A 57,671-nucleotide genomic window follows, 5' to 3' on the forward strand; every position below is an offset into this window, starting at 1 on the left:
TCCCATACCGAACACGGAAGTTAAGCTCTTCAGCGCCGATGGTAGTTGGGGGTCTCCCCCTGTGAGAGTAGGACGTCGCTGGGCACCAAGAAGTCGTTACCGAGTAATCGGTGGCGGCTTTTTTTGTTCAAGAAAAACAGGTCGAAGGCAAATCGATAAGTTGGTATATATGTATGCGAGAAAGTAGAGGAGCAAAGTTCGAGGAAGCAAGGAAGAGAGACTCACAGCGTATGATATAACGCGAGATATTTTTGATTCTATTTAAGATAGACTGTGGGATCTCAGATGAAGTATACTCTTCCTGTGAGAAATGGTTGCTCTCTCGGTAGAGTTGGTTGCTTTCTATTTTGTTAAGTCGCTTATACAATGATTTTGGTTGCTCTCACAGGAGAACTAGTCTCCCTTATCCATAATTTTACTGAAAAAACGAGTTTATTTTTAGAATGGTCTCGGTATCATCTAAAATGGACTCGAATTAAGAAAATTTGGTCTCTATTCTGACTAAATTGGTCTTGGTTTGTGTAAAATTAGTCTCGATCTGCCAGTAACTGTATTCTCTTAACCCGGTTTAACCTATACCAGCAAATCATAAATAACAAATCTCCTCATCTCACTAAAATAATATGTACCAAATTTATTTGTTAGAAAATAATTTATTGTACGTTAAAAAATTGTGATAAAGTTATTAAATATAGACTTGAAATTTCAAAAAGTATTGTTATAATTATATTTGTACTTTAAAAATCATGACGTTCCGAAGTAGCTCAGTGGTAGAGCAATCGGCTGTTAACCGATCGGTCGTAGGTTCGAGTCCTACCTTCGGAGCCATTTTTTTGTCTATGCTTCCATAGCTCAGTAGGTAGAGTGCTTCCATGGTAAGGAAGAGGTCAGCGGTTCGAATCCGCTTGGAAGCTTACACGTGGAGTAGACTTTTATGAACTACTTGTCTTAGAAGTACAAATATGTTACTATTATTCTTGTCCAGTTTTGACTGAAAGAACGACAATAGTTGACGCAGAGATGCGCTGCTTATTGTGATATTATAACCCAGGAGGATTAGCTCAGCTGGGAGAGCATCTGCCTTACAAGCAGAGGGTCGGCGGTTCGAGCCCGTCATCCTCCACCATTTAATTTTTCATATAGCTTTGGAGGGGTAGCGAAGTGGCTAAACGCGGCGGACTGTAAATCCGCTCCTTAGGGTTCGGCGGTTCGAATCCGTCCCCCTCCACCAGTTTATTGGGGTATAGCCAAGCGGTAAGGCAACGGATTTTGATTCCGTCATGCCCTGGTTCGAATCCAGGTACCCCAGCCAACACTGTTTTGTTTTATCTACGGGGCCTTAGCTCAGCTGGGAGAGCGCCTGCCTTGCACGCAGGAGGTCAGCGGTTCGATCCCGCTAGGCTCCATCATAAAGAAAAAGGTATTCCATTCATATGGAATACTTTTTTTATGTTCCACTAATCTTTCCAAATTCGGTGGATCGTATATTCATCATTGGCGAATTGCAGTAGGAATACATCTGGATTGCTTAAACTCTTCCATTGCTCGAAGCCAAAATCATCTTGGTAGTGCTTCAATAGTAAGGACATAATATTTCCATGTGTCACTATAATCGTATTTTCTATATCACTCACTAAAACTTCCTCTATTACATTCACTATTCTTGCTTGTGCTTCGCTACTTGCTTCGCCGCCTTCTAATTTTAAGTTCATATCGTAAAATGTTTCTTTTAACTTATAAAGCCAATCTGGCAGATAATTTGCGCTTAATATTCGCTCTGACAAACGTTTATCCGCCTGTATTTCTAATTCCCTAACCTTGGCAAACGGTTCAATTGATTGTCGAGCTCTTAAATACGGGCTTGAAATAATTTGGTCGACAGTAATGTTATTCAAGAAGCTAGATAGTTCTATCGCTTGATTATACCCTTTTTCAGTTAGGGGTGCATCTGCTTCCTGTCCTTCCGCTTGGCAATGTCTAATCAAAAATATATTTTTTTTCATTTATTCACCTCGTAAAATTAATTATCCAAAATAGTAATTAGATATTTTTTCTATAAATTCCTGCTCGAGACCTCCTCTATTTTTTAGTAATAAATATGTTTTTACTTTTGGAAGAGGAAATAAATCGAAAGGTACATTCATAACACGTCCTTCGATTAACTCTCTTTTAATAATGGATTGTGGAAGAAATGAAATACCGAGTCCTTCTTGAATAAAGCGTTTTACTATATGGGCTTGGGTTACTCTCATTGTACGCATGTTAATTACTTGCTTACGTAGTTGTAATAGAAGAGTATCCCAATAAACCGGATGGTGATGAGTGAATAAGTAATTGCGAGATAAGTATTCATATGGGTTCACGATGGGTCCTGATTCCTCGTCATATCCATCGGAAGGAACGACGAATAAAATAGGATCTTCAAAGAGCTCGACAGATTGTATTTCTTTCCTTGTTGCATCTAATGCAGAAATACCGATATGAACATCTCCTTGCCATACTAGTTCTTCAATTGTACTTGATTCTTCTACTCTTATAGATACTTCTAAGTTTGGATGTTTGTCCATAAAGGAGCGTAATATGTAAGGTAAGATAGTTTCAGCCATTAGAGGAGAAATGGCAATATTCCACTTATGGGTATATCCTTCTGAAAAAGCATGTAATCGATGCACACTTTTCTCCAAACTTTTTGTGAGCAGGACTGCTTCTTGATAAAACATTTTCCCAGCATCGGAAAGGCTTACGCGCTTGTTCATTCGATCAAATAGAGGGATCCCTAAATATTCCTCTAATAATTTTATATGAACCGTTACGCCTGGCTGAGAAATTAGTAAGATTTCGGATGCTTTTCTAAAATTGCATGTTTCAGCTGCTACAACAAAAGTCTTCAACCATTGATATTCCACTAGAAACTCTCCTTTTAATTAATAATCATAATTAACTTTATTCAAATTATTTAATTTTCATAATTATATTACTTTATTATACTAAAAGAAAAGGAAGGGGTATGAATATGTTTCAAAAAGGATTAAAAGGTGTAGTAGCGGTGCATACAAAAGTTGGTTTGGTCGATGGTGATAATGGAATACTGAGATACCGCGGTGTGGATGTGAAAGAATTGGTACTGGATTATTCATTTGAAGAAGTTGCCTACTTTTTACTATATAACAATTTACCTTCAGAAAATGAACTACAGCTCTTTACTAATAAACTCATAAAAGGAAGAACACTGCCGGAATATGTCCAAACAATCATTGATACTCTACCATCAACGGCTTCCATTATGGATGCCATGAGAACAGCAATATCTGCATTTGGTACAACCGGATTTTTAGAAAAAGACACAATGGAGCAAGCAATTCACTTAACAGGAGCTCTGCCAGTAATAATTGCAAGGCACTACCGAAATCAACAGGAACTTCCAATAATTGAGCAGAACAGTGATTTTTCGCATACAGAAAATTATTTATGGATGCTTCAAGGGACTTCTCCATCCTTAGCACAGGTAGAAGCACTGGAAACTTATTTAAAGCTAACGATGGAGCATGGATTAAATGCGTCTACCTTTGCAGCGAGAGTGACTATCTCGACAGAATCTGATTTACCTGCAGCGCTCACCTCTGCCATTGGTACAATGAAAGGCCCTTTGCATGGAGGAGCCCCTGCAGAAGTTTTAAATTTGCTTGAGGAAATAAAAGAGGAATCCAGAATACGAGTAGTTATCGAAGAAAAGCTAAAAAAGGGAGAAAAAGTCATGGGGTTTGGACATCGTATTTATAAAACCGAGGATCCTCGATCTATTTTGCTAAGGGAAGCGTGTGTCCGTTTACAAGGCTCTGATCCATGGCTAGATTTGGCGACAATGGCCGAAAAAGAGATTACTTCACTTTTAGAAAAATACAAGCCAGGGAGAAACCTGTATACGAATGTAGAATTTTATGCAGCAGCCATTATGCGTTCAATCGACATGCCTTCGGTTTTATTTACTCCAACTTTTAGCATGGCACGTATGGTAGGTTGGAGTGCTCATGTCATAGAACAGGTGGAGGATGCATCTATCTTTCGACCACAATCTCTGTATGTAGGAGATATATCGGAAAAATAATTCTTTTCAACACCTCACTTTTTCTATTATGATAAAAGAAAAGTGAGGTGTTGGATTTGGCAGAAGTAATTGTATTTGGAGATGTGACATTACGTCCATTAGAACAAAGTGATATACAACATTTATGGGAGTTATATAACCCCAAAATCTTTGAATTTATGTTGAATAAAGTAGAAAACTATGAACAGCTAGAGCGCTGGCTACAAGTAGGAATCCAACAAATGAACATTGCCAAAACCGCGCTTGCATTTGTGGTACAACAAACAGACACAAAAGAAATTATAGGAACGACACGTATATATGGAATTGATCCAATAAATCATGCATGTGAAATTGGTTCAACTTTCTACGGTCAAAATTTTCAACGTACACATGTTAATACGACATGCAAATATCTATTATTAAAACATTGCTTTGAAAATCTTGGAATGATTCGAGTTCAATTTAAAACGGATGAATTAAATGTGAAGTCTCAACGTGCTATAGAACGAATAGGTGGAGTGAAAGAAGGCGTTTTACGTAATGAGCGCTTACGTTCTAATGGAACTGTAAGAAATGCGGTTGTCTACTCAATCATCGATAGTGAATGGGAAGAAGTAAAAAAACATCTTGTTCAGCTTATGAATAAATATTCGTGATTTTGCTTGGTTGAGCCAACACCCCTTTAGGATTTACAATAGGTGTATAAAAAGCAGGGGGTATAAATTCATGAATAAATTAAATATATCTATTGTAGGTGTACCGATGGATCTTGGCCAAAATAGACGAGGTGTCGATATGGGACCGAGCGCTATTCGTTACGCAGGAGCGATTGAACGATTAAAAGCACTAGGCCATACGGTAAATGATAAAGGCGATATAGTAATAGGAAGAAAAGAAATATCAAAAAATACAAAGCTACGTAACTTAGAAGAGGTAGTTGAGGGGAATACAAAGCTTGCAAATGAAGTGAAGGAAATTCTTGCAGAAGGGGATTATCCTTTAGTTCTTGGTGGGGATCATAGCATTGCCATTGGAACTATAGCAGGTTTAGCAGATAAATATAAAAATCTTGGAGTAATTTGGTACGATGCACATGCAGATTTAAATACCGAAGAAACTTCTCCGTCAGGAAATATACACGGGATGCCATTAGCTGTAAGCCTTGGGTTAGGACATACTGACTTAGTGAAAATTCGCTCTTACACTCCTAAGCTAAAACCTGAAAACGTAGTAATTATTGGTGCACGCTCCGTCGATCCTGGTGAACGAGAATTGATTAAAGAAAAAGGCATTAAAGTTTTCTCTATGCATGAAATAGACAAGCTTGGAATGACGAAAGTGATGGAACAAACCATAGAGTATTTCCAAAAGCGAGAAGTGGATGGTGTTCATCTATCGCTAGACCTAGATGGAATAGACCCAATATACACGCCAGGTGTTGGTACTCCAGTTCCTGGGGGAATTACTTATCGTGAAAGTCATTTAGCTATGGAGATGCTTTATTCATCAAACTTAATTACTTCAGCTGAGTTTGTAGAAGTAAATCCCATTCTTGATGAGAAAAATAAAACTGCAGACGTTGCGGTTGCCCTTATGGGATCATTGTTTGGAGAAAGTCTTTTATAGAGTTGAAAAGCAGACATTTAGGTGTCTGCTTTTCTTTTTTTAAAATAAACCCACAATTGGAAGATTTTTTGATAAAATTAAAATAAAGAAAAAATAAATGAAACCTGTTACTACCTTTAATCGTATAGGTAAGACAGCCGCATGGAGCGGAGGGGAATCACGATGGATGCGTTGGTGAATAAGCGAATAAAACAAGTGTTAAAAGGTGACAAAGACGCATTCGCGGAGATTGTTGACCTGTATCAGAGTAAACTCTTTCAAGTTTGTTATCGTATGTTAGGGAATCGTCATGAAGCTGAAGATATTGCACAAGAAGCTTTTGTAAGAGCCTATATTAACATTCACACATTTGATCAAAAAAGAAAATTTTCCACTTGGCTGTATAGGATTGCTACTAATTTATGTATTGATCGTATTCGTAAAAAAAAGCCAGATTATCATTTAGATGCAGAAGTTGCAGGTACAGAAGGACTTAATATGTATTCACAAATTGCGGCATCAGAAGAACTTCCAGAAGAAGAATTGATGAAGCTCGAGTTGCAGGATCGAATACAATATGAAATAAGTCGATTGCCAGATAAATATCGATCAGCAATCGTGCTGAAATATATGGAAGAATTATCTTTACAAGAAATAAGTGAAATATTAGAATTACCACTTGGGACAGTTAAAACAAGAATTCATAGAGGTCGAGAAGCACTTAGAAAACAGCTAAGTAAACAGCCTAATTTTTAATAGGAGGGAAACACGATGAATGCATGTCCAGAGCGAATTGTTCACTTTATGCATGAATATTTAGATGGTGAAATTAGCCGTGAACATGAGCTTGAACTGAAATCTCATTTGCAGTCATGCGTGGATTGTCAGGCTCATATGCATGAGCTAAGCGATGTTGTAGCGTTCGTAAAGGGAGCTGCTCGTGTAGAGGCACCAACTAATTTTACCAATGCAGTTATGGCAAAACTTCCAAAAGAAAAATCTCATGCTGGTGTTAGTAGATGGTTGAGACAACATCCCATTCTTACTGCAGCAGCATTGTTCTGCTTATTTATGAGTAGTGCACTATTTACTAACTTCAATGAGGAGCAGCAGTTCTCTTTTACCAAGCAAGAAAATGTGGTTGTAGAAGGAGAAACAATTGTAATTCCTAAAGGACAAGTCGTGAAAGGTGATCTTGTTGTGAAAAATGGAGATGTTCAAATTGACGGTGAACTGGATGGAAACTTAACCATTATTAACGGTTCTAAATATATGGCATCTACAGCAAATATCACAGGGAAAACTGAGGAAATAAATGAAGTGTTTGATTGGCTTTGGTTTCATATAAAAGATGCGGGTAAGCAGGTAGTATCATTTTTTGAAAAGGAAGAAACTAAATAATTTTTAATGACGTTTCCAATTGAAGTCTACCTTATTTTAGGTAGGCACAAATTGAAGACATTTTATTGGAATGGAGAAGCGTCCGCTCGAATCCTGCGGGATCCTATATAAAATAAATAACTGTAGACTACTCGTTTTTTGAGTTTTTCTACAATCTGAGTCTACCTTAATTTTGGTAGACTTTTTTGCTTCATAAAGGCGGAATGTTCATTATCATGTTATACTTACAGAGTATGGATTTGTTATGAAGAGTGGGGGATGCCACATGTCGTTTATGGAGCAATTTACGGATTTAATGCCAGTAAACGTTATTGTAAACATTTTAGATGTATTATTCGTTTGGTTCGTTATATATAAAATAATAACTTTGATAAAAGGAACGAAAGCAGTTCAATTATTAAAAGGAATTTTTGTCATTATTATCGCTCGTGTCGTAACAGACTTTTTAGGCATGGATACGCTAGGTTGGTTGCTTGAAAATGTAATTAGTATTGGATTTTTTGCTATTATTGTTATTTTCCAGCCAGAAATTAGAAGAGCGTTGGAGCAAATTGGTAGAGGTAAACTGTTTGCAAGAAGCTCTCTGCAAGAAGAAGAGGAGCAAAGTCGTCTTATTACTGCGATGACCAAGTCAGTTAGTTATATGGCAAAGCGTCGAATTGGAGCTTTAATATCTATTGAAAGAGAAACTGGTTTATCAGACTACATTGAGACTGGTATCCCATTAAATGCGAACATCACTTCCGAGTTATTGATTAATATTTTCATTCCTAATACCCCGTTGCATGATGGAGCAGTAATCGTGCAAAAAAACAAAATAGCTTCTGCCGCTTGTTATTTACCATTATCTGAAAGTCCATTTATATCGAAGGAGCTTGGAACAAGACACCGTGCTGCTATCGGCTTAAGTGAAGTAACAGATGCGATAACGATTGTTGTTTCAGAAGAAACAGGAGCAGTAAGTTTGACATCGAATGGTGATCTCCATAGAAATTTATCCGTGGAAGAATTCGAAGCACATTTGAAGAGACTTTGGTTTGGACCAACGGAGGAATCAGTAACTTCTTCTAAATGGTTGTGGAGGGGGAAACAAAATGGATAGAATGATGGATAGTCCATGGTTCTTACGAATAATAGCATTAACTTTAGCCGTTCTGTTATTTGTTTCCGTTAAAACAGGGGAGGGTACAAGTTCGAGCACAAGTGGAACCCAAATAGATGTACTTCGAGACGTACCAGTTGAAGTATATTATGATGATGAAAACTCAGTCGTAACTGGAGTTCCAGAAACAGTTACAGTAAATATAGAAGGTCCGACACAAGTAGTATTATCCGCTAAAATGATGAAGGACTATAAATTGTTTATTGATTTACGGAAGTTAACCTATGGAGAGCACAGAGTGGCTATTTCAAGTGAAAATTTTTCAGATAAATTAAAGGTTCGAATAGATCCTGTTTATGTAGATGTAAATATTGAAGAGAAAATATCTAAGGAATTCAGAGTAGACCCGGAAATGAATGAAGGGTTGTTAGCAGAAAATTACATCGTTAAGTCCTATGAGGTTGAACCAAAAATGGTTACAATTACTGGTGCAAAAAGTATCATAAATAGCATAGGCTATGTAAAAGCAACTATTGTTGGAGATCCAGGAATTACAAAATCCTTTGATAAAGAAGCAAGTGTTAGAGTTCTGGATCGTGATTTAAACAAACTAGATGTGATAGTAGATCCTAAACAGGTACAAGTAAAAGTAAATATAGAAGAACATAGCAAGGAAGTCCCGATTGTATTAAGGCAAAAGGGTTCTCCGAAGCAAGATGTGACGATTAACGGGTTAACTACTAATGTCGAAACTATTCGGCTGTTTGGTCCACGCAATATACTGGATAGATTTAATCAGTTGACTGTCGATGTTGATATAAGTAAACTTGAAAAATCTGGTGATCTTGACGTGAAGTTAGCGATACCAGACGGGGTTACAAGGATGTCACTCGACAAAATCAAGGTTACTGCAGATGTGACACCTGCTCCAGTAACAGAACCGCCAGCAGAATCACCACCAGCAGAAGAGGAAACAAAAGAAGAATCTGTTCCTACTGACAGTGAAAAATCTTTTGAGCAAGTGGCAGTAGAAGTTAGAGGACTCTCCGATGAACTAGCGAGTGATTTTAAAACTCCGACAAACGGTTTAGTTACTGTGACAGCAAAAGGAACACGGGAAGAATTAGATAAAATAAATAAGAGCAATATTGCACTTTATGTAGAAGCACAAAATGCAAAAGTAGGGGAGAATACTTTTCCGATAAAAATGGATGCCCCTACAGATGTTCAATGGGAAATGTCTGCGTCTGAGGTAAAGATAACAGTTAAAGAAGCTTAATACGCAGGACAACAGGTTTTTAAGGAGAGAAGATTAATGGGAAAATACTTTGGAACAGATGGTGTGAGAGGAGTAGCAAACTCAGAACTAACACCGGAACTTGCTTTTAAATTAGGCCGCTTTGGTGGATATGTACTAACAAAAGGAGCAGAAAATCGTGCGAAGGTTTTAATTGGGCGTGATACTCGCGTATCTGGTCATATGTTAGAAGGTGCTCTTGTGGCTGGACTTCTTTCTGTTGGAGTAGAAGTAATGCGTCTCGGTGTAATAAGTACACCAGGGGTTGCTTACTTAACACGAGTAATGAGTGCTGATGCAGGAGTAATGATTTCAGCATCTCACAACCCGGTTGCAGATAATGGTATTAAATTTTTTGGTTCAGATGGTTTTAAACTTTCCGATGAACAAGAAGAAGAAATTGAACTTTTACTAGATGCAGAGAATGACGAGCTACCACGTCCGACTGGAGCAGGTGTTGGATCTGTATCTGATTATTTTGAAGGCGGACAAAAATATATCCAATACTTAAAACAAACAGTCGATGAAGAATTTATTGGCCTTCACGTAGCGTTAGATTGTGCAAATGGTGCAACTTCCTCACTTGCTACTCATGTTTTTGCTGACTTAGAGGCGGATTTATCCACAATGGGTGCATCACCAAATGGTTTGAATATAAACGATGGTGTAGGATCTACACATCCTGAAGAGCTGTCGAAATTTGTGCTAGAAAAGGGAGCGCATGTTGGACTTGCTTTTGATGGGGATGGAGACCGACTAATTGCGGTAGACGAAAAAGGGAATATTGTAGACGGCGATCAAATTATGTATATTTGTGCAAAGCATTTAAATACACAAGGTCGTTTAAATAACAACACGGTTGTTTCAACAGTTATGAGTAATATGGGCTTTTATAAAGCACTAGAAACACACGAAATGACTAGTGTGAAAACAGCTGTTGGAGATCGTTACGTTGTAGAAGAAATGAAAAAGAATAGCTATAACCTAGGCGGGGAACAGTCAGGGCACATCGTGTTTTTAGACTATAACACGACAGGTGATGGCTTGTTAACTGGTTTACAGCTTGTAAACATTATGAAAATTACAGGGAAAAAACTTTCAGAACTTGCTTCTGAAATGACGATATACCCACAAAAACTTGTAAATGTTCGCGTAACTGACAAACATGCTGTAACGCAAAATGAAAAAGTAGCTACAATTATAAGTGAAGTGGAAGCAGAGATGGCAGGCAATGGCCGTGTTTTAGTTCGTCCATCTGGGACGGAGCCGCTTGTACGTGTAATGGTAGAAGCAGCAACTGAAGAGGAATGCGAAAAATATGTAAACCGAATCGTTGAAGTGGTAAAAGACGAAATGGGTTTAGCTGAATAATAGTATGAAAATCCGACATTATGTCGGATTTTTTTATTTCTCTTTATAGAATAATCTTATTTGAATGTTTAGTTTAGATACTTTTGTGGAATAACAAGAGAGAACAAAACAGATAAGGAGTGACGAAATGGCTAAAGTAGCAACATTAGTTACAAATATGTTTGAAGACGTGGAATATACTAGTCCTGCACAAGCATTAAACGATGCAGGTCATGATGTATTTATTATTGAAAAACAAGCTGGAAATGAAGTGACAGGTAAACAAGGTGAAGCGAATTTAAAGGTGGACTATGGTATTGATGATGTGAAGCCGGAAGATTTTGATGCACTATTTATTCCAGGCGGATTTTCCCCGGACATCTTACGTGCAGACGATCGCTTTGTAAATTTTGCTAAAGCGTTTATGGATGCTAAAAAACCAGTATTCGCAATTTGCCATGGTCCACAGCTTCTTATTACAGCTAAAACATTAGAGGGACGAGACGCTACAGGGTATAAATCGATTAAGGTCGATTTAGAAAATGCAGGCGCTAATTTCCACGATGAGGAAGTATTTGTTTGTGGAAATCAACTCGTAACAAGTCGAACACCAGATGATTTACCAGCATTCAACAGAGAAATTGTGAAATTGTTGAAGTATTAAATCGGTGAGAGACATTCTTAAAAGAATGTCTCTCTTTATTTTTAAATTATTAGAATATTCATATAGATTCCCTTTGTTAAATATATTATAATAATTTATTGCTAAAAATAAAGGGGACCTCTTATGGATTATTTATATCATCCGTTTCAAGCAAAGCGTCATACTGTTTTCTCTAAAAAAGGAATGGTTGCGACATCGCAACCACTAGCAGCACAAGCGGGTTTGGAGATTCTTCAAAAAGGTGGAAATGCTATTGATGCAGCCATAGCTACAGCTGCAGCATTGACAGTAGTAGAACCGACATCCAACGGTATTGGCGGAGATGCATTTGCTCTCGTATGGACAAAAGACAAATTACATGGTTTAAATGCATCTGGACCAGCTCCACAGTCCATTTCTGCAGAAGCAATTCGAGACAAGGGCCATGAAACTATTCCTGCTTTTGGTGTTATTCCTATTACGGTTCCCGGTGTCCCGGCAGCATGGGCAGAGTTATCCATTAAATATGGGAAACTCCCACTTCAAGAAGTGCTCATCCCGGCAATCCGATATGCGGAGGAAGGCTATCCTTTAACTCCGATCCTCGGTAAGTACTGGAAAGCAGCATATAAGAGGTATAAAAACACATTTACGACAGAGGAATTTGCAGCTTGGTTTGAGACGTTTGCACCAAATGGAAGAGCTCCTGAAATCGGAGAAATATGGTCTTCTCCAGATCTTGCTAAAACATTAATAGCTATTGGTGCATCAAATGCACGTGACTTCTATGAAGGTGAGATTGCAAATAATATAGATGCGTTCATGAAAAAGCACGGAGGTTTCTTATCAAAAGAAGATTTAGCATCATTCAAACCTGAATTTGTAGAACCTATTTCAACGATTTATAAAGGGTATGATGTGTGGGAAATTCCACCGAATGGGCAGGGTATGATAACTCTTATGGCTTTAAATATATATAAGCAACTAAATAACCCAGAGTGGCAAAACGCAAATATCCTCCACGAGCAAATCGAAGCGATGAAGCTGGCTTTCACAGATGGTAAAGCGTTCATTACCGATCCAAATGCTATGCCTGTAAAAATAGAACATTTATTATCGAATGAATACGCTAAATCACGAGCAGCAACTATTTTGGATGAAGCAAGCAATCCTGAACCGTATGAACTACCTAAAGGTGGAACTGTTTATTTGGCAACTGCTGACGAAGAAGGGAACATGGTTTCATACATACAAAGCAACTACATGGGGTTTGGCTCAGGTATTGTAGTGCCTGGGACTGGAATTGCATTGCAAAATAGAGGACATGACTTTTCATTAAATGAATCTCACCCTAACTTAATTGAGCCTGGGAAACGAACATATCATACGATTATTCCTGGATTCTTAACGAAAGATGGTCAAGCAGTTGGGGCATTTGGAGTAATGGGTGGGTATATGCAGCCACAGGGGCATTTTCAAGTAGTGACGAATACAATCGATTATTTATTGAATCCACAAGCAGCCCTTGATATGCCACGCTGGCAGTGGATAAAAGGAAAAACTGTCCACGTAGAACCAGAATTTCCGAACTATCTTGTTCAAAGCTTAATAAGGAAAGGCCATGACATAAATGTAGCATCCGACACAGGATCTTTCGGACGTGGGCAAATTATTTGGAGAAACCCAGAAACAGGAGTCCTTCAAGGCGGAACGGAATCTCGAACAGATGGATCCATTGCCGTTTGGTAGATTAGTAGTTTATTTGATTCGTTTGAACCTTTTTTGTGCATAGTTCTATCAACCCGCTATGCAAAAGAGTCACTGAAATAAGGCTCTTTTGCATAGCAAAATATCGATTTATAGCATATATAGATAGAGGTACTTAATTGACTATCAAATGTAAGTTAAGTATTATAATTAAGGTGCAGACTTAGAAAACCTAATCGTTTCTGTACCCGCGTAGATATGGAGGGAAAGTAAACGCGTAAAAATAAGGAAAACAATTATAGCGCCTGAGCTGAAGAAATTGGACGAAACAGATCTTCAGCAGACGAGGTGGAGGTTATCGAATTTTCGGCGGATGCCTCCCGACCGTATTTGCCCGGTTGTTATTCTTTTTCATAAACCATACAAGTGATTGTATGACAGAGGGAAAAAGAAGGCATTCTTAGCTTAATGAGTTTGGTTAAGACTTTGTAGAAAAATTCTTCAATTGAATGTGGAGCTTTAGACTGATTGAAAATGCTTGTCAGTCGAGGTAACCTAAGTTCGCGACATCCATGTCGCAACAGTTACATGACCCACATCTTGTGGGCCCACACTTTGTACGAGGCGGAAGCGTATAGAACTTATAGTTCATGAGCTTACAACGAGGTACAAGTAACGAAGAATGTGAGCGTTTCTCAACAGTCTGAAGCAAGTTTATTTTGACATGAATGTAAACGGAGGAAATTAAATTATGTGTGGAATTGTAGGATATATTGGTGAAACAGATACAAAGGAAATTTTATTAAAAGGTTTAGAAAAATTAGAGTACCGCGGTTATGACTCAGCGGGAATCGCTGTGTTGAATGAAGAGGGCGTAGTCGTTTTTAAAGAAAAAGGACGTATTGCAGACTTACGTGACATTGTAGATGAAGAAGTAGGCGCAAAACTTGGAATTGGTCATACACGATGGGCTACTCACGGTGTTCCAAATCAACTAAACGCGCATCCTCATCAAAGTACAACTAAACGTTTTACTTTAGTGCACAATGGTGTTATTGAAAACTACCACCTTATGAAAAAAGCGTATTTATCCAATGTAAAAATGGAATCTGACACGGATACAGAAGTGATTGTACAACTTATTGAAAAATTTTCACAAGATGGTTTATCTACTGTAGATGCGCTTAGAAAAACATTGCATCTAATTCACGGATCATATGCAATTGCTCTTATTGATAGAGAAGATCAAAACACGATTTATGTAGCAAAAAATAAATCACCACTACTTGTAGGATTAGGAGATGGATTTAACGTAGTAGCTTCTGATGCTATGGCAATGCTACAAGTGACAGAGCACTATGTAGAGCTACATGATCAAGAAATCGTGATCGTGCATAAAGATTCTGTAGAAATTCAAAAGCTAGATGGAACAAAAGTAGAACGTGCTCCATACAAAGCAGAACTAGACATGAGCGATATTGAAAAAGGGACATATCCTCACTATATGTTAAAAGAAATGGATGAACAGCCAGCTGTTATCCGTAAAATAATACAAGCGTATCAAAACGAACAAGACGAACTTACAATCGACCAATCTATTTTAGATGCACTACATGAAGCAGATCGTCTTTACATTATCGCAGCAGGAACAAGCTATCATGCAGGATTGATTGGGAAAGAATACTTTGAGAAGGTTGCAGGTATTCCAGTAGAAGTGCATATTTCTAGTGAATTCGGCTACAACATGCCACTTCTATCAGCAAAACCAATATTTATGTTTATCACGCAATCAGGTGAAACTGCAGACAGTAGACAAGTACTTGTGAAAATAAAAGAAAAAGGGTACCCAACGATTACAATGACTAATGTTCCTGGATCAACCCTATCTCGTGAAGCAGACCATACGTTACTACTTCATGCTGGTCCTGAAATTGCGGTTGCATCAACAAAAGCATATGTTGCACAAGTTGCGGTATTAATGGTAACAGCATCTGTATATGCACAATCCCAAAACAGAGAATTAGACTTTGATGTTGTCAAAGAATTAGGTATTGCAGCAAATGCTGTCCAAACAATTGTCGATTCCAAAGAAGAAATGGAAGAAATCGCAACAGAATTCTTAGCAACAACTCGAAATGCATTCTTCATCGGACGTAACATCGATTTCTACGTAAGTCTTGAAGGTGCACTAAAACTAAAAGAAATTTCATATATTCAAGCAGAAGGTTTTGCAGGTGGAGAATTAAAACACGGTACCATCGCTCTAATCGAAGATGGTACACCGATTATCGCCCTTGCAACTCAACAAGCTGTTAGTTTAAATATTCGCGGAAACGTAAAAGAAGTAGTAGCACGTGGTGCCAACCCATGCATCATTGCTATGGAAGGCTTTGAAGAAGAAGGAGATCGATTCATTCTTCCAAAAGTAAACGAGCTCTTAGCTCCACTAGTAGCTGTAATCCCACTTCAACTAATCAGCTACTACGCAGCTCTACACAGAGGCTGTGACGTTGATAAACCAAGAAACTTGGCGAAATCTGTAACGGTGGAATAAATTAAAATAAATGAAAATTAATTCTTGTAGCTTTGAAATAAAGTTGCGATGTTTATAAAAAAGATACGATGTTTTGAATAAAGTCGGGACGTTTGTAAAAAAGTTGTGATGCTTCACCCCTTTGGTTATGATTAGCCAAAGGGGTGTTTTTATGTCCAAAAGAAGAGAACATCTGAAGTTGAAAAATGGATTAAACAAGGTCGTGGTGCAGGAATAGGAGTGGACCATCAGCTTTGGTTAAAGATTCAAGACGTTTCCTCAATAGGTCGATCAACGAGACTAAAAAGTATTAAGACAAGCAGACAGCATGAATTTTTATCAGATTTGGAACGAAACTACTTTTATTTAACTGTATTTTCAGATGTAGTTATTGATATTCGAGAACAATTTCCTTTATTACCACAAGAAGAGACGATTTTAATTGCAGAAGAATTAGGGATAAAGCATCCAACTGATCCGAAAACGGGAGAGTCAATTGTGATGACAACGGACTTCTTGTTTAACGGTAGATAAAGGGCAGGGAGTATTTGAGTTTGCTCGAACAATTAAAATGAAGGAAAAGTTATTGGATGAGCGAGTGTTAGAAAAGTTTGAGATTGAGCGGGAATATTGGGAGCGTAAAGGCATCAATTGGAAGTTGCACCGTTTTACCCCTTTGAATATCTTTGTCTAAAGGTCCTTTTGGTAAAAAATAACATAACATTACTCCACAATCTGGCCAGTTAATAGAATAAGGGAAAGGATTATTATTGGCAAATCAAAGTGGATTGATCAGAATATATTTTTGTTCATAAAACGGATTTAGTATTCCAAAACTTTATTGAAACAGGAACGTATGTTCTCTAAAGTAAAGTAAACGACAAAGGGGGAGTTTGATGAGTAACATAATACTTCGGAATGTGATTGGGGATGACCTTCCTATTTTTTTCAAGCACCAACAGAACAGTGAAGCAAACAATATGGCTGCCTTTACGAGTAAGGAACCCAATGATTGGGATAGCTTCACTACACACTGGTACAAAATTCTTACGGATAAGGATATTATTAAGCAGACGATCATTGTCGAAAATAACGTGGTTGGGCATATTTCACGTTTCGAGCAGTTCGGAGAACCAGAGGTTAGCTTTTGGATTGGAAAGGAATATTGGGGCAAGGGAATCGCAACCAACGCTTTACGGGAATTTCTAAATTACGTTACAATTCGCCCCCTTTATGCTCGTGCCGCGAAAGACAATGCTGGATCCCTCAAGGTTCTAGAGAAATGTGGATTCACGATTTCTGGTGAGGACAGCGGGTTTTCCAATGCACGTGGCGAAGATGTGGAGGAGTTTATTCTTACCCTCAATTAAAGAAATCTAAAAGTAGGGTGCTTTAATAGAATAACACACGTCGGCAGTCCTAGGTTCGCACACTACCTTATGCAACTTGATTTAATAGATGAGTATAAAATTACGTTTTCTCCCGTCCTGATCGGCAGCGGGTTGCCGTTATTCCAAGGTCTCAAGGACAAGATCAATCTTAAACTTATCGAAAACACAACCTTTGATTCTGGGGCCATAGGTCTCATTTACCAGACGGTTAGATGACCTTGTCTCCCTAAAGTAGATTACGCTATCGAGTACGATAGTTCAATAAAACAGTTGCAGTCTAGGACTTTATTTTCTCGTCCAAGGCTGCCGCTGTTTCTATTTTTGGTGTCAGTCTAGTACTTATTTTTTGAAGTCTGGAGGTTTTATAATTTGAAAAGCCGCTTGGGATAAACACATTCTGTCTAATACTTTAACATTTTTGATCAAACTTTATTTCAAAGCTACAATTCTTGTTGTATCTGCTCGAAGACAAAATAGGCTATGTTAAAGGTAAAGGTTGATTTATTGTAAAATGGTATGGTAACACCTGCCCTACAAAAAGGGTAATATCTTCTATTAACTAAAAATACCATTAGCGTAATGCATTGAAGAATTTATATTCCTCAGTGCATCCCTTTTTCTATTGAGATAGTAAGCTAGGCTTCAGAGCCGTCAACTGGTTTGTTGAATCTCTTTCTCATAAAGGGCTTTTTAAAACTGATTTCAGCAGCTAAGACACCTATTAAAATTAGGATTGCCCCTAGTCTATTTGTTTTACTTATGGCTGGTGCCATTCTTACGGGTGAAATTTGCAGCTGGATTTGTAAATGCTACGAATTGGATTTAGCGTTAATGGCATTAGCGGCATTTTTAGCTATTGCAGGTAGTCAATTATTTGCAGTTGTTAGTAGCATATTTAATCGCTAAAAATTTTATGTACAAATGTTTCATGGATTGATGAGTAATCTTTATTAACACCTAGATAGCCAAACATTTGAAGCCTAATATTTGTCTGAAAGCTAATCGGTTACAAATCCGGTTAGCTTTGGATAGAAATGAATGAGAATACTATTTGTTATCTGATTTATATTTGTGTTCGTATAGGCAGATGATGTAATAAATATAAGAGAGCAATTTTCTTTAGATTGAGAAATTACTATAGCAATTTAAAAGCAAAGAGTATTACCAATCTTTTTTACAAAATATTATTTTTAGAAATAAATTAAAACCACATTTTAATCAAAATTTTTTCCAAAATGCATGAGTTTCTTCTATTATATAATCAACGGTTTTAGCGACTGTTTATCAGACTTTATTCGAAACCTCACGTGACATAAGAACTGGTTAGATATACTAACCAGTTCTTTTATTTTGCTTGTAAATTATATTGGGATATTTCTAAAATAAAATAAAAAAACCACCTAATAATAGTCCTACCCATACATAATTGTTCTTGCGACAAAATTTTTATACTTCAAGAGAATAATTACTTCTGTAGATGATTTTTCAAAAATATTTTGATGATTGGAATAGACTTTACCGACAATTAATTTAAGGTAACTGAAATTAAATTTTTAATATTATCTCTTTTTAATAATTGACATACAATAACAAGAACTATATTATCAATATATGAATATATAATCATATATTAGTTTTTTTGGTCACTAGTGAAAGTTTGATGGAGGGATTTTTATGGCCGATAGTCATAACCATGCACATGGTGCAAATAAGAAAGTGCTACTGATTTCGTTTTTAATCATTACCAGCTATATGATTGTAGAAGCTGTGGGGGGTTATATTACAAATAGTCTTGCTCTTCTTTCTGATGCAGGGCATATGCTAAGCGATGCCGTTTCTCTTGGAATTGCCTTATTAGCATTCACATTTAGTGAAAAAGCAGCAAATGCTAGTAAAACCTATGGCTATAAACGTTTTGAAATTTTAGCAGCCGTCTTAAATGGCGTGACGCTTATATTAATTGCGCTCTTTATTTTTTATGAGGCAATTCAACGTTTTATGAATTCTCCAGAAGTCGCTACAAACGGTATGCTTGTTATTAGTAGTATTGGTTTAGCGGTAAATATCCTTGTAGCTTGGATTATGATGCGAGGCAGTGATACGAAAGAGAATTTAAATATGCGCGGAGCATTTCTTCACGTGATTAGCGATATGTTGGGCTCTGTCGGTGCTATTATTGCAGCCTTGCTCATCATGTTCTTTGGCTGGGGGTGGGCAGATCCATTAGCAAGTGTCATTGTCGCAGCACTTGTTTTACGCAGTGGCTACTATGTAACGAAAGCATCGTTACATGTGCTGATGGAGGGTACGCCTCAAAATGTAAATGTAGACGACATAGTTAAGATAATTGAGCATACAAAGGGAATCATAGGTGTTCATGATTTACACATTTGGTCTATTACAAGTGGTTTGAATGCACTTTCTTGTCATGTGGTGGTTGAGGAACAAATGACGATTGCAGAAGGCGAAAAAATACTACGTAAAATAGAGCATGATTTAGAACATAAGCATATTCAGCATGTGACAATTCAATTAGAAACGGCTGCCCATAAACATGATACTTCCGTTTTATGTACTGCTAAAGCAGATGGATCTGATTCACATGCACACCACCACTAATTAGATGAAGAATGCCTACCAATATTAAAACAGTGAACCAAAAGGATAGTTTATAACTGGAGGTGTAAAGGATGCGGGAAGAAGTACAAACTAAGACACATGAGTTAGATGAAGAAACTCTATTTGTTGTATCCCAGACGTTTAAAGCGCTATGTGATCCAACGCGTATTCGTATATTAAACTTACTTTGCTGCGATGAGCATTCTGTGAACGATATTGCAGAGGCACTCAATTTAGGGCAGTCCACGGTATCTCATCAGCTCCGCTTTTTGAAAAATTTACGTTTAGTTAAGTTTAGACGTGAAGGAACGACCCTGTATTATACAAGCGATGATGACCATATCATGAATCTGTTACATCAGGCAATTGATCATGCAAAACATTAATCCAATAAGATTTATAAAATTCTATCTGGAAATGAAATAGAGTTGTCTCATATTTTTTTGAGCAACTCTATTTTTGTATTTTTATTATTTCATTTACTACCGAGACTTCTTGTGCAAATGGACTTTTGAAACTTTTTTCGCTTCTTTTCTTCCAAAAAAATTTAAATGACTTAAGTGGTCTAAAGTTTAGACGTTGATTTAACCAAAAAAGACACCCAATAAGAATGATTATTGGATGTCCTGATTTAGTTGAAACCGCTAAACAGTGATTCAACGTGGCAATCTATATTAATTTTATTTTATTTTTTGTTATTATTTTTAATATTAGCCAATCGAATGAAGTTTTCATCTCGTTCTGTAATTCTTCTTTGAACTTCGTCATTGTCGGCATAAGTGAATAAGCCATTTCCTGTTTTTGTTCCAAGATTTCCGCTTTGAACTTTTTCTTCAACAAATTGCGGGATTTTTTCTTCTTTGGACAATACAGGTGCAAGGTTTTCAACTACACTCTTCCAGATGTCTAATCCTCCAAAGTCTGCTGTTTCTAATGGACCGATGAATGCCCATCTGAACCCTGGTCCAGCAGTAATAGCCAAATCTATATCTTCAGCTTCCGCAACGCCTTGATCCAACAAATAAAATGCTTCACGAACTAATGCAGCTTGTAGACGGTTGCCGATTAGTCCAGGGATATCTTTTTTCAAGACAACTGGTTTCTTGCCGATATTTCTCAAAACTTCTACTGTACGATCAATGATATCTTGCGAAGTTTCTGGTCCTTTAACGACTTCTACAAGTGGAACTAAATGTGCCGGATTGAAGAAGTGAGTAATAATTAGACGGTCTTTCTTTTGGACACCCTCAGATAGTTGTTGTATCGAAAACGTAGATGTATTAGAAGCAATAATTGTATTGGCCTCTACGACTTCCTCTAACTGTTTGAATAAGTCAAATTTAATAGTTAGATTTTCAGATACTGCTTCAGTGACAAATCGTGTTCCGTTAACCGCTTCTCTTAAATCAGTAGTAGTAGAAATTCGATTTAATGTATTTTCTTTATCAGATGTTGTGATGGAATTTTCTTGGATTAACATATCCAAATTATCTGAGATTCGTGAAATGGCTCTTTCCAAGAACTCATCTTTAATATCATACATATATACTTCATAACCAGCTTGTGCATACAGCTGTACAATTCCATGTCCCATAGTACCAGCGCCTAATACTGTAACTTTCTCTGCCATTATAAACTCCTCCTTATTGTCCTAAATTCGGTATTCCAATTATTGAGCAGTATAACCGCCATCAATTACAACTGCTTGTCCTGTAACACTTTTTGCTTTATCACTTGCTAAGAACAAAGCGTAGTCTGCAATTTCGCTAACGTCTAATAGTTTCTTTTGTGGTACTTGAGCAAGAATGACTTCTTCAAGTGCTCTTTCTTCAGGGATATTACGAGTTTTTGCTAAGTCAGCAATTTGTCCACGAACAAGTGGAGTATCAACATATCCTGGAGCAAGAGCATTTACAGTAATACCATCGCGAGCGCCTTCTAATGCTGCAACTTTTGTTAATCCAATCACACCATGTTTTGCGCTATTGTAAGCTGCTTTTCCTGCAAATCCAATCAAACCGTTGATGGAAGCGATATTGATAATACGTCCCCATCCTTGTTCTTTCATGATTGGGAATACGTTCTTAATAAGAACAAATGGAGCTACCAACATGATTTTTTGCATCAATTCAAATTTCGCTGTTGGGAATTCTTCGATAGGTGATACATGTTGCAAACCAGCGTTGTTAATAAGAATATCCACTGATCCATAAGTATCTTTCGTTACTTTTACTAAATTTTGAAGATCTTCTTCGCTAGTCACATCTGCTTTCACACCGATAGATTCAAAACCGAGGTTTTTTAATTCTTCAGCAGCTGCTTTTACACCTTCCTCATTAATGTCGGAAAGAACTACTTTCGCACCATTTTGAGCGAAGTGTTTACCTATTTCAAATCCAATACCACGTGCAGAACCAGTAATTAAAACAACTTTATTTTCAACCATTTATAAAACCTCCAATAGTATTTTTAGTTTAATTGATTATTTATACCAAACCGATTGCGCCCATAATAATACCTACAAGCAATGCGAAGGTCGGAATGAGAAAAGCAACTATGAATACATCCTTATAAGTAGCCTTCAGGCTTAATCCAGTTACGGCAACAAGCGTTAATAATGCCCCATTATTAGGGAAGATCGACGCGCCAGATGCCACAGAAGCAATTCTGTGGAACACTTCAGGGCTGATGCCTGTTGTTTGGGAAAGCTCAACGAATGTATTTCCAAGCGTACCTAACGCAATACCCATACCACCAGAAGCAGATCCAGTGATGATTGCCATGATTTGAACGGCAAGACCTTCCGCAACTAACGGGTTATCGGATATATTTAACAACCAAGTCGTAATATCTTCAAAGGCTGGGACTATGGCAATGACGGCACCGAAACCGACGGCAGCACTCGTATTGAGGATCGCCATTACGGAACCTTTTGCCCCGTCATTAATGGAAGGAATAAACTGTTTGTAATCCTTCGCATTCAATATCATAATGCTCAGAACCCCGATTAAAAGGGACCAAAGAGCTTCCATCTTCACAATGTTAAGCAATACGACCACAATGAGAAGTGGAAGTAGAGACAGAAACCAGTTCGGGACTTTTTCATCCGTTATTTCTTCGTTAGCTACTTGATCGGAAGGTTCTGTAAAACCCTCACCTATCGCAGATAGTTTCTTCGCTCGGTATGCTAACCAGAGATAACCACCAACTGCCATGATTAAGGTAGTGACAATCCCGATGACAGGACCTGCCATTGGTGTTGTTCCGAAATGTTCCATCGGAATCAAGTTTTGAATTTGCGGTGTACCTGGAACAGAAGTCATGGTGAATGTAAAGGCACCAAGAGCAAATGTCGGTACAAGCAATTTTCTTGAGATATTTGCTTCACGAAATAATTCAAGCGCAATCGGATAGATTGCAAACACCACGACGAACAAGCTTACGCCACCATAAGTCAAGACTGCAGCGGCTATTAAAACGCCAAGAACGGCACGTTTTTTCCCAATTAATTGTGTTACTTTTTGGGCTACAGATTTTGCAGCTCCTGTCTTTTCCATTAATTTTCCGAATACGGCACCTAATAAGAAGATCGGGAACCAACTCTTAACGAAGCCAACTAAACCTTCCATATAAGGACCTGTATATGTGTCAAATACATCTAAACCGCTTAATAGTGCAACAACTCCAGCTGCCAGTGGGGCTACCCATAGGATGGACCACCCGAGATAGGCTAAAGCCATCAGCATTACTAAGCCAATCACGATACTTAACATTCGAAATCACTCCTTTTCTATGTTGTCATTTATATGTGTGTAGTGATCAGGTCAAAAATTCGACTTATAAATTCACATCCTTCATTTTCAAATGTCTCGAATTCAAGATTATTAAATTCGAGATTATCTTATTACCTTTTTCACACAATGTCAACGAAATTGTTTTAAATTCGACACAAATGAGGTTGCCCCATTTTTGAAATAAGACATTATAAGGTCTGACCGAATAATCTTGTTGATGGTCTTTATTGAATGTTAATCGGGCCTTTACTGAATTAGTGGGATATGAACTAAATGAAATTCTGGGACGTTCGGCCACCATTCTTTACCCCAGGAATTTACTGTTAAACAGCACCAGCAACAATTACAAAGCTTTAACAAGGGACAGGATATCCCAAATTATGATACAACCGAAAAACAAAAGACGGAAATTTAATTTATGTATTTGCTTCCTATAGAGCTGTTAATAAGAATTGAATATTAGCTGTTACCATGTATAAGAATGTAACGGAGGAAGTGAAATTAAGGGAAAATGATTATTGTTATCGACTCTTATTTGAACATTCTCCTGTTGCAATCATTGTTCATAGTGATGGTGGCATTTCATTTACCAATCCATACGCAATAGAACTAATGGGCGGAAAGAGTTCTTAAGAGGTAATTGGGAAATCAATTTGGGAATTTGTAAACTCTGACTCAAATGATTTGGATTCTGATTTTATTATGATTTTCAGGGAGGGCAAGAAAATTGAACCAGAGCCATTTATACAGAAATTACGTAAGGGGGATGTAACAGAATGTTGGGGGAAATTACAGCAATCCGTTATATATAACCACAAGCCGGTAATACAAGCAATTATCCATGATGTGACAGATAAAAAGAAATATGAAATTTTTGGAAGTAATGACTTACCAAGATCCGTTAACAGGATTGACCAATCGTAGATCATTAATGAACATGTTAAATCGGACGTTTATTGAGTACAAAATGAAAGGCCACATTTTGCACTGCTTTAAGTCGATTGGATGATATTAAATCAATCAACGATAGTCATGGTCATGAAATAGGCGACAATCTATTAGTAAAATTCCCATCAAGAATTGTAGATATAATCCGTTCAACAGATGTGGTGGTCGTATCGGCGGTGATGAATTTATCGTTATACTAAGAGTTACAGACAAGAACCGTCTAATTGAATTGCTTATTCGGCTTCAAGAAAATTTCCGTAGATCTAACGTTATTCAGGAAATTGAAATCCATGCAACTTCCAGTATGGGAGTTGCCGTATTCCCGAATCATGCTGATAGTACAAAACAGCTGATACGTAATGCTAATTTCGCACTATATCAAGCAAAAGAAGAAAAGAACCGATACATGATATTTACCAATCAAGTATAAAAAATAGCCCTATCCTAAACAGGATGGGATTTCAGTATTTTATTTAGACTTATAGAAGTTATTACATTTTAATAAATAATATTTGACAATAATGTGAAGAAAGAATATATTTATCTCGAATTAAAGATATTTGAATTCTAAATATAAGGAGGAATAAGAATGGATTTTTTCATCATTTTACTCGCTCTAGGCGGATTAATGTATACAGCCTACCGAGGTTATTCAGTTATATTATTTGCACCGATATTTGCATTGTTAGCAGTGGCTATAATAGATCCAGCTAATATTTTACCTTTCTATTCCGGAGTATTCATGGAGAAGATGGTAGGTTTCATTAAAAGTTATTTCCCAGTCTTTCTATTAGGAGCAATCTTCGGCAAAATCATTGAAATGTCAGGTATCGCAGAGTCTATCGCTAAAACAATTGTACGCTTGATAGGTGCAAAACAAGCAATGTTGACGATTGTTTTACTTGGTGCAATCTTGACATATAGTGGTGTTAGTTTATTTGTAGCCGTATTCGCGATCTATCCGTTTGCTGTTCAATTATTTAAACAGGCTGATATTCCAAAACGATTAATGCCTGCCACTATTGCATTAGGGGCTTTTACTTTTACAATGGATGCATTACCAGGCACTCCACAAATTCAAAACGTTATTCCTACAACGTTTTTTGGGACAGATATATACGCAGCTCCCATTTTGGGAATTATCGGAGCTATTGCGGTCTTGATTGTTGGGCTTTTCTATCTTGAATTCAGAAAGAGACAAGCTATGCGTAAGGGTGAAGGATATTATGGATTCCCAGAGGAATATGAAGATACTCCTAATCAGGATCAAGAGGAAAAAGATCCTAAGCCAACATTAAATTTAAAAGATTCGATAGCTAGAAGAATTTTGGCGTTTGTTCCACTTGTACTTGTCGCTGTTATGAATAACTATCTTACAAAAGCTATACCTGAATGGTATCCAAACGGCTTTGATTTTTCGGCTATTGGATTAGATGAGTATTCGATTGATGTGGCTTCTAATGTAGCGATTTGGTCAGTTGAAATTGCTTTGGTGGTAGGGATTATTACGGCCTTGCTCTATGACTGGAAAAAAGTTACGAATGGAATAAAAGAAGGGTTAAATAAAAGTATCGGCGGTTCCTTGCTTGCAGTTATGAATACAGGATCCGAGTATGGATTTGGAGGTATTATTGCTGCACTACCAGGATTCACGAAAATCAGTGATGGAATCTCCGGTGTATTTACTAACCCTTTGGTTAACGGAGCATTTACAACAAGTACACTTGCCGGGATCACTGGATCGGCTTCAGGAGGTATGGGGATAGCGTTGGCTGCCATGGGTGAAAAGTACAACCAAGCCATTGCGGCAGCCAATATTTCTCCCGAAGTGATGCACCGTGTTGTATCCATGGCATCAGGTGGTATGGATACTCTTCCGCATAACGGAGCTGTCATCACACTGCTTGCTGTAACTGGATTAACACATAAACAATCTTATAAGGACATTTTTGCCATTACGATCATTAAAACATTATCTGTATTTGTCGTAATCGCACTCTATACATGGTTCGGCATTATATAAGCGTTCATATCACTTAAAAATCCTATTCGACTTTGAGAATTCGAATAGGATTTTATTATGGTTTTTTAACGAGAAGACCTTACTATTTGATCCGCCGGGCTCCTTCGACTTGGCTTAGAGGAGTTCAACCTGTAAGTGCTAGTGATATCCCGCATGTTCGTGAAGGCGCAGAGATTCCAAGGGAATTACAAGATGAAGAAGTTCGTGAAATAGTAGAGGGGTTCGGTGAAGCAACTAGAAGAGCTATTCAAGCAGGGTTTTACGGGGTAGAGATATATGGAGAGAATACTTACTTGATTAAACAGTTTTTCTCTCCACATTCTAATCGTAGAAATGATTACTGGGGTGGAACGCTAGAAAAACGTATGAATTTCCCACTCGTTGTTGTACAATCTGTAAAATCAGATATCGAAAAACATGCTGACAAGCCGTTTATTTTAGTTTATCGTATTTCTCCAGAGGAGATAGAAGAGCCAGGTATTACACTTGATGATACACTCTCCCTATTAATGAAGTTAAAAAATCAGGGCCTTGATTATATTCATGTCTCACTTGGAAACGTGGCACAGACTTCTCCTCGTGATAAGGAAAGTAATACACCAACCATAAACATTATTAATAAGAAAATTGGAGATGAAATACCGATTATTGGGGTAGGTTCTGTGACGACACCAGATGATGCGTTACATGCAATGGAAGATCTCAATCTTCCACTTGTGGCAATCGGAAGAGGGCTCATTGTAGAGCCGGACTGGATTCAAAAAGTGAAAACAGGAAAAGAAGATACAATTCGTACAGAGATTCATCTTGAAGACAGAAAAGATTTATCTTTGCCTGATGCTATGTGGGAATATGTACAATCTAGACCTGGCTGGCTACCAATAGTCAAATAAAATAGATATAAAATTCTAATAAAAACAAGAATGTGAAACACTACTTATTGTAATGTTTCACATTTTTGTTTGCTAAAACTTCGAATTTTTGTTTATGGGAAAAGTGCTTAATGTATATCAGGTATAGAAATCAATTAATTACGGCTTTAAAATAGATTCTTTTCTAAATTTTAAAATACAATAACTTTAGGATAAATGTATTGACTATGAAATTATATATATGTTAAAATATCTTTAATTCAAGATATCTTAATCTATAATATCTCGAAATAAAGATATCTTGGTGGAGTGATTTCCGCAGCATGAAAAGAAACTGGAACTAATATTTGAACAAGATGAAGATATTGATAAAACGATTGAATTACTAAAACAAAATGGACATCATGCAAAGTAAGTATAAATTTTTTTAACTAAATATCTCGAATTAGAGATTTATCGTTCGAGGTAATCATAGGAGGAAACAATATGAATCATTTAAAAGGGATACACCATGTAACAGCGATTACAAGTAGTGCAGAAAAAAACTATGAATTTTTCACGTATTTATTAGGAATGCGTTTAGTAAAGAAAACAGTCAATCAGGATGATATTCAAACGTATCACTTATTCTTCGCAGACGATAAAGGCTCTGCTGGTACAGATATGACATTCTTCGATTTCCCAGGTATTCCAAAAGGAACACATGGAACGAACGAGATTTATAAAACAGCTTTCCGTGTGCCGACAGATGCCGCATTAGATTACTGGGTGAAGCGTTTTGACAAGTACGAAGTAAAAAATACGGGTATTGAAGAAGTGTTTGGTAAAAAAACTATTTCATTTGTGGACTTTGATGACCAACAATATATGTTGGTTTCTGATGAATTTAACGAGGGTATTGAATCAGGAATACCTTGGCAAAATGGGCCAGTACCATTGGAATTTGCCATTACAGGCTTAGGACCTATTCATATTCGTATCGCACAATTTGATTATTTTAAAGAAGTATTGGAAAAAGTAATGTTAATGCGTGAAATCGCAAAAGATGGCTCACTGCATTTATTTGAACTTGGTGAAGGTGGGAATGGTGCCCAAGTAATTGTAGAACATAACACGACTCTCCCGGCAGGTCGTCAAGGTTATGGTACAGTTCACCATGCAGCCTTCCGAGTAGAAGATACGAAAGTACTATATGAATGGATTGACCACATGCAAGCAGCTGGTTTCAGTACTTCAGGTTATATTGATCGTTTCTTTTTTGAATCGTTATACGCACGTTTAGCCCCTGGAATACTTTTTGAATGGGCAACAGACGGTCCTGGCTTTATGGGGGACGAGCCTTACGAAACAATAGGAGAAATCTTATCGTTACCTCCATTCCTTGAAGGAAAACGCGAAAAAATTGAGGCATTAGTGCGACCAATCAATACAGTTCGAAGCACACTAAACATAGAAAAAGAGTACTTGTAAGGAGGTGAAAAAAGAAAATGGGATTTTTAAATAAATTATTTGGAACACAACAAGAGGAGGAAAAAACAATGACAAAATCAAACATAGGTATTATTTTAGGATCAACACGGGAGGGACGCGTAAGTCCACAAGTAGGGGCATGGGTAAAAGAAATAGCTGATAAACGTGGTGATGCAAACTACACTATTATCGATATCGCGGATTACAAATTACCACTTTTAGGTGAAGCAGGCGGCGACGCATCAGGTGCAGCTGCATGGTCAGAAATCATTGCAAAACAAGACGGATTCGTATTCATCGTTCAAGAATACAATCACTCTATCACAGGTGCACTTAAAAATGCTTTAGATTACTTACGTGACGAGTGGAACAACAAAGCTGCAGGTATCGTATCTTACGGTTCAGTAGGTGGGGCTCGTGCAACAGAACATTTACGTGGTATTTTAAGTGAATTACTAGTGGCACATGTACGTGTACATCCGGCACTATCACTATTTACAGACTTTGAAAATGGTACTGACTTTAAACCAAAATCAGTTCAAGCCGATTCAGTTAACCAAATGTTAGATCAAGTTATTCCTTGGACAAATGCGTTAAATACAGTACGTAAATAAATTTATCATATGTTAATCTATACAAATCACAAAATGTGCATAAGTGCATGTACATTTTGTGGTTAATATTAATAAGTTTTGAGCAAAACGATATCAGTATATTGAAGGTTTTGCTCAGAACTTATACAAGCAAAGAAAGTGAGGAAGCAAGATGAACAAGATAGTGGGACATCATCATATTTCCATGATTACGAAAAAAGGCCAACAAAACAATCAGTTTTATCAAAAAGTGCTCGGACTTCGTAGAGTGAAGAAAACAGTCAATCAAGATGATCCGAGTATGTATCATCTGTTCTATGGAGATTTAACCGGAAGTGCTGGAACAGAATTGTCCTTCTTTGAAATCCCGATGGTAGGAAGAACGAAAAGAGGTACAAATGCCATTACACGTATTGGGTTACTCGTCCCATCTTATGATAGTTTACTATATTGGAAGAGAAGATTTGAATTACTCGATGTGATTCATGGTGAGCTGACAATGTATGCAGGACGTGATGCTCTTCATTTTGAAGACTGTGAGGGACTTCGCCTCGTCCTTATAAATAATGATGACCATGAAGTACCAGCTTATTGGCAGTCTTGGGATGATTCAATCGTTTTAAGTGAGCATCGTATTCTAGGAATGGGTTCTGTGGAAATAACTGTGCAGTCATTGGATAGTTTAGCGGATACATTAGAAAACTTGTTTGGGTATGAACTTATTTCTCGAACAAAGCATGAAGCCATCTACCAATCTATAAAAGGGGAAGCTTTTGGTGAAATAGTAATTATAGAAAAAGATGGGCCAAATGAAAAACCTGGTAAAGGCAGCGTACATCACTTAGCAATTCGTGTGAAAGATGGCGAGGAGTTGCGAGTGTGGAAACAGCGTATTCAAGATTTTGGTTTTGAAGTAATGAAAATAACAGACCGTTACTATTTTGAGAGCTTATATTTTAAAGAAGAAAACGGCATTTTATTTGAGTTAGCTACGGACGGGCCAGGTTTTACCTTAGATTCACCAGTTGAATCACTTGGCAAAGATCTCGACTTACCGCCATTTTTAGAAAACAAGCGAAAAGAAATCGAGGCTCAGCTGGCACCTATCGAGTAAAGGATGATTAAAAGTGGAATTTATGAAATTAATTGATATGCGTAGGTCCGCAAATAACTTTTTAAAAGATGTGAAAATGACAGTAAGTGATATAAAGCCTATTTTTGATGATTTAAAACTTACTCCATCAGCCTTTAACCTACAACACACTGACTATGTTGTAGTACTTGATGAGGAGATGAAAGAGAAAGTAAGACACGCTGCTTATGGACAATATAAAGTACACAGTGCCTCCGGAGTTATCCTTGTATTAGCAGATCGATACGCATATCGCCAAACAGAACGACTTCATGAAGGAATGCGAAATTTGGGAATCATTACAGATTTTGAATTAAATAATATGATACAAGAGAATTTCCAATTCTATGAAGGGCGAGGCGAGCAATTTATGAAAGAAGATGCGATACGTAATGCATCACTATCATCGATGATGTTTATGCTAGCGGCCAAAAATCGAGGCTGGGACACGTGTCCAATGATAGGATTTGAAGAAGAAAAGGTTCGTGACTTACTTAATATACCAGACACACATGAAGTTGTATTAATGATTACCATCGGAAAAGAAAAAGTAAGTAGCCGACGTTTACGTGGTTACCGTAAGCCAGTCGATGAATTTGTAAAGTTTATTTAAATTGTAGTTGATAGTCGTATATTTAACCGCTAAAAATATTATGTACTCAAGTTTTTATGGATTGGGCAGTTATCCTTATAAACATCTAGATAGCCAAACATTTGAAGCCTGATATTGTCTGAAAGCTAATCGGTTACAAATCCGGTTAGCTTTTTTATCTTTTCAATTGTTTTAGTCGAGAGGAGAACAATAAATGAATTTTAACAATCAACAAGAAGTGGAGAATAACGTATTAGAACTTGTATGGAATAACACTAATGATGCGATTTTTACCATTGGTTATGATGGACGTATTCTTTCAGCCAATCCCTCCTTTACATCTATTTTGGGTTGGGAGCAAGTCGATTTTACTGAGGTTAATTGTTTTCCATTTTTCACGAATATGACACCTGAAGAGCATGAGCAACAATTGTCTTTATTTAAGCAAGGGCAAGATATTCCCTACTATGTGACAAAAAGAAAAAGAAAAGACGGTAAGGTTTTAGATATCTTAGCCTCCTATCGTGCGATTAATAACGGAGAAGTATTAGCTGTTGGTATGTATAAAGATTTTACCGAACAAATGAGCATTCAACGGAAACTACAAGCTAGTGAAGATTGCTATCGAAACTTAGTTGAATTCATACCAGATGCGATATTTGTTGAAAATAACGGAAAAATTGTCTTTGTTAATTCTCCTGGCGTCCACTTAGTAGGGGCTCTGAGTGCAAAAGATGTTCTAGGACAATCTATTTGGCAGTATATAATCACAGACGACCAAGCTGAGTTTGAAAGAAAAGTTCTTCAGGCTAAGAAGACTAATGAACCAATTGTTGAACAATTTAAGCGTCTTGATGGAAAAATTATATGGGCTGAAATTATAGCAATGTCCATCTTTTTCGAAGGGGAGTCTGTAATTCAAGTATTATTGAGAGATGTTACTTTGAAGAAAAACTATGAAGAACAGTTAGAATTTTTAGCATTCCATGATCCTCTAACAGGATTGACCAATCGAAGAGCATTTACAGACCTGATGATAAAATCTATAGATGAAGCTAGGATACATGAGCGTATGCTTGCTATACTATATATTGATATAGATAAATTTAAGGAGATTAATGATTCTCTTGGCCACGATATTGGTGATGAGCTTCTAAAGCAATTTGCAAAAAGACTTAAAGAACATGTTAGAGAACAAGATATCCTTTGTAGAGTTGGCGGAGATGAGTTTCTCGTATTGATAGATGGTATTAAAGAGAGAAAAGATATTTTGGATGTTGTAGATAGATTGCATACAGCATTTCAAGTGCCCTACCATATAAATGGTATGAAAATTCTCACTACCTCTAGTATTGGGATTTCTTGTTTCCCAGATAACGGAAATGATTCTAAATCCTTAATCCTGCATGCAGATCGAGCACTATATAAAGCAAAAGAAAAACGAAACCATTTTGTATTTTATAATGGAAATATTTAAATATGCTTATTTCCTATTCATTATGTAATTTCATTTAAATATTTAATTAAGGCTTCCATCTTCATTGTTGGAAGCCTTTAATAAAGAGTGTTGCACCTCAATATATATAATATTTAACCAGACTGGCGAACAATGTGGTCTGCTAGCCTTATGGCTAAAGCTACGTTGGAAAGGACAGGTCCAGCTGCAGTTAGGGTAGGAAGAACACTATTATCGGCTACATATAGACCTTGTACTCCATGTACTTGACCATGACGGTTAGTTGTTGATGTATTTGGATCATCTCCCATTCTACATGTGCAAGATTCATGCATATCAGATCCAGGAGGTCGAAGCACCAAAGTAGACTCATCTAGAGTCACCCCCATAGCTGTTGCTGATTGTCTAATTCCTTCTTTCACTTGCTCTGCTACTTGAAGATCTTTGTTGCTTAAAGAATATTGAACTTGTTGTAATGGCACGCCGAATTCGTCCTTTGCATTCGGATCAAGGACCACTCTATTCTCAGCACGAGATTGAACCCTACCAAAGGAAGCGTATGCAATTACGAGCTGATCTTTAAGGACCTTATCTTCAAACTGCTGATAGGAGAAGTATTGATCAGGACCAAGAATTTGAATTTGATAAGGAGACTCATTTGTCTCAAATTTCAATACTGAAAGATTGCCAAGTTTATCAGAAAACTGTCTTCGACTTATTGTACCAACAGCAATGATGGATACATGCCCTGTTAAATACCGTCCGATAGCAGGTCCCTGAATTCCAGAGTTAAGCAAAATACGCGGAGTCTCTAGAGTACTTGCGGATAATACAATATTTTTTGCCCGAATAATGTGTGCTTTTTTATTTGGGGAGAATACTTGAACACCAACCGCTTTTCCATTTTCGACAATTACTTGAGAAGCAAAGGCGTTTATAGCGAGATCATATGGATGATCGAACAGGGCGGCAGCCAGAGCATTAATCGAACTAAACCAAGGATTTGAATGGACTTCTCCTTGTCGGGAAGGGGTCATATCAAAAGCAACCGGCATATCATTTGCTTCAAATATGCCGCCTGCATGGAGCCTTTTTAGAAGAACATTTTGCATCGATGAACCTTTCGCATAGTCGGTTGTAACATGCAATAATTTCTCGGCCATGCCATAATATACATTTAATTCTCGAGGATGAATCGGCCATTTAGTGAGCTCTTCTCGAATTGGTCTTGGAGTAGCCGCATTCCAAAACAATGACCTTCCCCCTAAAGCATATACCATTCTGGCTCCTGAAAATTGTGGTAACCGTTCTCCGATAACAGTTGAATTGTCCGGAAGCAGTTGATCTCTTGCGGTATTAACATTCTGAGTTGGAATGTTAAGGGAATGCGAATGAAATAACTTATCTCCCATCTCAAGAATTCCAATTTTTTTTGCACCTTGACCTTTCCAAAGTTCACAGAGCCTTTGCAAGGTTGCTCCTCCACCAGGACCACTTCCCACAATGAGGACATCGTAATTTGTCTCAGACATTTCTTCAAGTGATTTAGTAGGAATCCAATTATTCTTATATTTCACTACCAAATTCGACACTTCCCTCCAAAAAAATACTTTACCTAACAAAGGTATGTTCAGTAGCTTGTACCTTATGACCAAAGGAACTGACATACTTTGACAGTGATTTAAATTGAATGAATTTTTTAAAGATGTGCCTGAAGGGAAGGGGATTAACGCTATTTTTAATAGAAAGTATTCAACTCCCATGAAAATTAAAATCTTCGATTTAGAGAAAAAGACAATACCAAATCAGACTCAGCTAAGGAAAAAAGGTCTTAATGTTAAATTCTTTTGTTTTGGAAAGAAATACAAAAATGAGCATCTTTAAAAAAATGTAGTTTTTTGTTTTTGATTTAATTTTTAACAAATCGAATATCAATGGTTTCATAGGAAAAACTGATAAAGATAAAAACGAAAGGAGTGTTCGCGATGAAGAACCGAAAGGCACCACATGAGCAGTTCACAATGAAAAATAATGGATTGACTTCAATGCAAGAAGTTTTATATCAAAAAGAATTCACTCGTGCTGACAAAGAGACAGATAAGAAAAATCAAATTAAAAAGTAAAAATAACAATGAACCCCGACTTAGGTGACATACTCGGGGTTCATTTTATTAGCTTCAAACTCATCTGCCCTTCGGATAAAATTGCTAAAGGGGAGGATAGTGAAAGATCGGAGCACTAATAAGCAATTCTAAATAAAAATATAACTAGTAAAAATAACATTGGTGACTGAAATCATGCAAAAAATTTAAAAACTAAGCATTCTTATTTTATAAACAATGACATCAATATATGCTTTTTTTCATACTATATTGATGGGGTGAAAAAATGCCGAGAGTAAATTACAAGAGTTCTGATGTTGACTTAGTTGCAAGGATGATGAGAGCAGAAGCTGAAGGTGAAGGTAAACAAGGAATGTTGTACGTTGGAAATGTAATTGTTAATCGTGTTAAAGCAGATTGTTCAGACTTTAAAGATGTAAGAACAGTTGAAGATGCCATTTATCAAGTCCAAGGAGGAAATTATTCTTTTGAAGCTGTTCAAAAAGGTAATTTATTTTATCAAAGAGCGAGATCTGCTGAAAAAAGATTAGCAAAACAGGCTTTGGATTATTGGAGAGATCATCCAGGGAAATATGCACTTTGGTATTTTAATCCATATGCTCCATGTCCTCCAACATGGTATGATCAACCTTTAGCTGGGCAATATAAAAATCATTGTTATTATGAACCAGCACCTGGAACATGTGAAAGTGTTTATATTGGTGGATAGGTTCTAGGAGCTATTATTAATTCTGGAGTGTTGTTTAAAATTTTACTTTTTGGAGCTTGTAACCCTAATGTTTTTTATAGGGTCATAAATCCTGTTTTTCGAAAACTGGATGGGAATATAAACATGGCTTAAGATTCTTTTTAACTGAATACAATTTATTCAATAGAAAGGAAATACCCCTCTACTTATGGAATTAGTTATTACTAATCTAGATGTAGAGGGGGTTATTCGTTTTCTAACAACTATAAAGTGATAAAAAGTTTATCGGGAAAGCCTCTGATCATAGAAAAGTTATTTGAAGGGGAGATATAAAAGATGACAAATTATACACCCAAGAAAAAATATTATATTCCAACCAATATCGAGGGACACACTTTCAAAGGATTTTCTGCAGGGATAACACGTAATTTTGAAATGTTAGATGAAATAGAAGGTGGAACGTCTAAGACTTTAATGGCTTTCACAACTGGACAGACTAGAATACAGGAATTTATACAGTCAGCTTTTAATCATTCAAATGATTGATTTTGCTACCAGGACGTTACTGGCGGGAGAAGAATACAAGGCTTGATACTTTTCCAATCAATGACCAGCCTTGTATGCTCCTGAGAGGGAAGAAGCTAATTCATTTAATATGTTATGGGGTTGTTTTATTCACCAAAACTCATGCTTAGGGAATCTTAGAACTTCGGTATCAAATTTGAGGGAATGGCGAGTTCCCAGAAATTGATTCCTTAACTGGTTATGGGGAAAAAGCGCGATACATTAAAACTCCGCCTCCTACGTTTCCAATAAATCCTCCGCCAAACTTCTTCAACTATTGGTGTTTAGTTGAAGAAACGGCTGCATTAGCATTAGAGGGTAGCTTTTTCTTATGGAATAATGAAGTTGAAAACCTCCAGGAACTTTTTGTTTAGAGATATATGTCAATGGGTAAACATTCGTTAGAACGATCTCAACACATTAAAAGGAGGAACTAACATGGCAGATTGGAAAAAGAAATTATTGGCTAGTGGACTGGTAGGCGGGTTAGTACTTGGTGGAGTGGCTGGTTGTGGGGACGGAGTTGACCAGGATAATGGCGTGAATGATGGTGAAGAGATGGATGATGTAGATGATGGAAATAAAAATGAAGAAGAAGGTAAGTAAATAGGGTCTCTATCATAATAAAGATGAAGACCAATTGAAGAGAAATATTTCCCTAAATAAAAACATTGATGTGTTACTTTTAACAACCTTTTTTACTAACAATATAGACAGCCTCTTGTATCAAATTATTGGAGGAAGAAAAGATTGCCCTTTGAATTGGGCAATCTTTTTTTGTGTATGTTGATTAATAACTTCTAAAATTCAATAATTTTTGTGAAATTGTAAGAATTAAGCATATAGTAATTGAAGGCTAAGCTGAAGAAAGAATTGCTTTAGCACTTATTGATAATTACCGATGGGATAGCTCAAAGTAAATGAAGAATTAAAAAAACAACCTGAATCCGTTAGGACTTAGGTTGTAAAAAAAGTGTATAAAACTCAAAAAAAATTATTTATTAAAATGGTATACATCCCAAACATCGGGTGTCTCAGACCCAATATACCATGCTGCTGCACCGCCTAGGTTATACTGCTTGACCAAGTTAACGCGAAGCTCCATAGATTGTTTATCCTCAATCCAAATCTGGTGCTTCTCTCCGTTTGCTGTATACTCTACATAATTTTGCTGAGTATTTCGATCCCAAACTTTCTTAAGTCCTTTTGATGAGATAATTTGCTCGACCTCATTCATTGTAAGGTCAATACTTCGTACTTTTGTAGTCGATAAATCCGTCACCCATTCCCTTGTATAAAAGGGCATCCCCAAGATGATCTTATGAGAGGGTACTTCGGACATTAATAACTCAACACCTTCTTTAACCCAAGGTATAGAAGCTACTGACCCCGCTATTGGGCTACCTCCCCAATGCTCGTCATAGCCCATCAAAACGATATAGTCAGCAGCTTTACCTAGCTCTTTACGGTCTAAACTTCCAGACCAAAAAGGATCACTGTTTTCTCGGGTGACGTCAACAGATACTTTAATTCCATTAGGCTGAAGTGCTTTTTTAAGTTCGGTTATGAAGAGAACATAATCTTGTTTGTTTTTAGGATGAATGTTTTCAAAATCCACATTGATTCCATCACTTTTTGTTTGGAATAAAGAGTCCTTCAGCGCCACTACTAATTTCTGACGATTTGCAGCGTTATTTAAAACTGTGTCAGTCAAGTCAGGATCGAATTTATTCCCAAATAGTGGCCAAACCTGCTTGCCCTTGCTATGTGCATCCTGTAGATATTTTGTATCGGCTGAAATGGAAACAAAATTGCCTGAATTGCTTAAAGTATACCAACGTGGTGACACTACATTTAAATTTGAATGGTTCAATTGTTGGGCATAGCTCTCGGAACTTCCACTATACTTCCAACCCATAACGATTCGTTCCTGTGTTTTTTGTTGTAAAAGTGATTTCTTAGTCCATCCTTTTTTACCGTCTAGTAACTGAACTTGTATGTAATAGTCAGGAATGTTTAACTTTTGCCCTACCAATATGCTTGAAGTCCGTAAATTGTTCAATTTGATCAAATCATTAGTAGTTACTCCATACTTAGTGGAAATTTTCCATAAAGTATCTCCTTTAATAACCGTATATACTTGGTAATTTTGAGGAATTATTAATTTCTGGCCAATTCGAATTTGGGTCGTAGTAAGCTTGTTCGTCTTCTGAAGCTGACTCAATGAAATCCCATATTGGTTTGAAATTTTCCATAATGTGTCCCCAACAACTACTGTATGAATGACAGTGGTAGATGAATCACCTGATACAGTGGATAGAACAGGAACTTCTTCCCCTCTATTTAATGTTGTAATAACGGTGGATCCTTGTTTAGGTTTACTTAATACTTTAACGTTATCTATTTGAATAGACCCAACTGAAAGTGAATTGCTCGCGGCCTCACCTTTTGTAGGTACAAAACTTAATCCTAAAATTAATATAAAAATACTATGAAGTATTTTTTTCACTTAATAACATTCTCCTCTAGTTTGAAAATAGTATTAGAACCTTCATAGATTACTATGTAATAAATTTAATAGATACAGGTACTTTGTGGTAAGGTAGCCAATGGTGTTTATTTGGCAGTTTTATAAAGAATGATTGCAGGAAAAGCATTGACGATATGAAAGATACAGCTTGTAGTGATAACCTAATGTTATCTAAAAAAATACTCTTTCTATAAAGAAAGAGTATCCTTAAATTCGATATTATTTAATAAAAGCGACAGCGCGAACTGGTGATGCTGTAGCGTTCTTAAGGTTCAGCGGAAGTGCCATGAAGGTGAAATGCTCGTTTAAAGGAAGCGAATGTAAATTGACTAAGTTCTCTACAATATAGATAGGTACGCTTAATATCTTAAGATGTACTTCACGCATCATATTGTCGTGAACGTCGATATTGGCTAAATCTAATCCAACACATTTTACTTGTTTTTCAATGAGCCAATCACCAGCACAAGGTGCAAATGCATGTTCTTCATAAAAGGATCCTTCTCCCCATGAAAGTTTACGAGTACGTGTGAGGACAATGTCGTTAGGTTGAACAGTAATACCTTGGCGTTTTTCCGCTTCCTCTAACATTTCGCGTGTTACAGCTTGAAAAGGATCTTTAAAGTCAGACACGTCTAATAGCACAGCTTCTCCATAGGCTTTAGAGAGATCCATATCAGAAGTAGATTCGCTATCACGAATAAAATGTAAAGGTGCATCGATATGTGTCCCACTATGATCAGACATTTTTAGCATACGTGACTCAAAGCCTTCACAAGGAGGCACGTAGCGATTACCAGAGTTTTCAAAAGTGGATTCCTCTGCAATAGCAATTGGGGGATGTGACGTATAAGAGCGAAGTCCATCGTAAATTTCTAAAGTTAAATCAATGAGTTTCAAGTAAATTCCTCCTTACATTTTAATGACAACCTTACCTGTAGCTTTATTTAAAGCATTTTCAAAACCCTGTAAACAATCTTTAAAGGGCACAGTTTGTGCAATTAGTTTTTGGAAGGGGTAGCGGGCATCTGCTGCGAGTAATAGTACTGCTTCATAATTTGCTTGTGTAATACCATAACTTCCTTTAATAGAAATCTCGCCACGAACGATTTGATCCATTGGAACAGAAAAACTAGTTGGATTAATGCCAACTAATATGAGTTCACCACCTCTTTTTAAAAGGCGAAGTGCTGCATTTGGAATAGATGGATGTCCCGAACAGTCAATGATAGCATCAAAACCTTTAAACTGTTCATGTGGAATATCCACTGCGTTTTGATAAGTCTTTGATACACCAATTTCTTTTGCGAGTTGAAGGCGATTTTCGTCAACCGCAGTACCCAACATCATTACTCGCTCATTTCCAGCACCTACTAATATGGCCGCTACACCAAGTCCTATGGGGCCTGGACCAACTATTAAAATCGACTTCTTCTCAAAGTTTTCTATTTTCACCACTGCAGTAAAGCTAACAGCAAGTGCCTCTGAAATCGCTGCTACCTCATCAGTTACTGTATCCTGGATAGGAATTAAATTCTTTTTGTCGACAACCATGTATTCTGCCATTCCACCTGCTTCACGAAACCCATAACGTAATGCCTCGGTTGGCGTTTTTATATATTTATAATCATCGAAATCACAGCGATTACTTTCCCCTGAAAGGCAGAATTCACAATTACCACAGCTTTTATATGGGTTAATGACCATACGTTGCTGGGGGACTTCACCTTCACCAACGGCAACCACTGAACCAGTTACTTCATGACCTAAGACAAGTGGATAGGACACCCAATCATAGCCTCCATGTCCATCATACATATGCAAATCACTACCACAGATGCCCACAGCGTTTACTTTTAATAAGCTTTGATGGGGTTGTAACGCAGGTATTTCGTATGTTTCAAATTTAATATCTTTTGGAGCAGGTGTATTTTTCACTAGAGCTTCATATTGCATTTATTTACCCACCTCTCTATCCTGAGCTGACACAGCCCTAATAATATTTAATAGAACATCCTCTTTATGGGCTAGATATTGTTTTTTGTCGATTGTAGACCAATCATAAAACCCTTCGTTTGTCTTCATTCCTAATTTTCTATTTGCTATTAAGTCTTCATGAACAGGTAGTGGTTCCGTACAATTCTCAAGCGTAGGATAAACATATTCGACTATAGCCATATGTGTATCGATGCCATTAATATCACGCTGTTCTAGAGGGCCGGTATTAGCTAAGCGAATCCCCAAACTCCATTTAGCAATGAAATCCAGTTCTTCTGATGACACAATGCCATTTTGGACAAGTGACATTGCTTCTCGTGAAAGTGCACTTTGAAGTCGGTTTGCCACAAATCCTTGAATTTCTTTTTTCAGTAGTACAGGCTTTTTATTAATGGATTGTAGAAAAGACATTGTTTTTTGGATGTGATGTGATTCTGTGAAAGCACTTGGCACAACTTCTACTAAAGGAGTAATATGTGCAGGTGAAAAGAAATGCGTGCCAATCACTCTGTTTTTATGTTTTACGTTTTCTGCAATAGAGCTAATTAGATAGCTAGATGTGTTCGTACAAAAGGTAGTAGAACTAGGGAAGTAATCGTCAATGCTTTCGAAAAGCTGTTGCTTGGCTTGTAAATTTTCCGAAATAGCCTCGATAATAAAATCTACTTCGTTACATTCCTCGATTGTTTCTAAAAATTGCACATCTTGAAATGTTTTATCTGCCATCAATTCTAGACGCCGTGATGCAAACTCTTCTAATAACGACACTTTTACTTTTGCTTTTAAGAAATATCTTGTCAGTGCGGCCCCCATAAAGCCACCGCCAATTATGCATACATGTTGCAAAAGGAAACACCTCAATCATTAAAAATGGCTTGAATACCTACTGCATAAATGCAGGTTGTTTTAATATCTTCTAATACTGCGTCAGTTGCACCTAATTGAATCGCATTCGTTTTATGAATATCAATTCCTTTTGGGTATTGATCGCAAAGGTTAATGGCATATAAAAGCAATTCCTTTAAATAACGTGAAACTACACCGTCACGAAGGGAAGTAGTACGTAAATTGCTATACTTCAATAATGTGTCGGGTGCATAATCTACTAAATACTGAATCCATTTTGGTAGTTGCTCAAACTCTGATTGATAATAGCTAACACAATCTTCTTGAGTCGAAAAAGCAGATACTTTCTGTGGTTCTATTGTGTACTCAGCTTTTCCTGTTATTTCAATAGCTTTAGAAATAGCTTCTATGCCTGATAACCAAGTTGGGATCCCACGAGAAATAATTGCGGCAGAAATAAGTTCAGCAATTTCGTTGACAGTATTACCAGCATCAATCGCCACTTCTGTGAAGTGAAGCATAGCTTGTTCTTCACGACGAGCTGCAAATAAACCAACTAATAATAATGACTTGTCTTTTTTAGATAGATGAGAATCCTTTAGTAAAGAGTGCATTATTAAACCTCCATATAGATGAAAGAGTCATTGTTATGAAAACAATGACCCTTTTTTGTTTTTATAATAAGTAAGACCAAGCAAGCGTAGCGACAATATAGACAATTCCTACATAGAACATAATCATTACTAGGAAGCCCATGATGTCTTTTAGTTTTAAACGAGAAAGTGCTAAAGCTGGTAAAATCCAGAATGGCTGAACTAAGTCATTCCAGGCATTACCGAGCATAACTGACATCGAAGTCTCTCCAAGTGAAGCGCCCAGTGCTTTTGCTGCATCAATCATGAAAGGACCTTGTACAGCCCAGTGACCGCCTGCAGATGGTGCAAAGAAATTAATGAAGAATGAACTGATCAATCCCCAGAAAGGTAATGAATGCTCAGTTGAGATATCAACGAATACTTTTGCAATTGTGTCTACAAGTCCAGATGCTGCCATGATTGCCATAATACCAGCATAGAATGGGAATTGAAGGATGATACCTGATACGGTTTTGATACCATCTGATAAATGCTCTGTATATTTTGCAGGAGTACCAAGTAAAATAATCCCTACGAATAAAATGATAAAGTTAAGAATATTTAAATCTAATGATTTTCCACTAGAGAAATGTATTACCACGTAAATAAGACCTAAAGCGCCTATCAAATAAGATAGTGTACGGCTATTATTTAGTTTGTTAGCAATTGTATTTTCTTCTAATACATTTATTTTTACTTTTTTAGTATCCGTATGTAAAGCAGGATCAATTTCAATAACATTTTTTGCGTCTTTTGGATGAAGCATAGCGTTAAATAACGGTAATGTGATCAATAAGAAAATAGTTGTAATAATCATTGGTAAACTAAAAATAGTTTCTGATAGAGCGATAAGACCCATACTTTCTTCTAAGAAATGGCCAGGTGTTGAAACTAAGATTGGGATAGAAGCAGAAAGACCTAATCCGTAAAATGTGAAACCAGAATAGGCGGCGGCAATAATTAATGGGTAGTGGACACCTTTTACTTTTACAGCTAATTTTTTTGCGATAATCCCACCGATTACTAGTCCGAAGCCCCAGTTTAAGTAACTACCAATTCCCCCTACTAGTGTAGCCACAATAATTGCCGTCTTAGGTGTATGTACCATACTTGCAATTTTATTTAAGAAGCGATCGGTAATAGGTGCTGTTGCTAATACATAACCCATGGCTAAAATTACAGCCATTTGTGTAGTGAAGGCTAAAAGGTTCCAAAAGCCGTCACCCCATGAAGTTGTTAAATTGAGGAATGAAATATCTTCAATTAAAAGCGCTAATATAAATGTTAAAATCGTTAAACCAATCGCAAACACGAATGGGTCCGGCAAATATTTCTTCATTATTGAAGTGAAGAAATTCGTTAATCTTTCCATTATAAAGTCCCCCTAAAATGTAGTTTGATGAGTGAATAAGTACTCCCATATAAATCCCTGATGTATTTGGGACAATAAATCTTTATTTACATAACAATGCCTAGTTTTCAGAATAACTATGCTAGAATATATCTAGTTAAATTAACGGAGGTCCTTATTTATGCAAAAATTAAATACTTTATTAGTGACTGCGTATGCTAAAGCTCCACAAGGTACATCTATGTATGAGGTTTATAAACACGCAGGAATTGTCCTTGAGATTGACCAAAAAACACATAAAATAGTAGATGCTGAATTCACGTTTATTACTGGTTTAGCACAAGACTTCTTTAAAAGAATGTTAGTTGATTTTGATTTTACATCTGATATAAATGTTTTAATTGAGCGTATTGAAGAGCATTATATGGCTCCTTCTAGTGGTTCTGTTATTGTTGCTTTAAAATCTGCACAGAAAAGATATTTAGAAAAGATAGCTAAATAGATCAGTTAAAGTCGTTATCTCATATTAAAGCGGTTACATTTTATCTTTAAGTGAGAATTCTTTTAGATTGAATACAAAAGGAAATTTGCTAATTGTTCTTGTTCATCATTTTGTTTCAACTCATGATTTATTTTTCCTGAGTATATTGAAAATAAATAGGTAGTATTTTATTGGTTTGGAGAAGCGTCCGCTCGACTCCTGCGGGAAAAGCGAGACAGTCGAGACCCTGCAGGAGCGTAGTAGAGGAAGGAAGGCTAAGGGCGCCTCGTCCTGAGGCAACGCCTTCATGACCCACATCCTGTTGGCCCAAGCGGCTCGGCGCTCGCCCGCGGAAAGCGAGCGGTAAGCTTCGGAAAACCTGATCTATCCTATATAAAAATAACTTTGGGTTTGCCTACAGTCTAATAGAATTCTCTTTTTATTTTGCCTGGCAATTTTCAACAATTGTTGTGATACCAAGTCCACCAGCGATACAAAGAGTAACTAATCCGTAACGCTTGCCAGTACGCTCTAATTCATGAATAAGCTTGGTCATTAAAATAGCACCAGTTGCTCCAATTGGGTGTCCCATTGCAATAGCCCCACCGTTAGGATTTACTTTGCTTTGATCTAAACCTAGCTCTTCGATAACTGCCAATGATTGAGAAGCGAAGGCTTCATTTAGTTCAATAACATCGATGTCCTCAATGGAAAGCCCGGCTTGTTTTATTGCTTTTCGCGTAGCTGGAACAGGCCCAATCCCCATTATAGAGGGGTCTACACCTGCAGCGGCTTGAGCTATAATTTTTACCTTTGGCTGAAGCCCTAGCTCTTCGGCCTTTTCTTTTGACATTACTAGAAGAGCTGCAGCTCCGTCATTACGACCACTTGAGTTAGCTGCGGTAACGGATCCACCTTCACGAAAAACTGGTTTTAAAGTAGTTAGTTTTTCAAGAGGGGTTAACCGTGGATGCTCATCCACCTGAAAGATCTCCGTCGATTTACGTGTTTTAATTTCGTAAGGGACAATTTGTTTTTCAAAGTAGCCGTTTTTAATAGCATTTTCTGTACGAACTTGGCTTTGATAAGCAAACGCATCCTGTGCTTCACGTGAAATTACGTATTTTTCAGCTAAGTTTTCAGCAGTTTCTCCCATTGTTTTTAACCCATAGGATTCTGGTTGGGAGCCAGGTTGACTTTCCGTATTAGGATCTAATAAAAGGCTATTTCCTACATTTAGTCCATATCGAGCATTACGAATATAGTAGGGTGCTGTACTCATAGATTCTGTACCGCCTGCAATAATAACGTCACTTAACCCAAGGGCAATTTGTTGTGCTGCATTGTTAATAGATTGTAAGCCGGAACCACATTGACGATGGACAGTGTATCCTGGTACTTCAAGCGGGATATCTGCACGTAATGAAGCAAGGCGAGCTACATTGGACTGATCAGCACTTTGCTTTGCTTGACCTAAAATCACCTCATCCACTTCATTAGGATCAATTTGTGTGCGAGCCAATAATTCTTTTATAACAGCGGCACCTAAGTAATCAGCAGTCTGATTCATTAGTGAACCGCCAAGCTTTCCAATTGCAGTACGAACGCTTTCAACAATCACTACTTCTTTCATATTGCTTCCTCCTTATCCAACGCATTGATGAAACTCGCTTCTGTGTTTGCTTCAACTGTTTCTAAATCTACCCCTGGCATTAATTCAACTAAATGTAATTGACCGTCGACGTATTTAAAAACCGCTAAATCAGTAATAATGATATCTACACTACGTGTAGAGGTAATGGGGTAATTACATTCCTTTAAAATTTTACTTTTTCCATCTTTTGATGTATGAGTCATGGTTACAATGACCTTGCGGGCACCAACTAGTAAATCCATTGCTCCGCCGACACCGATAATGTTTTTTCCTGGAACTGCCCAGTTGGCAATACGTGCATGTTCATCTACTTGAAGAACCCCTAGTATTGCTACGTCCACATGACCGCCGCGAATCATAGCAAAAGAGGCAGCGCTATCAAAGTAAGAGGCACCAACAGCTTCTCCAACTGCAAACTTCCCTGCGTTGACGATATTTGGGTCAATATCTTCTTCGTTTACATCTTCAACGCCGAGCATTCCATTTTCAGTGTGGAAGAAAACATGGTTGTGTTCTACATAGTTGGCCACAAGTGTTGGGATACCAATACCTAAGTTAATAATTTGACCATGCTCTAATTCTTTAGCAGCACGTCGAGCGATAGCTTCCTGAATTGGATTAGCCATGTTCGATAACACCTTCCTTTGTCAAAATCTTCTTCGCTAAAATGACGCGATCAACGAATAGGTGAGGTGTAACGATTTCATCACTTTTTAACTCGCCAACTTCAACAATTTCATCCACTTCGACAATAACCGTTTTAGCAGCTGTTGCCATTAGAGGGTTGAAGTTTCGCGCTGTTTTGTAATACACAAGATTGCCTAATGTATCTGCTTGATGAGCACGAATAATTGCTACATCTGCCTTTAACGCCTCTTCTAGCACATATTCTCCGTCGGCAAATGTTTTTGTTTCTTTACCTTTTGATAAATTTGTTCCATAAGAGGTTTTTGTATAATAGCCCGCAATCCCTGCGCCGCCCGCTCGAATAGATTCTGCTAATGTGCCCTGTGGCAATAATTCAATCTCAATTTCACCACGTTGGAAGGCATCGCCTACATCTCGATTTCCGGTGAAATAAGAGCCTATCGCTTTTTTTACTTTCTTTTGTTCTAGTAATTTTCCTAAGCCTTTACCTTGCTCACCGAGGTTATTACTAATAATGGTTAAGTCCTTTACTTCAAGTTCTACTAAAGTATCTATTAGTGTCAGAGGGCCACCTACAAGACCAAAGCCGCCAACCATGATCGTTTGACCAGTTTGGACACAATCTAGTGCCTCTTCCGCTGAGTTATAAATTTTCATTCTTTTTCACTCCGTTATTTTTGAATAAGTGCGTCACTGATTTCAAACCAGGAAGGGATACCGGCTGTCAAAAGACAAATGTATCCAAGTTCAGCTAAGCGAGGTTCATCTACGCCTTTTTCACGTGCTTTTTTTGCCCAATAATCTGTTTCTGTATTCTTTAAAACAGTAGTGTAGATTCCTGTCATTAAAATGTATTTCATTTGTTCATCGACTATATTTGATTCAAGTAATTTAGCAGATAAAGCGTTTTCATCACCCGTTATAAAAAGGGAGACGAGTTGTTCATAGTATTTTTTGCTTTCGTTAGTGGAAGCGAAACTTGCGTAATAACGTACAATATCTGTAGCTGTTGCATCGTGAGAAATTTTTTCAGCCTGGGTGCCAGTCAGTTCAAGTGCATATTCAAAAGATTGAAGTCCAATTTGTAATGCTTTTTCTCCACCGTAGTAATAGGCAACAAGTAAATACTCAGCTAATTCTCCAAGAGTAGCACCGCCATCGATAGCACCTTTTGTATGATAAACCATGCTTCGTGCATAATGTCTAGCGGAATTCATTCCTACTAGTAAAATATCTTTTTCTTTTACAGAAAGTACTCCCTCAGCCATAGCCGCGCCACGTAATGCAGTGTAATGGTCTAACATTGCCGGATTGTAATCATGCATTTTTTGTACCCAACCTGGTACGACATCATAAACTTTTTTAAAGTAATCTAATCCAGTTGCCATCTATTTTCACTCCTTTTAAAAAATAAAAAAGGCCACACTACTCTCATGAACACGTATCAAAAGTGTCATTGAAAGTAATGAGGCCAACAGTCAAGTGGGGAATAACAAAGAAAGGTTATTTCCTTGTAGCCACCTGATAGGCTGTATATTAAGGTTAATTAAATATTCACATAAAATTCGACAAATTTCAATCTTTTTTTTTATAATTTTTTTACAAAATCTTTTATTGTTGGATTAACGTCGCTTCGTTCCTCGAATACAAGTGTGTAATGATTGCTATCAGAAGTGATTTTGTGGATATTTTTTGCGTGTTGTTGTGTTTCAATATAGGATTCAGCTAAAAATAGCGCCGGCATTGAGCCAATACCACCTGTTGAATGTACCAGCAAAACTGGGCATTCTACATTAGCAAATACTTCAGCTGGTTTGTAATCGTAGAAGCTTTGGAAGTCTTGTCGAATTTTTGCCTCATCGGATTTATTCTCCCAGTGTCCATCTACTTCAGCTATCTCATAGCGGCCAACACTTTCCATATGCTCATCCCAAACTACTCCAAGATTGCTATAGATTTTTTTGATTTCCTCCAAATAGGCTTCTGCGGTTTCATAATTTTTACTAATACGACCCAGAGAAGGCTCAACTATTTGTCGTTGATGATCCGTACATGTAGCAGCCCCATCAAGTAAAATGACACCTTTCACATCATCTCGTTTACTAGCGACATTTGCCATAATGAACCCACCCATTGAGTAGCCCATTAATATTGGATTTTGGATATTTAATGCATCGATTAAACTAATGATATCTTGTGTATGTTGCTCGATACCTGTATTTTCTGTCGCAGCGGAACTATTACCACGGCCTCTTAAATCGACAGAAATAAATCGGTAATCTCCTTTAAGTAATTCAGCGTAGTAATGTAGTTGTTTATTATTTCCTGTTAAGCCATGCACTCCAATGATGACACCTTGTGTTCCTTCATATTCAGCATAAGCTAGCGTACCGCCGTTGACTTCGATTGAACGATATTCCATATGTATCCTCCTTATGTTAAAAGTCTAAAATTATTTGTACACCTACTTTCTGGAAATGTCAAAATATTTTTATAGATTTGACTAAAAAAATGCTCAGTTGAATGTCAAAATTCACATTAAAATTGTTATGAATGACAGACGTGTAATTATCTATGCCAGAGCATTTAAATTTGTTTCTAATGTTCTTATGGGTACAATAGAAATGAAACTTATCCTAGAAAGGACAAATTTTAAATGTCAAAAATACAAATACCTATATCAGTTTTGAATTTGGCTCCTATACGCAATGGGCAAGGGCCTAAAGAGGCCATTGATGCAATGGTGGATTTGGCGCAAGCAACTGAGAAAATGGGCTACACAAGATATTGGATTGCTGAGCATCATAATACGTCAACACTAGTAAGCTCAGCTACCTCTATTTTAATTAAACATACGTTAGAGAATACTGAACATATACGCGTTGGTTCTGGCGGAATCATGCTACCTAACCATTCTCCTTTAGTAGTTGCCGAACAATTTGGAACAATGGCGACACTATATCCTAATCGATTAGACTTAGGTTTGGGTCGAGCACCTGGTACAGATATGCTAACAGCAAATGCACTAAGAAGATCTCAAAAAGATTCTGTTTACACATTTCCAGAAGATGTTAAGTCATTGCTTAAATATTTTGAGCAGGAAGAACTCCAAGGTTATATAAAAGCTTATCCAGGTGTTGGCACGAATATTCCTATTTATATTCTTGGTTCATCGACAGATTCAGCTGTGTTAGCCGCTAAATTAGGCTTACCATATGTATTTGCTTCCCATTTTGCACCTAGACATATGGAGGAGGCAATTTCGATCTATCGAAATAGATTCCAACCTTCCAAATACTTAGAAGCCCCATATATGGTAGTTTGTCTTAATGTGATAGCAGCTGAAAGTGATGAAGAAGCAAAATTTGAATCTACAACGATGCAGCAATTTTTCTTGAACGTTGTACGTGGCTCACAAGTGCCGTTAAGCCCTCCAGTTGAAAACATGGATTCACTTTGGAGTCCATCTGAAAAAGAAATGGCTACCTCGATGTCCAGTATGATTTTATTGGGAGATAAACAATCCATTCGAGAGCAGTTAACCGATTTTCAAGAAAAGTATAATGTGGATGAAATCATGGCGGTATCTTATATTTATGATCCTGCCAAACAGAAACGTTCTTATGAAATTTTAAAAGAGGTCGTTGATGGCGATTAATAATACTTCACCGTCTTTAAAAAATAACGAAAAAGTCTTTTAAATATAAGTTAGATTATTCAACAATCGCGCCCGTTTCTGGAATAAACTATACAAAAATAACCCGTTCGAAAAATGCACTTTTTCGAACGGGTTATTTAATTATTTCATACGCTAATGAAGTCACTTCACTTTTTTGGATCATTTATCAAAAGGATTATTAAACCTTTGCTTATTTTTAAAGGAATACTGTATCGGATAACCTGTTTAAAGAATTGTTAAATCCTTGTTAAGCCCTAAAATGGAAATAAGCGCTAATCCTTTTTACAGGAAAGTGCCCGTTTCTTGAAATACAAGAGTTCATCGAGTATTGTAGGTAAAATATAGAAATAGAGTATTACTATTCTATTAATTCCATTAGTAGATTTGTAAAAAAACGTAAGGAAAAAGGTAACTTTTCGTTAACACAATCTTTATTAAGCTATACATATATCTACATATTAGTTTAACATCCCTTTTCTAAAATAAATTTGTAAGATATTTTAGATGGGAGATGGAGAAAATGAGCAAAAAATTATTAATAGGTACAGGAGTGGCATTATCGTTATTATTCAGCCCATTCAGTCAGTCGTTTGCAGTAGAACAAACAGTAGGTGAAAGAAAACAAGTGGAGAATGTAGCACACCGTGGTGCAACAGGTTATGCACCTGAAAATACGATCGCTGCTTTTGATCTAGCAGTTGATATGAAAGCCGATTATATTGAAATCGATGTTCAAAGAAGTAAAGATGGTGAATTAGTATTGATCCATGATACAACAGTGGATCGTACAACAGATGGAACGGGAAAAGTAGGGGAATTAACATTTGAACAGCTTAGAAGTCTTGATGCAGGTAGTTGGAAAGGGGAACAATTTGCAGGAGAATCAATCTCAACATTTGAAGAGATTCTTGATCGTTACCATGGGAAAATTGGAATTTTAATAGAATTAAAGTCTCCAGAGCTTTACCCTGGTATTGAAGAACAAGTAGCAGAAGCATTAAAAGAACGAAATCTGGATAAACCACAAAATGAAAAAATCATTATTCAATCTTTTAACTTTGAATCAATGAAAAAAATGGACCAGCTTCTTCCTCAAGTTCCAATCGGTGTATTAACTTCTAACCGTGAAGATATAACATCAGAAGCTTTACAGGAATTTTCAACATATGCGGATTGGTTTAACCCAAGTTATGGAATTGTGACTGAAGAATTAGTAAATCAAGTTCACTCTCTAGAAATGCAAATTGGTTCATGGACGGTACGCAGTCAAGAAGCAGCAGACTTCTTATTCGAAATGGGGGTTGACGCGATCATTTCTGATTATCCGGATTATGTAGATCCTAGAAACTAATATTCCTGTAAAATAGTTTATGAAAAGGGGTAGTTGCTACCCCTTTTTTGTTTGGATTCTTGTTGTTGGCTTTTAGATTAAGGTTAATAAAATGGAATTTCCTTCTTTAACTTCTATGAAAATTATAAAAGCTCAAAAATTGAAAATGAACATAACAAAATAAACCCAGTAAAAACATCTTTAAAAAACCTGATCTATCCTGTATAAAAATAAATTCGAGTTTGTCTACAGTCTTAGAGCGTGCTTTAAATATCAAAGCATGCTCTTTTATATTCTTTATAATCGGCTATTAAAAATTATATTCCGCTTCTTTTGCTTCTCGGATTTTAGTATAGGTTTCAGTTAACACAACAGTATCCTCTACTAAACGATCGATTCGGAAGAGTACATCATCACTTACGATTTCTTTCCGGTGAAAGTCTCTTTCTTCAATAAATACGTATGTTTGAACAATCTGAGCTTTCATATAAGATAAAATCGGTTTTAACTGCTGCTCGGCAATTAAATAATGTTTGGGTGACCCAGCTGTTACAAGCATACTCACGACTTTATCCCGAAATGCATTGACGGGTAGTAAATCAAAAATATTTTTTAAAGTTGCAGGGATAGAAGCCTGAAAAATAGGTGTTCCGATAATAATCGCGTCAGTCTCCATGATAGTTTTTGTTACATATCCCGTGTCGCCTTCATATTCCAAGTAATTTCTCCCATCACTAAATTCGACATTATATTCGGCTAAGTCTATTAATGTCAATTCTGCGTCTGGATATTTTTCGGTAATAGATTTAAATGTATAGTTCATAGCAGTGCGTGTTTTTGAGCCAATTCTTGAACCTGACAATCCTACAATTTTCATAATAGGAGCCTCCTAATTCTTTGCTGTGTATTTTTTAATTGCCGGTAATATTTCGTTACCGATCAATTCAATGTTCTTTACTAATTTCTCATATGGTATACCGCCAAAGTCCATTTGTGCAATATAACGCTGGTGACCAAATAGTTCATATTGATAAAGAATCTTTTCAATTATTTGCTGTGGGCTACCAATATTCATCACATCACGCGGATCAGCGCCTTGTGCAAATTGCTGTTTTGGATAACCATGTCCATTAATCAATTGCATCCCTTGATTCACGTGAGGGTAGGTTTCACTTTGAGCCTGTTGAGTAGATTCGGCAGCATAGAAAAATCCGGCAGTTGCAACTGGAAGAGTAGATGGATCAAAGCCGCTACGCTCGGCAGCCTCCCGGTATGCATCAATAGAATATTTAAAGCTTGTAGCAGGTCCACCTAATGTAGCAAGCATCATTGGAACACCAGCGTAACCAGCCTTAATAGCACTAGTTGGAGGTCCTCCAACTGCACGCCAAATTGGTAATGAGCCGTTTTTAGGACGTGGTATTACTTTTGCATTATTTAAGGAAGCGCGGAATTTCCCGTCCCAATTGACGACTTCCTCTTCATTTATTTTCAATAACAAATCAAACTTTTCTTCAAACAACTCTTCATAATCGCGAACGTTATAGCCCAACAAATCAAAAAGACCAACACGAGATGCACGACCAGCTATGATTTCAGCCCGCCCATTGGAAATTAAATCAATCGTTGAAAAATCCTCATATACACGAACTGGATCGGACGTACTAATAATGGTAGACGAGCTCGCGATTTTAATTTTACTAGTTGCCTGAGCTATTGCTGCTAACACAACAGAGTGTGCTTGAGTTGCAAAATACTCCTGATGGCTTTCTCCGACACTAAAAAAGTCTAAACCTGCTTGCTCCGCTAGCTTAGCCAAATCTATAATCTCATGTATACGTTGTTCAGCGGAAATACGTTCTCCTGTATGTGGATCTGGGATATGGTCACCGAGAGTATACAGGCCAAATTCAAGACCCTTACTTTGGTCAATTCTATATTTTTCCATTTATATCAACCTTTCTATTAATAAGTATGTGTAATCTATTTAGAACTTACCTTACTTGCGTCTGGTTTCACTATCTTGCTTTCAAATTTATTTGAATGATGATAGTATAATCTGAAACAATATTTAATGTAAGTACGTACTTAAAAGTGGTATAGTATACAAAAGGATACTAAGGGGCGAATATATAATGGAGATGCAGCCAGAACTATGTCGTGTAGAAGATGCTTTAGGTATATTAGTGGGAAAATGGAAACCAATTATATTATTAATTCTATTGCAGAATGGAACAAAACGATTTAGCGATTTAAAAAGAAGCATACCAGGAATTACTCAAAAAATGCTTACAAATCAGCTCCGCGAATTAGAGGAAGAGGACATTATTACTCGTAAAGTATACCCTCAAGTACCTCCCAAAGTGGAATATTCCATTACAGAATATGGAAAGAGCTTAGAGCCTATTTTAGTCGCAATGCATGAATGGGGAACAGCACATACACTCCATAAAATGAAAAAAAGCCAGCAAACATTGTTCAGAATCGAATAACAATGACAGCTATGTTCGGAGAAGTATGTTTCCATTAAATTCACTGAATATTACTTCCTTATGCTAGATAACTGAAAATAATTAACTGTACCCTATAGAATCGGCACTTAAAAAGTGTTATCTATAGGGTGCTTTTGTATAATGAAGAAAATAGGAATGAGGATAAAGAGGTGGTATAAGTATGTGTGGTCGTTATACATTATTCACTAATTACGAACAGCTTATTGATCGCTTTGATATTGCAATCTCAATGGAGGAAGAGTTCTATACTCCAAGTTTTAATATAGCACCTTCCCAACAGGTTGTTGCAATAATAAATGATGGAAAAAACAATCGAATGGGTCCTTTGAAGTGGGGACTTGTCCCGCCATTCGCAAAAGACGAAAAAATAGGTTATAAAATGATAAACGCTCGCTCGGAAACAGTAGATGAAAAGCCAAGTTTTCGTCAAGCATTTTTAAAGAGACGTTGTTTAATCCCTATGGACTCTTTCTATGAGTGGAAAACGAACTCTGATGGAAAAGTACCAATGCGAATTAAAATGAAATCAGATGAAGTTTTTACAGTGGCAGGATTATGGGAAATATGGAAAGCGCCGAATGGTAAAAAAACATATACTTGTACGCTTCTAACAACGGAAGCTAATACCCTAATGAAGGACATCCATCACCGTATGCCTGTTATATTGAAACGGGAGAATGAGAAGGAATGGTTGGATTCATCTCTTCAAGACAAAGAGGAACTAAAAAGCTTACTGGTAGCTTATGATGCATCTTTAATGGAAGCCTTTCCTGTTTCAAGTGAGGTAAATTCACCAAAAAATAATCACATAGGTTTATTAAATTCATTATAAAAAGGGGTCATTCAAATAAGAATGGTACTTTAAAAGTAGTGGATTTGTTAAAAAAGGGGACATCCTGATATAGGTTATCCCTTTTTTATATTATTATTTTGTCAGTTGTGTAATTTCTATATTGAAGGAATTCACATATTTTTATTGAATTAAGATAATGGTTGATTTATTAAATAATAAAAATGAATATAGAAAATATACTTATGAGGGGAAGATAACCGGGGGTATCGATTGGGCTAACACCTCTGTAGGAGATTTTAGATTCGACTTTGCACGAACATTATCTATTTTTCAACTAGAAGGGAAATCAAGCCGGTTATGTTCAAATGAATGTATAGAAAAATAGTTATTCAAAAAAATTAACTTCTCCTTTTCTTTCTCATCCAAAAGGGAGTAATTATAATAAGGAACAAGACCATAAATCCATATAAATAAGTCGTGGGAACATTTTTTACAATTCCAAAGACTATTGCTATTTCAATGACAACAGCCGGAATTTTACCAAGCGTACTAGCAACCATAAAAAACCATCCGCTAATGGAAGTCAATGAAGCTCCTGCGGTAACTAGCCCGGATGGAACAAAAGGAATGATTCTAAATAGAATAATTAAAGTAAATACCTTCATAGGAGAGCTGTTTTTTATTACGTTGAATATAGAATGATTAAACCAATCTTGCCGGACCTTGGAAAATCCCCAACGATACAAATGAAAACCAAAGAGTGCTCCTAGGATTTCTCCTGTAAATGTAAGAATGGATCCCCATATTAAACCAAGTGCATCAATGTTTATGGCAGTAACAAATAAACTTGGTACGAATCCAATTGCACCAATCCCCAAATTCAACAGGAGTAGTAAAAGAAATTTTAGGGGTGTACTCAATATCGGAATAAGTTGTGTAGATTCTTCCACTATTATAAACCACCTATCATTTGGCCATTCCGCTCAACTTTAAATAAAGTAATCTTTGCTGCATTATACATTGCTTTGTAAACAACATCAATCTAGCGAACACCAATAATAAATGGAATAATTTTACTTCCTATATAAACCACCTAATTGTATATTATAGGTACTAAATAATAAAGGAAGTGTAGATATTGTCTGACCGAATAACTATAAACGACAATATTAAAAAAAAATTAAATGCTGACTGTGGAAACTGTTTTGGTTTGTGTTGCGTAGCTTTACCTTATGCAAAATCTGCAGACTTTCCAAATGACAAAGACGGGGGTACTCCTTGTTCAAATCTGCAATCTGATTATCGCTGTGGAATTCATCAAAACCTTAGAAATGAAGGATATAAAGGCTGTACGGTATATGAATGTTTTGGTGCAGGACAAAAAGTGTCCCAATTCACATATAAAGGAAAGGATTGGCGAGACAACCCTTCCCTAGCAAAGGAAATGTTTGATGTATTTCCTATCATGCAGCAGCTTCATGAAATGCTTTCTTATTTAAGCGAAGCGCTTCATCGAGATGAGTCAAAGCCTATATATAGAGATATACAAGCAGTTCTGGAAAAAACGGAGGAACATACTCACTTGCCTCCTCAGTCGATTTTGACTCTCGATGTTCACGCACACAGAGCGGTTGTAAACGAAATTCTTCTTCGTATGAGTGAACTCGTTCGATCTAAAGCTCCAGTAAAGAAGCAGAAAAAGATTGGTCGGGGAATAGAACTGTTAGGTGCAAACTTAAGAGGAGCAGATCTAAGAGGATCAAACCTTAGAGGAGCGTTTCTAATTGCAGCTAACCTACAGAATGCGGATCTAAGGCTTTCTGATTTTATCGGAGCAGACTTGAGAGACGCAGACTTAAGCGGAGCGGATCTAACTGGGAGCATTTTTCTTACACAAGCACAAATAAACGCTGCAAAAGGAGATCAGAATACTAAATTGCCATCCTCGTTAAAGACTCCTTTTCATTGGACTAATTAAACAAATAATATAGTCGTTACTTTGAGAAGAATTTCTGAAAATAGTAAGCATCATCTAATAGATTAGGTGGATTGCTCCCGAAATTGCATCTTCGGGAGCTAACAATAGAAATAGGACTGCATCAATTTTTTTATTATCCAAAAAGCTTTTAACCTGTCTTCAATAGTTACAGAAAGGCGACGGACAGACTACAGCCACAAGATTACCGAAAAGAAGGGGTGGTCGTGATGGAAGTCACGACCACCCCTTCAAGAAATTCTACGTTAATGATGTGGCAATAAGGATGTCCAAAGCACTCTGTAACGATCGGAAACAGGTTCAACGGGAGTGATTAGCTCTTTTCTAAATACTGAAAAGACTCATTGATTGTTTCTAATGTTGTGTTCATTTAATATGATTTTTATAATCTGATATACGAGGAGCAAACACATGAAAGCACTTATTTTTGATGAATTTGGTGGACCGGAAGTACTGCAATACAAGGAAATTGATGCCCCTATCATAAAAGACAATGAATTATTGGTAAGAATGAAAGCGATTGGATTGAATTTTGCAGATATCTACAGAAGAAAGGGAAACTACCATCTTGCAGGTAAGCCTCCATATATATTGGGATATGAAGGTGCAGGTGTAGTAGAACAAGTAGGTAATAAAGTAACAAAATTTAAAGTTGGTGATCGTATAGCTTTTGCAGATGTCCCATTTGCTAATGCTGAGCTGGTCGCAGTTCCGATGGATAAAGTGATACTGTTACCAAGTGATATTTCCTTTGAAACAGCTGCATCTGTTTTACTACAAGGGTTAACCGCCCAGTATTTAACGAAGGATAGCTATGAAGTTAAAGCTAATGACACAATTCTTGTACATGCAGCTGCAGGTGGTGTTGGTCAAAACCTTGTTCAAATCGGTAAGCTATTAGGAGGAAAAGTTATTGGTCTTACATCCTCTTTAGAAAAATCTAAAGCAGCATCCGCAGCAGGAGCAGATTTTGTCTTTTTATATAGTGAAGATTGGAATAGAAAAATAAAAGAGGTAACAAACGGTTTAGGCGTGGACGTCGTTTATGAATCAGTCGGTTCTACCTTATCGGAAAGCTTCGAAGCAACAAAAGTAGGTGGAACAGTCGTCTTTTATGGAATGTCCGGGGGCGATCCTGATCCAATTGATCCGAGAATGCTTATGGATACTTCAAAAACTCTTACAGGTGGGGATTTATGGAATGTCCTCACTACATTTGAAGAAAGA

General features: G+C 37.0%; 56 protein-coding genes, 6 tRNA genes, 1 rRNA gene and 3 pseudogenes (1 of these 66 running past the window's edge). 46 read left to right on the top strand and 20 right to left on the bottom strand.

Annotation, left to right across the window (positions count from 1 at the left end; translation table 11 throughout):
• The 7 genes from rrf to WAX74_RS13200 all read left to right on the top strand — a co-directional run.
• Positions 1 to 84: ribosomal RNA gene (gene rrf, locus WAX74_RS13170) — 5S ribosomal RNA — on the top strand; the annotation flags it as partial.
• Between the two features lie 669 nt (positions 85 to 753).
• Positions 754 to 828: transfer RNA gene (locus WAX74_RS13175), tRNA-Asn, on the top strand.
• Positions 829 to 841: 13 nt separating this feature from the next.
• Positions 842 to 914, top strand: a tRNA-Thr gene (locus WAX74_RS13180).
• Between the two features lie 136 nt (positions 915 to 1,050).
• Positions 1,051 to 1,126 (top strand) — tRNA-Val (locus WAX74_RS13185).
• A 21-nt stretch (positions 1,127 to 1,147) separates the two neighbouring features.
• A tRNA-Tyr gene (locus WAX74_RS13190) sits at positions 1,148 to 1,231 on the top strand.
• A 6-nt stretch (positions 1,232 to 1,237) separates the two neighbouring features.
• Positions 1,238 to 1,312, top strand: a tRNA-Gln gene (locus WAX74_RS13195).
• A 21-nt stretch (positions 1,313 to 1,333) separates the two neighbouring features.
• Positions 1,334 to 1,406: transfer RNA gene (locus WAX74_RS13200), tRNA-Ala, on the top strand.
• Between the two features lie 51 nt (positions 1,407 to 1,457).
• On the opposite strand, the gene WAX74_RS13205 is transcribed toward WAX74_RS13200, so the two are convergent.
• Together WAX74_RS13205 and WAX74_RS13210 are read right to left on the bottom strand one after the other, a co-directional pair.
• Positions 1,458 to 2,003: a histidine phosphatase family protein gene (locus tag WAX74_RS13205; RefSeq protein ID WP_336498139.1), complete on the bottom strand. Its 546-nt coding sequence runs from the start codon at positions 2,001 to 2,003 to the stop codon at positions 1,458 to 1,460.
• Between the two features lie 21 nt (positions 2,004 to 2,024).
• The gene (locus tag WAX74_RS13210; RefSeq protein WP_336498140.1) at positions 2,025 to 2,906 is read right to left on the bottom strand and encodes a LysR family transcriptional regulator; all 882 of its coding nucleotides are present in this window, start codon (positions 2,904 to 2,906) and stop codon (positions 2,025 to 2,027) included.
• 107 nt (positions 2,907 to 3,013) lie between these two features.
• Between WAX74_RS13210 and WAX74_RS13215 the strand changes: the two genes are divergently transcribed.
• The 17 genes and pseudogenes from WAX74_RS13215 (at position 3,014) to WAX74_RS13295 (ending at position 20,121) form a co-directional block, all read left to right on the top strand.
• Positions 3,014 to 4,105 carry a citrate synthase/methylcitrate synthase gene (locus WAX74_RS13215; protein WP_336498141.1) on the top strand — a complete coding sequence of 364 codons (1,092 nt, stop codon included), beginning with the start codon at positions 3,014 to 3,016 and terminating at the stop codon, positions 4,103 to 4,105.
• A gap of 56 nt (positions 4,106 to 4,161) precedes the next feature.
• A complete protein-coding gene (locus WAX74_RS13220; RefSeq protein WP_336498142.1) occupies positions 4,162 to 4,743 on the top strand; it encodes a GNAT family N-acetyltransferase in 582 nt (193 codons plus the stop codon).
• A 70-nt stretch (positions 4,744 to 4,813) separates the two neighbouring features.
• On the top strand, positions 4,814 to 5,713 hold the full coding sequence (rocF, locus tag WAX74_RS13225) for an arginase (RefSeq protein WP_336498143.1): 900 nt from the start codon (positions 4,814 to 4,816) through the stop codon (positions 5,711 to 5,713).
• Positions 5,714 to 5,875: 162 nt separating this feature from the next.
• On the top strand, positions 5,876 to 6,448 hold the full coding sequence (gene sigW / locus WAX74_RS13230) for an RNA polymerase sigma factor SigW (RefSeq protein WP_336498144.1): 573 nt from the start codon (positions 5,876 to 5,878) through the stop codon (positions 6,446 to 6,448).
• Positions 6,449 to 6,463: 15 nt separating this feature from the next.
• Positions 6,464 to 7,093, top strand: coding sequence for a zf-HC2 domain-containing protein (locus WAX74_RS13235; RefSeq protein ID WP_336498145.1), 630 nt, complete (start codon positions 6,464 to 6,466; stop codon positions 7,091 to 7,093).
• Between the two features lie 265 nt (positions 7,094 to 7,358).
• Positions 7,359 to 8,195: a diadenylate cyclase CdaA gene (cdaA, locus tag WAX74_RS13240; protein ID WP_336498146.1), complete on the top strand. Its 837-nt coding sequence runs from the start codon at positions 7,359 to 7,361 to the stop codon at positions 8,193 to 8,195.
• A complete protein-coding gene (locus WAX74_RS13245) occupies positions 8,188 to 9,474 on the top strand; it encodes a CdaR family protein (RefSeq protein ID WP_336498147.1) in 1,287 nt (428 codons plus the stop codon). The genes cdaA and WAX74_RS13245 overlap by 8 nt, the downstream gene beginning before the upstream one ends.
• 36 nt (positions 9,475 to 9,510) lie before the next feature.
• On the top strand, positions 9,511 to 10,863 hold the full coding sequence (gene glmM / locus WAX74_RS13250) for a phosphoglucosamine mutase (RefSeq protein WP_336498148.1): 1,353 nt from the start codon (positions 9,511 to 9,513) through the stop codon (positions 10,861 to 10,863).
• Between the two features lie 127 nt (positions 10,864 to 10,990).
• Positions 10,991 to 11,506, top strand: coding sequence for a type 1 glutamine amidotransferase domain-containing protein (locus WAX74_RS13255; RefSeq protein ID WP_336498149.1), 516 nt, complete (start codon positions 10,991 to 10,993; stop codon positions 11,504 to 11,506).
• 123 nt (positions 11,507 to 11,629) lie between these two features.
• Positions 11,630 to 13,234: a gamma-glutamyltransferase family protein gene (locus tag WAX74_RS13260; RefSeq protein WP_336498150.1), complete on the top strand. Its 1,605-nt coding sequence runs from the start codon at positions 11,630 to 11,632 to the stop codon at positions 13,232 to 13,234.
• 709 nt (positions 13,235 to 13,943) lie between these two features.
• On the top strand, positions 13,944 to 15,746 hold the full coding sequence (glmS, locus tag WAX74_RS13265; RefSeq protein WP_336498151.1) for a glutamine--fructose-6-phosphate transaminase (isomerizing): 1,803 nt from the start codon (positions 13,944 to 13,946) through the stop codon (positions 15,744 to 15,746).
• A gap of 189 nt (positions 15,747 to 15,935) precedes the next feature.
• Positions 15,936 to 16,410, top strand: a pseudogene (locus WAX74_RS13270) (TnsA endonuclease N-terminal domain-containing protein); the annotation flags it as partial.
• 211 nt (positions 16,411 to 16,621) lie between these two features.
• Positions 16,622 to 17,095, top strand: coding sequence for a GNAT family N-acetyltransferase (locus WAX74_RS13275; protein WP_336498152.1), 474 nt, complete (start codon positions 16,622 to 16,624; stop codon positions 17,093 to 17,095).
• An 18-nt stretch (positions 17,096 to 17,113) separates the two neighbouring features.
• Positions 17,114 to 17,332, top strand: a pseudogene (locus tag WAX74_RS13280) (dihydrofolate reductase family protein); the annotation flags it as partial.
• Positions 17,333 to 17,875: 543 nt separating this feature from the next.
• Positions 17,876 to 18,022: a hypothetical protein gene (locus WAX74_RS13285; protein ID WP_336498153.1), complete on the top strand. Its 147-nt coding sequence runs from the start codon at positions 17,876 to 17,878 to the stop codon at positions 18,020 to 18,022.
• Positions 18,023 to 18,790: 768 nt separating this feature from the next.
• Positions 18,791 to 19,735: a cation diffusion facilitator family transporter gene (locus tag WAX74_RS13290; protein ID WP_336498154.1), complete on the top strand. Its 945-nt coding sequence runs from the start codon at positions 18,791 to 18,793 to the stop codon at positions 19,733 to 19,735.
• Between the two features lie 71 nt (positions 19,736 to 19,806).
• Positions 19,807 to 20,121, top strand: coding sequence for an ArsR/SmtB family transcription factor (locus WAX74_RS13295; RefSeq protein ID WP_336498155.1), 315 nt, complete (start codon positions 19,807 to 19,809; stop codon positions 20,119 to 20,121).
• Between the two features lie 299 nt (positions 20,122 to 20,420).
• Here the strand turns inward: WAX74_RS13295 and WAX74_RS13300 are convergent, their stop codons facing one another.
• Genes WAX74_RS13300 through WAX74_RS13310 form a run of 3 tightly spaced genes read right to left on the bottom strand, consistent with a single transcriptional unit; the run spans position 20,421 to position 23,508 of the window.
• A complete protein-coding gene (locus tag WAX74_RS13300) occupies positions 20,421 to 21,365 on the bottom strand; it encodes a 3-hydroxyacyl-CoA dehydrogenase family protein (RefSeq protein WP_336498156.1) in 945 nt (314 codons plus the stop codon).
• Positions 21,366 to 21,404: 39 nt separating this feature from the next.
• A complete protein-coding gene (locus WAX74_RS13305; protein ID WP_336498157.1) occupies positions 21,405 to 22,181 on the bottom strand; it encodes a 3-hydroxybutyrate dehydrogenase in 777 nt (258 codons plus the stop codon).
• A gap of 40 nt (positions 22,182 to 22,221) precedes the next feature.
• Positions 22,222 to 23,508, bottom strand: a complete 1,287-nt coding sequence (locus WAX74_RS13310; RefSeq protein WP_336498158.1) for a GntP family permease — start codon at positions 23,506 to 23,508, stop codon at positions 22,222 to 22,224.
• Between the two features lie 248 nt (positions 23,509 to 23,756).
• On the opposite strand from WAX74_RS13310, the gene WAX74_RS21020 reads away from it, so the two are divergent.
• The 11 genes and pseudogenes from WAX74_RS21020 (at position 23,757) to WAX74_RS13355 (ending at position 32,636) form a co-directional block, all read left to right on the top strand.
• Complete coding sequence (locus WAX74_RS21020) at positions 23,757 to 23,966, top strand: PAS domain S-box protein (protein ID WP_413788969.1); 210 nt, start codon at positions 23,757 to 23,759, stop codon at positions 23,964 to 23,966.
• 34 nt (positions 23,967 to 24,000) lie between these two features.
• A complete protein-coding gene (locus WAX74_RS13315; RefSeq protein ID WP_336498159.1) occupies positions 24,001 to 24,162 on the top strand; it encodes a PAS domain-containing protein in 162 nt (53 codons plus the stop codon).
• 6 nt (positions 24,163 to 24,168) lie between these two features.
• Positions 24,169 to 24,453: a hypothetical protein gene (locus WAX74_RS13320; RefSeq protein ID WP_336498254.1), complete on the top strand. Its 285-nt coding sequence runs from the start codon at positions 24,169 to 24,171 to the stop codon at positions 24,451 to 24,453.
• 77 nt (positions 24,454 to 24,530) lie between these two features.
• Positions 24,531 to 24,907: pseudogene (locus WAX74_RS21025) on the top strand (GGDEF domain-containing protein).
• 159 nt (positions 24,908 to 25,066) lie between these two features.
• Positions 25,067 to 26,500: a GntP family permease gene (locus WAX74_RS13325; protein ID WP_336498160.1), complete on the top strand. Its 1,434-nt coding sequence runs from the start codon at positions 25,067 to 25,069 to the stop codon at positions 26,498 to 26,500.
• A 32-nt stretch (positions 26,501 to 26,532) separates the two neighbouring features.
• Entirely contained in the window at positions 26,533 to 27,393 is an 861-nt protein-coding gene (locus tag WAX74_RS13330) for an oxidoreductase (protein WP_336498161.1), read from the top strand.
• Positions 27,394 to 27,858: 465 nt separating this feature from the next.
• Positions 27,859 to 28,842, top strand: a complete 984-nt coding sequence (locus tag WAX74_RS13335; protein WP_336498162.1) for a ring-cleaving dioxygenase — start codon at positions 27,859 to 27,861, stop codon at positions 28,840 to 28,842.
• Positions 28,843 to 28,859: 17 nt separating this feature from the next.
• Complete coding sequence (locus WAX74_RS13340) at positions 28,860 to 29,456, top strand: NADPH-dependent FMN reductase (RefSeq protein ID WP_336498163.1); 597 nt, start codon at positions 28,860 to 28,862, stop codon at positions 29,454 to 29,456.
• A gap of 151 nt (positions 29,457 to 29,607) precedes the next feature.
• Positions 29,608 to 30,549, top strand: coding sequence for a ring-cleaving dioxygenase (locus tag WAX74_RS13345; RefSeq protein WP_336498164.1), 942 nt, complete (start codon positions 29,608 to 29,610; stop codon positions 30,547 to 30,549).
• A gap of 22 nt (positions 30,550 to 30,571) precedes the next feature.
• Entirely contained in the window at positions 30,572 to 31,180 is a 609-nt protein-coding gene (locus WAX74_RS13350; RefSeq protein WP_336498255.1) for a nitroreductase family protein, read from the top strand.
• A gap of 193 nt (positions 31,181 to 31,373) precedes the next feature.
• Positions 31,374 to 32,636 carry a sensor domain-containing diguanylate cyclase gene (locus WAX74_RS13355; protein ID WP_336498165.1) on the top strand — a complete coding sequence of 421 codons (1,263 nt, stop codon included), beginning with the start codon at positions 31,374 to 31,376 and terminating at the stop codon, positions 32,634 to 32,636.
• Between the two features lie 113 nt (positions 32,637 to 32,749).
• On the opposite strand, the gene WAX74_RS13360 is transcribed toward WAX74_RS13355, so the two are convergent.
• On the bottom strand, positions 32,750 to 34,192 hold the full coding sequence (locus WAX74_RS13360; protein ID WP_336498166.1) for a GMC family oxidoreductase: 1,443 nt from the start codon (positions 34,190 to 34,192) through the stop codon (positions 32,750 to 32,752).
• A 408-nt stretch (positions 34,193 to 34,600) separates the two neighbouring features.
• Between WAX74_RS13360 and WAX74_RS13365 the strand changes: the two genes are divergently transcribed.
• From WAX74_RS13365 to WAX74_RS13380, 4 genes are all read left to right on the top strand, one after another.
• Positions 34,601 to 34,738, top strand: coding sequence for a YfhE family protein (locus tag WAX74_RS13365; RefSeq protein ID WP_336498167.1), 138 nt, complete (start codon positions 34,601 to 34,603; stop codon positions 34,736 to 34,738).
• A gap of 265 nt (positions 34,739 to 35,003) precedes the next feature.
• Positions 35,004 to 35,447, top strand: a complete 444-nt coding sequence (locus tag WAX74_RS13370; protein ID WP_336498168.1) for a cell wall hydrolase — start codon at positions 35,004 to 35,006, stop codon at positions 35,445 to 35,447.
• 315 nt (positions 35,448 to 35,762) lie between these two features.
• On the top strand, positions 35,763 to 35,972 hold the full coding sequence (locus WAX74_RS13375; protein WP_336498169.1) for a hypothetical protein: 210 nt from the start codon (positions 35,763 to 35,765) through the stop codon (positions 35,970 to 35,972).
• 456 nt (positions 35,973 to 36,428) lie between these two features.
• The gene (locus WAX74_RS13380; RefSeq protein ID WP_172794362.1) at positions 36,429 to 36,596 is read left to right on the top strand and encodes a hypothetical protein; all 168 of its coding nucleotides are present in this window, start codon (positions 36,429 to 36,431) and stop codon (positions 36,594 to 36,596) included.
• Between the two features lie 388 nt (positions 36,597 to 36,984).
• On the opposite strand, the gene WAX74_RS13385 is transcribed toward WAX74_RS13380, so the two are convergent.
• The 6 genes from WAX74_RS13385 to WAX74_RS13410 all read right to left on the bottom strand — a co-directional run bounded on the left by WAX74_RS13385 (position 36,985) and on the right by WAX74_RS13410 (position 43,371).
• Positions 36,985 to 38,499, bottom strand: a complete 1,515-nt coding sequence (locus WAX74_RS13385; protein ID WP_336498170.1) for a LysM peptidoglycan-binding domain-containing protein — start codon at positions 38,497 to 38,499, stop codon at positions 36,985 to 36,987.
• A 240-nt stretch (positions 38,500 to 38,739) separates the two neighbouring features.
• The gene (locus WAX74_RS13390) at positions 38,740 to 39,420 is read right to left on the bottom strand and encodes a cyclase family protein (RefSeq protein ID WP_336498171.1); all 681 of its coding nucleotides are present in this window, start codon (positions 39,418 to 39,420) and stop codon (positions 38,740 to 38,742) included.
• Between the two features lie 12 nt (positions 39,421 to 39,432).
• Positions 39,433 to 40,476 (bottom strand): zinc-dependent alcohol dehydrogenase, encoded by a 1,044-nt coding sequence (locus WAX74_RS13395; protein ID WP_336498172.1) that lies wholly within the window; start codon positions 40,474 to 40,476, stop codon positions 39,433 to 39,435.
• On the bottom strand, positions 40,477 to 41,364 hold the full coding sequence (locus tag WAX74_RS13400) for a 3-hydroxyacyl-CoA dehydrogenase NAD-binding domain-containing protein (RefSeq protein WP_336498173.1): 888 nt from the start codon (positions 41,362 to 41,364) through the stop codon (positions 40,477 to 40,479).
• A gap of 11 nt (positions 41,365 to 41,375) precedes the next feature.
• Positions 41,376 to 41,978: a carboxymuconolactone decarboxylase family protein gene (locus WAX74_RS13405; protein WP_336498174.1), complete on the bottom strand. Its 603-nt coding sequence runs from the start codon at positions 41,976 to 41,978 to the stop codon at positions 41,376 to 41,378.
• Between the two features lie 61 nt (positions 41,979 to 42,039).
• Complete coding sequence (locus WAX74_RS13410; protein WP_336498175.1) at positions 42,040 to 43,371, bottom strand: short-chain fatty acid transporter; 1,332 nt, start codon at positions 43,369 to 43,371, stop codon at positions 42,040 to 42,042.
• 160 nt (positions 43,372 to 43,531) lie between these two features.
• On the opposite strand from WAX74_RS13410, the gene WAX74_RS13415 reads away from it, so the two are divergent.
• The gene (locus tag WAX74_RS13415) at positions 43,532 to 43,852 is read left to right on the top strand and encodes a DUF3870 domain-containing protein (RefSeq protein ID WP_336498176.1); all 321 of its coding nucleotides are present in this window, start codon (positions 43,532 to 43,534) and stop codon (positions 43,850 to 43,852) included.
• A 418-nt stretch (positions 43,853 to 44,270) separates the two neighbouring features.
• Here WAX74_RS13415 and WAX74_RS13420 read toward each other — a convergent pair whose 3' ends face one another.
• The 5 genes from WAX74_RS13420 to WAX74_RS13440 all read right to left on the bottom strand — a co-directional run bounded on the left by WAX74_RS13420 (position 44,271) and on the right by WAX74_RS13440 (position 48,555).
• On the bottom strand, positions 44,271 to 45,464 hold the full coding sequence (locus tag WAX74_RS13420; protein WP_336498177.1) for a thiolase family protein: 1,194 nt from the start codon (positions 45,462 to 45,464) through the stop codon (positions 44,271 to 44,273).
• The gene (locus WAX74_RS13425) at positions 45,461 to 46,111 is read right to left on the bottom strand and encodes a 3-oxoacid CoA-transferase subunit B (RefSeq protein WP_336498178.1); all 651 of its coding nucleotides are present in this window, start codon (positions 46,109 to 46,111) and stop codon (positions 45,461 to 45,463) included. The genes WAX74_RS13420 and WAX74_RS13425 overlap by 4 nt, the downstream gene beginning before the upstream one ends.
• Positions 46,104 to 46,790, bottom strand: coding sequence for a CoA transferase subunit A (locus WAX74_RS13430; RefSeq protein ID WP_336498179.1), 687 nt, complete (start codon positions 46,788 to 46,790; stop codon positions 46,104 to 46,106). Before WAX74_RS13430 ends, WAX74_RS13425 begins: the two co-directional genes overlap by 8 nt.
• Positions 46,791 to 46,804: 14 nt before the next feature.
• A complete protein-coding gene (locus WAX74_RS13435) occupies positions 46,805 to 47,521 on the bottom strand; it encodes a carboxymuconolactone decarboxylase family protein (RefSeq protein ID WP_336498180.1) in 717 nt (238 codons plus the stop codon).
• A gap of 200 nt (positions 47,522 to 47,721) precedes the next feature.
• Positions 47,722 to 48,555: an alpha/beta fold hydrolase gene (locus WAX74_RS13440; RefSeq protein ID WP_336498181.1), complete on the bottom strand. Its 834-nt coding sequence runs from the start codon at positions 48,553 to 48,555 to the stop codon at positions 47,722 to 47,724.
• A 234-nt stretch (positions 48,556 to 48,789) separates the two neighbouring features.
• On the opposite strand from WAX74_RS13440, the gene WAX74_RS13445 reads away from it, so the two are divergent.
• Positions 48,790 to 49,791: an LLM class flavin-dependent oxidoreductase gene (locus WAX74_RS13445; RefSeq protein WP_336498182.1), complete on the top strand. Its 1,002-nt coding sequence runs from the start codon at positions 48,790 to 48,792 to the stop codon at positions 49,789 to 49,791.
• A 541-nt stretch (positions 49,792 to 50,332) separates the two neighbouring features.
• Positions 50,333 to 51,163 (top strand): glycerophosphodiester phosphodiesterase, encoded by an 831-nt coding sequence (locus WAX74_RS13450; protein WP_336498183.1) that lies wholly within the window; start codon positions 50,333 to 50,335, stop codon positions 51,161 to 51,163.
• A gap of 289 nt (positions 51,164 to 51,452) precedes the next feature.
• On the opposite strand, the gene WAX74_RS13455 is transcribed toward WAX74_RS13450, so the two are convergent.
• The gene (locus WAX74_RS13455) at positions 51,453 to 52,019 is read right to left on the bottom strand and encodes an NADPH-dependent FMN reductase (RefSeq protein ID WP_336498184.1); all 567 of its coding nucleotides are present in this window, start codon (positions 52,017 to 52,019) and stop codon (positions 51,453 to 51,455) included.
• Between the two features lie 12 nt (positions 52,020 to 52,031).
• Positions 52,032 to 53,090 (bottom strand): LLM class flavin-dependent oxidoreductase, encoded by a 1,059-nt coding sequence (locus WAX74_RS13460; RefSeq protein WP_336498185.1) that lies wholly within the window; start codon positions 53,088 to 53,090, stop codon positions 52,032 to 52,034.
• Between the two features lie 187 nt (positions 53,091 to 53,277).
• Between WAX74_RS13460 and WAX74_RS13465 the strand changes: the two genes are divergently transcribed.
• Together WAX74_RS13465 and WAX74_RS13470 are read left to right on the top strand one after the other, a co-directional pair.
• Positions 53,278 to 53,634 carry a winged helix-turn-helix transcriptional regulator gene (locus tag WAX74_RS13465; RefSeq protein ID WP_336498186.1) on the top strand — a complete coding sequence of 119 codons (357 nt, stop codon included), beginning with the start codon at positions 53,278 to 53,280 and terminating at the stop codon, positions 53,632 to 53,634.
• A gap of 181 nt (positions 53,635 to 53,815) precedes the next feature.
• On the top strand, positions 53,816 to 54,487 hold the full coding sequence (locus WAX74_RS13470; protein WP_336498187.1) for an SOS response-associated peptidase: 672 nt from the start codon (positions 53,816 to 53,818) through the stop codon (positions 54,485 to 54,487).
• Between the two features lie 359 nt (positions 54,488 to 54,846).
• Here the strand turns inward: WAX74_RS13470 and WAX74_RS13475 are convergent, their stop codons facing one another.
• Positions 54,847 to 55,398: a TVP38/TMEM64 family protein gene (locus tag WAX74_RS13475; RefSeq protein ID WP_336498188.1), complete on the bottom strand. Its 552-nt coding sequence runs from the start codon at positions 55,396 to 55,398 to the stop codon at positions 54,847 to 54,849.
• A 188-nt stretch (positions 55,399 to 55,586) separates the two neighbouring features.
• Between WAX74_RS13475 and WAX74_RS13480 the strand changes: the two genes are divergently transcribed.
• Positions 55,587 to 56,426 carry a pentapeptide repeat-containing protein gene (locus WAX74_RS13480; protein WP_336498189.1) on the top strand — a complete coding sequence of 280 codons (840 nt, stop codon included), beginning with the start codon at positions 55,587 to 55,589 and terminating at the stop codon, positions 56,424 to 56,426.
• Between the two features lie 429 nt (positions 56,427 to 56,855).
• Positions 56,856 to 57,671 carry the 5' portion of a quinone oxidoreductase family protein gene (locus WAX74_RS13485; protein ID WP_336498190.1) on the top strand. It continues 150 nt past the right edge of the window, so 816 of the gene's 966 nt are visible here — the first part of the coding sequence; its start codon is at positions 56,856 to 56,858; its stop codon lies off the right edge, out of view.

The sequence above is a fragment of the Psychrobacillus mangrovi genome (assembly GCF_037104765.1).
Taxonomy (GTDB): Bacteria; Bacillota; Bacilli; order Bacillales_A; family Planococcaceae; genus Psychrobacillus; species Psychrobacillus mangrovi.

Coding starts and splice junctions, on each gene's coding strand:
- WAX74_RS13405 (WP_336498174.1), bottom strand. CDS start 41,978: ATGCACTCTTTACTAAAGGATTCTCATCTATCTAAAAAAGACAAGTCA.
- WAX74_RS13430 (WP_336498179.1), bottom strand. CDS start 46,790: ATGAAAATTTATAACTCAGCGGAAGAGGCACTAGATTGTGTCCAAACT.
- WAX74_RS13425 (WP_336498178.1), bottom strand. CDS start 46,111: ATGGCTAATCCAATTCAGGAAGCTATCGCTCGACGTGCTGCTAAAGAA.
- WAX74_RS13290 (WP_336498154.1), top strand. CDS start 18,791: ATGGCCGATAGTCATAACCATGCACATGGTGCAAATAAGAAAGTGCTA.
- WAX74_RS13435 (WP_336498180.1), bottom strand. CDS start 47,521: ATGGCAACTGGATTAGATTACTTTAAAAAAGTTTATGATGTCGTACCA.
- WAX74_RS13350 (WP_336498255.1), top strand. CDS start 30,572: ATGAAATTAATTGATATGCGTAGGTCCGCAAATAACTTTTTAAAAGAT.
- WAX74_RS13415 (WP_336498176.1), top strand. CDS start 43,532: ATGCAAAAATTAAATACTTTATTAGTGACTGCGTATGCTAAAGCTCCA.
- WAX74_RS13465 (WP_336498186.1), top strand. CDS start 53,278: ATGGAGATGCAGCCAGAACTATGTCGTGTAGAAGATGCTTTAGGTATA.
- WAX74_RS13460 (WP_336498185.1), bottom strand. CDS start 53,090: ATGGAAAAATATAGAATTGACCAAAGTAAGGGTCTTGAATTTGGCCTG.
- WAX74_RS13440 (WP_336498181.1), bottom strand. CDS start 48,555: ATGGAATATCGTTCAATCGAAGTCAACGGCGGTACGCTAGCTTATGCT.
- WAX74_RS13245 (WP_336498147.1), top strand. CDS start 8,188: ATGGATAGAATGATGGATAGTCCATGGTTCTTACGAATAATAGCATTA.
- WAX74_RS13445 (WP_336498182.1), top strand. CDS start 48,790: ATGTCAAAAATACAAATACCTATATCAGTTTTGAATTTGGCTCCTATA.
- glmM (WP_336498148.1), top strand. CDS start 9,511: ATGGGAAAATACTTTGGAACAGATGGTGTGAGAGGAGTAGCAAACTCA.
- WAX74_RS13325 (WP_336498160.1), top strand. CDS start 25,067: ATGGATTTTTTCATCATTTTACTCGCTCTAGGCGGATTAATGTATACA.
- WAX74_RS13380 (WP_172794362.1), top strand. CDS start 36,429: ATGGCAGATTGGAAAAAGAAATTATTGGCTAGTGGACTGGTAGGCGGG.
- WAX74_RS13470 (WP_336498187.1), top strand. CDS start 53,816: ATGTGTGGTCGTTATACATTATTCACTAATTACGAACAGCTTATTGAT.
- WAX74_RS13285 (WP_336498153.1), top strand. CDS start 17,876: ATGGCTGGTGCCATTCTTACGGGTGAAATTTGCAGCTGGATTTGTAAA.
- WAX74_RS13375 (WP_336498169.1), top strand. CDS start 35,763: ATGACAAATTATACACCCAAGAAAAAATATTATATTCCAACCAATATC.
- WAX74_RS13255 (WP_336498149.1), top strand. CDS start 10,991: ATGGCTAAAGTAGCAACATTAGTTACAAATATGTTTGAAGACGTGGAA.
- WAX74_RS13345 (WP_336498164.1), top strand. CDS start 29,608: ATGAACAAGATAGTGGGACATCATCATATTTCCATGATTACGAAAAAA.
- WAX74_RS13205 (WP_336498139.1), bottom strand. CDS start 2,003: ATGAAAAAAAATATATTTTTGATTAGACATTGCCAAGCGGAAGGACAG.
- WAX74_RS13340 (WP_336498163.1), top strand. CDS start 28,860: ATGGGATTTTTAAATAAATTATTTGGAACACAACAAGAGGAGGAAAAA.
- WAX74_RS13370 (WP_336498168.1), top strand. CDS start 35,004: ATGCCGAGAGTAAATTACAAGAGTTCTGATGTTGACTTAGTTGCAAGG.
- WAX74_RS13275 (WP_336498152.1), top strand. CDS start 16,622: ATGAGTAACATAATACTTCGGAATGTGATTGGGGATGACCTTCCTATT.
- WAX74_RS13450 (WP_336498183.1), top strand. CDS start 50,333: ATGAGCAAAAAATTATTAATAGGTACAGGAGTGGCATTATCGTTATTA.
- WAX74_RS13235 (WP_336498145.1), top strand. CDS start 6,464: ATGAATGCATGTCCAGAGCGAATTGTTCACTTTATGCATGAATATTTA.
- WAX74_RS13300 (WP_336498156.1), bottom strand. CDS start 21,365: ATGGCAGAGAAAGTTACAGTATTAGGCGCTGGTACTATGGGACATGGA.
- WAX74_RS13310 (WP_336498158.1), bottom strand. CDS start 23,508: ATGTTAAGTATCGTGATTGGCTTAGTAATGCTGATGGCTTTAGCCTAT.
- WAX74_RS13355 (WP_336498165.1), top strand. CDS start 31,374: ATGAATTTTAACAATCAACAAGAAGTGGAGAATAACGTATTAGAACTT.
- WAX74_RS13260 (WP_336498150.1), top strand. CDS start 11,630: ATGGATTATTTATATCATCCGTTTCAAGCAAAGCGTCATACTGTTTTC.
- WAX74_RS13315 (WP_336498159.1), top strand. CDS start 24,001: ATGTATAAGAATGTAACGGAGGAAGTGAAATTAAGGGAAAATGATTAT.
- cdaA (WP_336498146.1), top strand. CDS start 7,359: ATGTCGTTTATGGAGCAATTTACGGATTTAATGCCAGTAAACGTTATT.
- glmS (WP_336498151.1), top strand. CDS start 13,944: ATGTGTGGAATTGTAGGATATATTGGTGAAACAGATACAAAGGAAATT.
- sigW (WP_336498144.1), top strand. CDS start 5,876: ATGGATGCGTTGGTGAATAAGCGAATAAAACAAGTGTTAAAAGGTGAC.
- WAX74_RS13305 (WP_336498157.1), bottom strand. CDS start 22,181: ATGGTTGAAAATAAAGTTGTTTTAATTACTGGTTCTGCACGTGGTATT.
- WAX74_RS13410 (WP_336498175.1), bottom strand. CDS start 43,371: ATGGAAAGATTAACGAATTTCTTCACTTCAATAATGAAGAAATATTTG.
- WAX74_RS13215 (WP_336498141.1), top strand. CDS start 3,014: ATGTTTCAAAAAGGATTAAAAGGTGTAGTAGCGGTGCATACAAAAGTT.
- WAX74_RS13420 (WP_336498177.1), bottom strand. CDS start 45,464: ATGAAAGAAGTAGTGATTGTTGAAAGCGTTCGTACTGCAATTGGAAAG.
- WAX74_RS13295 (WP_336498155.1), top strand. CDS start 19,807: ATGCGGGAAGAAGTACAAACTAAGACACATGAGTTAGATGAAGAAACT.
- WAX74_RS13395 (WP_336498172.1), bottom strand. CDS start 40,476: ATGCAATATGAAGCTCTAGTGAAAAATACACCTGCTCCAAAAGATATT.
- WAX74_RS13455 (WP_336498184.1), bottom strand. CDS start 52,019: ATGAAAATTGTAGGATTGTCAGGTTCAAGAATTGGCTCAAAAACACGC.
- WAX74_RS13365 (WP_336498167.1), top strand. CDS start 34,601: ATGAAGAACCGAAAGGCACCACATGAGCAGTTCACAATGAAAAATAAT.
- WAX74_RS13335 (WP_336498162.1), top strand. CDS start 27,859: ATGAATCATTTAAAAGGGATACACCATGTAACAGCGATTACAAGTAGT.
- rocF (WP_336498143.1), top strand. CDS start 4,814: ATGAATAAATTAAATATATCTATTGTAGGTGTACCGATGGATCTTGGC.